The sequence below is a fragment of the Leeuwenhoekiella sp. CH_XMU1409-2 genome (assembly GCF_037029365.1).
In the GTDB taxonomy this organism is placed as follows: domain Bacteria; phylum Bacteroidota; class Bacteroidia; order Flavobacteriales; family Flavobacteriaceae; genus Leeuwenhoekiella; species Leeuwenhoekiella blandensis.
The window spans coordinates 57,672-115,342 of record NZ_JAYMEI010000001.1; the positions used below are offsets into that span (position 1 = coordinate 57,672).

A 57,671-nucleotide genomic window follows, 5' to 3' on the forward strand; every position below is an offset into this window, starting at 1 on the left:
GATTCCCAAGGACCAAAAATGGATGTCGCTTTGAACGATCTCGCAGGATTAGGAGCCCAACCTGTAAGGCCTGAAGTAATCATATAATAGGTTGATCCTTTTTTAAAGATTGCCGGCGCCTCGTTTTGACCTCCCGGTTGAATACGTGCCCATTTCCCGGTAAAACCTAGATAATCATCAGTAAGCTCAGCGATATGCAGCGTTTGATTTTCTTCTGAAGAATGAATATGATATGCACTACCGTCATCATCCACAAAAAGGGTCATGTCTCTAGACATTTGACCTTCTTTAAAATCGCGTCTAACATATAGACCATTTTTAAGCGCAGTTGTCCATTCTGGTGTCCACCACTCCAACTTATTATCTGAGGCGCTGCTTAGCTTTTGATCTTCTGAAAAATTAATGGGCCACTGCCCTGCATTTGGTCTATAGGATTTGAGATAGGTAAAAGGTCCCATAGGAGATTTACTGGTTGCCACACCTGTTCTTGCAGCTGCATAGCCTTGACCTTTGAGTTCAAGGTGAAACCACATAACATAGTTTTGCGTTTTCTCATTATATATAACTTTTGGGCGCTCTATTACAGATCCAATGGTGATTTCAGAATCAGGATCTTCTGACACACTTAGTGCCACTCCTTCATTCGTCCAATTGTAAAGATCAGTAGATGAATAAACTCTGACCCCTACCTGTGCCAGACTGTTTTTATTTTTATGCTCACCATACCAATAGTAAATTCCATCTTCTTCAAATATCCCACCACCATGCGCATTTATGTGCTCGTGGTTGGTATCTAGCCATAGCGATCCTGGTGAAAAGTAGGTATGTTTTTCAGAGAGTTGCGCATTAGAAAAATACCCACATAGCAATCCAAAAAACAACAACATTAAAAATTTCTTTACATATTGTATGTTTGCCATAGTTGTTATAAATAGTTAAAATATTGTTTCGTATATTTTTAACGAAATCGAAATAGTAATCAACTTCGAATACAATTTTCACATATTTTAAGAGTTTTGGCAAGGGTCAAAATGGCAAAATAAGGGGGTGTAAATGCGCATTCATCAATAAAAACATATATTTTCAGTTTTTTCACCAACGTTTACTCTTATTCTTTATATTATCTTTAAAATTCTAGTGTTATGGTCCTTTCAAGACATTCTGTAGGTTTTTTCACTTTAATAGTGTGTTTTATATGCATTACTCCTACCCTAATTTTTGGCCAAAAAAATGAAAATACCAAGACCGGATTTTTAGACAAAGAGCTTACCTTTTATAGTTTGGACACTCAAAATGGACTCTCAAATAATATTGTTAAAACCATTGGAGAGGATGCTCTAGGATTTCTTTGGATAGGTACTTCAGATGGACTCAATCGTTATGATGGGAACGCATTTGAAATATTTAGAAAAGAAAATTCTGGACTTTCAAACAACTACATTCAAGACATTTCTTTTGCACCAGATGAACGTATTATACTTGCTACAGACGGCGGGATCAACTTCTATGATTCAAAAACAGAACGCTTTGATCTCTTAAATAACTATTATCCGGGTCTCAAACTAAGTGTAAACTCATCTGTTGTTCTTGACCATAATCGCTATGCTATAGGTATTTACAATCAAGGTCTGTTTGTATATAATGGCACAGAAGAAGTCGCATATAAAGGAGCTTCTAACAGCCCCGTAAAAGAGTTATCTTCTTTAAAGATCTCCTGTATTGCCAAGCAAAATGATTCTATTATTTGGGTAGGAACCTTTGACAAAGGGCTTAATCGCTACAATATCAAAACAGATATAGTAACTCAAATCCCGTTAACTGTTCAGAACACTACAATTAAAGAAATAAATACAGTATATGTTGATGACAAGGCTAATGCGTGGATAGGTACTGAAAATGGACTTTTTGTTCAAAAAGCAGATGGCAAATTTTTACACCTTGATAAAAGTGCTCATTCATCTGGATTATCAGGTAACCGCATTATGGCTATTACAAAAGATGATTTGGGAAATCTCTGGGTAGGTACGTATAATGACGGCTTAAATGTGTTTAACATAAAAAGTTTTCTTGATCAAAGTCAGGCGTTTTCTGTTGTGAAATTTAGACCCAATGATAATAACAGTAGTATAACAAATGCATCGATAAACACACTTAAAAAAGACCGAAATGGATACATTTGGATAGGCACCAATGCCGGATTGAATTTTGTTGACCCTGCAGGTGAGCCTGTGAGACTTTTAAAAAGTGATCTAACCGGTGGTGAGAAATTGAAACATAACAGGATTAATGACCTCATTCTTTCTAATAAAGGTGTTATTTATCTAGCAACCGATGGCGGCGGAATAGATACCTATAACCCACAATCAGGGGCTTTACACCATGATGTCTACACCACTCAAAATGGACTCAAAACCAATTACCTTAATACCCTTGCTGAAGATGATAATTCAAACTTATGGGTTGGCACCTATCAAAAGGGATTACACAAATTAGATCTAAAAAGCAATCAATGGAGTTATTATTTACAAGGCGCTAAAGAAGATGGTAATGATGTAAGATGCTTATTTGTAGATCACGCACAACAATTGTGGGTGGGAACAAACCGCGGCGGACTTTTTAAATACAATAAACAAAAAGATACATTTGAATATATAGATCAACTCGATGTGATAAGTCCAAAAATGGATATCAGAGCGATAGACGAAGATCAATATGGCACCCTCTGGATGGCCACTTACGGTAACGGAATACTCAAATACAACCCCGACTCGGGTGAGGTTGCTTCCTTTTTTAATGGAAATCTTCCCGGAATTACCAGCAATGTAGGCTTTAGTATAAAAGTTTTGGACGATGGCACTATTTTAACTGGTCTCAAACATGGCGGTCTCATTCGTTTTAAGGAAGGAGATTCTAGTGCTAAAAATTATACCGAATTCGATGGGTTAAGCAATAATACTGTTAATAGCATTATTGATTATGATGGTGCTTACTTAATCTTAGGAACAGATAAAGGAATTAGTAAGTTTGATCTTAAAGACGAAACTGTAAAAAGTTTAAATTTTTTCAATAACATTCAAGTAAGCGAATATAATGAAGGAGCTGCCATAAAAAGTTCTGACGGCACTTTATATTTTGGCGGAAACAAAGGCGTCACAATTTTTAATCCAGAAAAATTAGAACGTAAGAACATAAAAGGCTCCTTGATTATTAAAGATTTTAGAGTTGCAAATGAAGAAGTTTTAGTAGATCCTACTGATTCTAAAGCTATTTTGGACCAATCCATTATTTATAAAGAGGAAATTAAACTCGCACATAACCAAACGAATTTTTCTCTCGCTTTTACAGATTTAAGCTTTCCCTTTGCCACAACTACGAACTACTCATATCTACTTGATGGATACAATGAACATTGGATTGATCTAAAAAATACCAACCGAATTAATTTCAGCAATATTCCACACGGTAACTATGTACTAAAAATCAAAGCTGAAAATCAGGCTGAATCCCCAAAATATACAGAGCTTGCCATCACAATTGCACCTCCATTTTGGGAAACCTGGCCTGCCTATTTATTTTATATTGTTACTCTTTTTATATTAATCTGGGCCGGATTGAAGTACTATGCAGAACGTGTAAAACTGAAGAATTCACTCATTTTTGAACAACGCCAACGTCAACTTGAACAGGAAATTAATGAAGAGCGAATTCGGTTTTATACCGGCTTTTCTCATGAATTGAAAACGCCACTTACTCTTATACTTGCTCCTCTTGAAAGCTTGTTAGAAAATGCGGTTCATAAACAACAACGCAAAAATCTCAAATTGATTAAACGTAATGCGAATAATCTTCTGCAGTTTATTAATAAACTTCTTGAGTTTAGAAAAAGTGAAGAAGGTCTAAGCAATTTAGATTTAAAAGAGTACAACATCACAAAAAATATCTCTAACTGGCTAGATGCCTATCAGCCGCTGCTTAAAACCAAAAACATTGACCTGATCTTATCAAAGCCTCAGTTTCCTATATCTGTATTTTGTGATTTGGAAAAAATTCAAGTGATCATAAATAATTTGGTTTCAAATGCTATCAAATATAGCCCAGAGCACAGTAAAATTTATATAAAGGTTGATACTGTGGATAATTATCTTCAAATACGTGTAAAAGACTCAGGAGCAGGAATCGATCAAAAAGATATCGAGCAAATTTTTGAATGGTACTATCAATCTAATATGTCATTAAAAAAAGATGGTAGCGGTATAGGGCTAGCACTTTCCAAACGCTTTGCAGAATTGCATCAGGGAAGTTTAGAAGTTATTAGCGAAAAAGGTAAAGGTTCATGTTTCACTCTTAAAATACCTTATGACGATCAATTGCTGGATGCGTATTTGGACAACGATCAAAATGCGGTTTCCAATAAAAAAACTATAGAAAATCAATTACTCGAAAACGTTTCAACTTATAAAGAACAAACTCCGGTTAATAATCTTTTAGTCAAACCAGACAACAATCGTAAACTCCTTCTTTTGATTGATGATAATCCAGACATTCTAGAATTTTTAGATGGAGTTTTGAGCCAGGAGTATGATCTAATTCACGCAGAAAATGGAGAGATTGGTATCAATCAAGCTATAAAATATATTCCTGATCTCATCATTAGTGATATTATGATGCCAATTAAAAGCGGAATTGATTTATGCCAATTTTTAAAAGGCAAGAAAGAAACTTCACATATTCCTATCATCTTACTATCGGCAAAAAATAATTGTGAAACTATCGAAACGGGATATACCGAAGGTGCTGATGACTATATGATTAAGCCGTTCAATGTAAATGTGTTAAAAGCACGTATTACCAATTTGATACACGGGAGAAAACTGCTGCTTCAGAATTTTTCAAAAAATAGCGAAGTCTCACAATTAAATACTGAAGAAGAAAACAAGCTTCTTGATATTGAAAAACAATTTCTTTTAGAGTTTAAAGAAATTGTTCTTCAAAATATGCAGGAAGATGGAAAGCTTGTCACCACCGTTGCACAAGAAATAGGAATGAGCAGATCATCGCTTTACAGAAAGATTAAAGCGCTTACAGGTAAAAATATCAATAACTACATAAGAACTATAAAAATAGAGCACGCAGCTTATTTAATTGAGAAACAAAACTTTGGCATTGCTCAAGCGGCTTATGAAGTAGGCTTTAGTGATCCTAAATATTTTAGAAAGATTTTTAAACAGCGGTTTGGTAAAACTCCATCAGATTTCAAACCCAATTAACACAATAATTGAAACTTTCAACAATTAGGCTGATTCTAGCAATAAAACCCAATCATTTCCCTCGTGAATTTCGCCCGGCGGATCAAACACTTGTATTCCTTCGTTTTTGAATGTACCTATAGATAGCTTGCTTCCGTCCTTTGGATTGTACCATAATGCGTCTACTTGATTGCCTTCAATTTTACCCATATGTACTTCAATTGTTCTACCGGTATAGGTATAGATCATAACATAATCTGCTCCGCGGGTCGCCGCGAGATAATTGTACCGCTCACCTTGAGTTACAACTAAATCTTCATCAGGAACTCTGCTCATATACGTGTAAGACAACATCAATTGCTTAAGATATTGCATCTGCCCTGCTCCCGCGGCTTGAAGCGCTACTTGCCAGTCCATTTTATTTCCATAGGCACCTTCGCCGTCTTTTTCAGTGTAAAACTGCATTATGGCACTATGTCCGTAAGTAAAACCCGCAGCACCGGCAAAAACCGACCAATATGCATATCTACGTACATCATTTTCATTCCATAGAGGTTGTAACGTATCGTGTAGACCTTGAGGAATTCCTTCGTAAGAGGGTTCACCATCGAGTGTAGGCTTTGTTGGTTCTAAATGGTAATCTACAGTTACATAACGCCAATTATCTTCGCCAAAACCTTTTTCAGAATCATCCTGATCATAGGTTCTGTGCCCCGACTGAAACATATTAAAATCTAACCAAGATGCTGTATGAAACCAATCTGAAGATTGCTGTCTGCCTCGCGGATGAAAAGTTTGTAAAAGCTGTGGTGTTTCCGCGTGAATACTCGCCCCCAAAGCATTCCATACTTCGATATACTGATTACCAAAAGTATCTCCCCCATTAAGCCAAATTATATTGTTATTTTTAAATCGGTTTCCTAAAAACCGTCCATATTCTTCTGCTTGTGCTACAGACACTTTACCAGAGTTCACATTCCCACCCCAAACCGGAACTAGCGCCACATATAAACCTTTTTGCTCTGCAAGATCAATTGCATAAGCCATATGGTCCCAATAGTCATACGAAGCTGTATTTAGACTATCACCCGCTATCACTTTGGGAGTGTTTATTTGATCCTCAATCAACGCCTTTGAACCATATACATTTTCTACATCTAATGTATGCAGCACCATCACTTGAATGACATTAAAACCTTTTTTCTTACGGTCATCAAAGTATGCAGAAATAGCTTCTCGGTCTAATTTTTTTAATAGTAACCAAGCGGTATCGCCCAGCCAAAAGAAGGGATCACCATTTGCTCTTTTAAAAAAATGCGCATTATCTGCAATCTCGATAGGTTGCAACGTCTCAAGTTGTTCATGACTTCGCGATTCATTTTTGTCTTTACAGCCTAAGAGCACTGAACTAAGCAGTAGCCACCCAATAATTACGATCCTATGTATCATTTAGTTAAACCTTTTGTACAAAGTAACAAAAAGATAACAAACAGAAATTGAGCGATTTAAAATTAGAAACAGACTTAGGTACTAAACCTCAGTATTTAACCTATCAATTATAAAATGTCATTTTAATGATTGTAATGTCAAGATCTTCGGTCACTTTTATGGGATGAGAAAGACACTTTATTAAAAAGCCATCTACAAAAATTAAATATACTCCTCTTTCAAAGCCCGTTACGAGATCATCACGATCAAATTTAGAGTCTATTCCAGTTGTTTTTAAAAATGAAGAAAGCGATACAAGGGAATTATCGATTTTACATTGTTCTTCTTCAGCCCTGTAACGGTCCAGAATCAATTCTTGAACATTTTGTGGAAAACTGGGAGTTAAATAACTAATTCTACTCGTTTTGCTTTCTCCTACATTGCGCAGACTTAGGGTAATTTCGTGCATATGTGAAATTGAATACGTTAAAAATCAAGTTCAATTTTTGAATACCCACAGAAACTTACATTTCTCACGAATTCAAAAACCGATGGTGAAACTAATCACCACGCTATGTACGATTTTAGGACTTACTTGGTTTTCAAAATGGAATGGAAAGAATGAGAGCATCTCAGCTTTTAATCTAACTAGTCGCTTAAAAGCTATACTACAGTTATTTGTGATCGAAGCAAAAGCTCACTTATGCGCTGAAATTTTTCTTCGTAGATTATCGAAAATCGCTCTTCTTCATATAAATATTCTCTTGCGATAGGGACGCTATACGGCAATGCCCAGGCACGCAAAGTGGCGACAATATTTCTTAAACTATCGATCCCGGTTGAAGCATTTGCGCCATAACCCCAGCAAATGACCGCAATAATTTTATGCGTTAAATACGGATTTTCGTCATTTGAACTCAAAATTAGCCAGTCCAGGCAATTTTTCATCGCGCCAACCATTCCGCCGTGGTATAACGGACTAAGCCAAATGTGCCGGTCGTATTCTTTAAAAACTTGCAACATTTTTGTCACCGAATCTGGAACTTCTGAAAAATCTTCCTCAAAAAAGGGAATATCATATTCAGATAAATTAAAAATTACGGGCGTTGCTCCCAACTGCAGCAAGTATTCCTTTAAATAATTCGCAATTTCCTGCGACGTATCGCTTGCTTTATTGAGTGTGCCGTTAAATATTAAAACTTTCATTTTTTAGAATTCGTTTCAACTGATTCATCTTGTGAATCAACTTTTCATTTCTCTTTTTTATACTGAAAATGTTCTCCTATTTTATACAATCTGAAGGCTTCTTTTACACCTTTCATCTTCTCGCTAGAAACTTCAGCTTCTGGAGGAGTATCCAATAGTTCATAAACCGCTTCAGAAATCACAAAACTATTGTCTAGCTTTTTGGTTAATTCCTGAATTCTCGCAGCAACATTCACCGCATAGCCCATCACGATTTGATGCGGTCTATTTTCAAGCAATAAATCACCGGTGGCGACTTTTCCCAGATGAGCGCCAATCCCAACTTCGATCTCTTCATTAAAATAGCGCAGAAAATATTCAGTATTTAGGCGTTTTAATTCCTTCAGGATCGCAAAACCACAGTTTACGGTATCAAGGACACTGGCTTTGGTCGTTTTTTCAAATCCAAAAGCAACATACAGTCCGTCGCCATTAGTTTCTATAATTTTTCCTTCAAATTGCTGAATGATCTTTTCGAAATTAAAGAACAGTTTTCGTATAATATGAATCACATCAAAAGCCAGATGCTGCTCGGCAAAAGGCGTAAAATTCCGAACGTCTAAAAACAGCAAACACAAGCGTAATTCTCTACCTATATTCTCGTTTTTATTCAGCTTATTTCTAAGGTATAACGGGTAATCACTTTCGTCGTTCATAATCCGTTTTATTTTTACTGAACCCGATTTTACATAGGCCTGGCAAGCCAATCGAACATTTTTAGGAAGCTCAAAGTAGGTTCTCAGTTTTGCTTCCGCAGCATTTATTTCTGAAAGATTTTCTTCGCCCTTCACAATTAAGATCCTGCAGGTAGAACATCTGGCTTTGCCCCCGCATTCGCAGCAAAATGGAATGTCTTTTTTTAATGACGCCTCTAAGATTGATTCTTTAGAATTGATCAAAAATGAGGCATCATTAACAAGGTTAATATGGTGATAAGATTTTACCATCCCACATCAAGTTTATATTGGTTAATTTTTAACCTGATTTTTATTTTCTTCGGAAATAATCTCGGCATTCTCGCTATTCCAACCGCCGCCCAGAGCTTTGTAAAGATCGATTAGCGCCAGTTTTTCCGCCAGAACATCATTGATGTTATTGATCTCGGCACGCAGCAAACTTTGCTCAGCCGTTAGCACATCGGTATAATTGGTTTGCGAATTATACTGAAGTAACTTTTTCGTATAATCAACCGACTTATTCAAGGCTTCTAACTGCAAAGCGCGTTTACTAATCTTAGAGTTGGCTGTTTTAAAAGCAAACACTGCATCTGAAACTTCTTTCCCGGCATCCAGCAAAGCTTCCTGAAAATTATTAAAGGCGATTTGTTGCTCGGCTTTGGCCGTTGCTAAATTCGCTTTATTGATCCCCTTGTTGAATATCGGCTGCATTAAACCGGCAGCGATATTCCCAAAAAGCCCTATGTTTTTAGTAAAAAGATCGTCCCACTCAAAACTTGAAAACCCGGCACTTCCTGAAAGTCCAAATGAAGGATAGAACTGTGTTCTTGCAACATTGGTTAATTCGAACGCACGACGATACTCCAGTTCGGCCTGCATCACATCTGGGCGATTTGCCATTAGATCTGCAGGATCTCCTATCGAAAGTTCAGGCATATTCATTTCAGCAAAATCATCAAAACCGCTACGCTGAATTTCACCTGGCTTTCTAGCCAGTAAAATCGACAACGCATTTTCAATTTCTCTAATTTGCTGTTTCACATCTGGAATTAAAAGTTCGGCTTCATATTGGTTGGCTTCGCTTTGCACCACGGCAGCACCGTTAACCATATTTGAGCTTTTAAGCTTCTTCATCGTTGCTACATAAAATTTTCGGTTTTCCGCAGTTTCTTCTAAAGTTTCCAGTTGCTTATCCAGAGCAATTAATTGATAGTAATTTATCGCAATATTGGCTACGAGCTGTGATTCGATTGCTTGTTTAGAAGCCTGAGTTTGCAAAAGCGCAGCTAAACTGGCACGTTTTGCGCTACTCAATTTCCCCCAAACATCAGCTTCCCAGGAAGTCGAAATCCCAAGGTCGTATTGCGTTACATCCTTAATAAATCCAAATCCTTGAGTGTAAGATAATCGAGATTTAGCCACAGATGCACTTCCTTCCAAACTGGGTAAGAATGCTTTTTTACTCTGCTTCAGCAAAGCATTGGCGCTGTTTACACGCTGTATCGCATTCTTTAGACTATAATTTTCAGTTAAACCTTCTTCAATATAATTCAGCAGATAAGGATCTGAAAAGAATTGATCCCAATGCATCAAAGGTGCTTCCGGCACTTCAACTTCAGCTGCCATTTCTTTTCTGAAAAGTGCCTCAGTATCTGCTTCCGGTTTTTCGTAATCTTTGGTTATTCCGCAGGAAACCAAAAGAAAACTAAGACTGAAGGCGTATATATAAATGATATTAGATCTCATAACATTAAATTTATTCTTCATTAGTTGCAGGTTTACCACTTACTTTTTCCTGTAAAGACTGGAAAAGCATAAAGAGCGCCGGGATCACAAAAATTCCGAATAAAGTCCCGGTAAGCATTCCACCAACTGCGGCTGTACCGATAGATCGGTTACTTACTGCTCCTGCTCCAGAAGCCAACATCAACGGCACTAATCCGAAAATAAAAGCAAATGAAGTCATCAAAATAGGTCGTAAACGTGCGCGTGCTCCCTCAACTGCTGAAGTAAATAAGCTTTCCCCATTTTTACGGTGCATAAGGGCAAATTCGACAATTAGGATCGAGTTTTTTGCGAGCAGACCAATAAGCATTATCAAACTGATCTGAAGGAAAATATTGTTATCGATCCCGAATAATTTTGCGAATAAAAAGGCTCCTGAAAGTCCGAAAGGTAAAGGCAACAATACCGAAAATGGTAGAATATAGCTCTCGTATTGAGCAGCCAGTAAAAAGTACACAAATACCAGACAAAGTATAAAAATGTAAACCGTCTGGCTACCACTACTTACCTCTTCCCTACTTAAACCGGCAAACTCATATCCAAATTGTTTTGGTAAATTCTCATCGGCAACTTCCTGAATCGCTTTCACCGCATCACCCGAACTGTAACCCGGCGCCGGAACACCCGTTACATTTGCTGACGTATACAAGTTGAAACGTCTAATAAATTCAGATCCATAAACCTTTTTAAGCGTTACAAACTGCGTAATGGGCACCATTTCTCCCTGAACGGTTTTTACCATCACTGCGTGAAGATCTTCTGGTTTGGCACTAAACACAGGATCAGATTGAACCATAACACGATATTGTTTATTAAACCGGTTAAAATCTGAAGCGTAAATTCCGCCATAATATCCTTGCATTACGGCTAACACCTGATCTGGCGTGATCCCTGCCATTTCGCATTTAGCGATATCAACTTCCAGCTCAAATTGTGGGAAATTGTTATTAAACGAAGTGGTCGCATATAAGATCTCGGGACGTTGGTTTATCGCTCCCAAATAATTTTGCACCACACCGCTAAACTGATCCATATCGTTTGCTGTTCTATCCTGAAGATTGAACTCAAATCCATTTGTGTTTCCAAATCCCTGAAGCGTAGGCGCTGCAAAGAAGATGATATTGGCTCCTTTTATTCCAGAAGTCTTATTGAATAAATTATTCACTACACTTTCGATATCCTGGCCTTCACCAGCACGTTCTTCCCAATCTTTTAAACGAATGAAAAATGCACCGTAAGAACCACCGGCACCACTAATAAGATCCTGCCCCGCCATTCTGGTTGAAGATTCAACTTCAGGAACCGTTCTAATAATACTATCGATTTGATCGGTTAAAGCTTCGGTTCTTTCTAGAGAAGCTGATGGTGGTAAGATCACATTTCCGAAGATGGCTCTACTATCTTCCGCAGGAACAAATCCTGTAGGTGTATTTTTGATCAGGAACCACGATAACACAGAAAATGCTGCAATACTTCCCAAAGCCAGCCATTTTCTTTTCAGTAAAAACTGAACTCCTTTTACATATTTTGCGGTGATCGCATTAAAGGCAATATTAAATCCTGCATAAAAACGTTGAATTCCGGTCTTCCTTTTATGATGATCTTCAGAATGTGGTTTTAAGAAAATCGCACACAAAGCAGGACTCAGCGTTAAGGCATTTACTGCAGAAATTACAATAGCAATTGCCAGTGTAAGACCAAATTGCTTATAAAAAACTCCAGCTGAACCACCAATAAAAGATACCGGCACAAACACGGCGGCCATCACAAGCGTGATCGAAACGATCGCACTGCTAATTTCGCTCATTGCACTCAGCGTTGCTTTTCTAGCAGATTTTGCACCTTCATCTAACTTAGCGTGAACTGCCTCGACGACCACAATTGCATCATCTACAACAATACCAATAGCGAGCACCAGTGCGAAAAGTGTAAGTAGGTTAATTGTAAATCCAAAAACTTTTAGGAAAAAGAAGGTTCCTACAATTGCCACCGGAACCGAGATCGCCGGGATTAACGTAGATCTAAAATCCTGTAAAAAGATAAACACCACGATAAATACCAAAATAAAGGCTTCGATAAGTGTGTGCTCCACTTTTTCTATGGAAGCATTTAAAAATTCGTTGGCATTCAAAAACGGTGAATACTCAATTCCTGAAGGAAAATCTTTAGAACTCTCCTCAATAATGCGCTGGCATTCGTTGATCAATTCATATGCATTAGAACCTGCTGTTTGACTCACCGCAATCGAAGTACTTGGATAACCCTGAGTTGTGGTGCTACTGCCATAACTTAAAGCACCCAATTCTACTTTTGCAATATCGTCTAATCGCAAAATATGCCCATCTTTATCGGCTCGTACAATGATATTTCCAAACTCTGATGCGGTTTGTAATCGTCCTTTATATTTGATAGTGTATTGAAAAGCCTGATCGCCATTCACACCAAACTTACCCGGAGCCGCTTCAATGTTTTGCTGGCGTAATTTTGCGATCACATCATTAGGAACTAAACCATAAGAAGCCATCACATCTGGCTTCAGCCAAATCCGCATCGAGTAATCACGAGCCCCGTAGATAAAGGCATCGCCAATTCCGTTTACACGTTTCAGTTTTGGAAGGATATTCAGGTTTACATAATTCTGCAAAAAGTTTTGATCGTAGGTGTCTTTGGTACTATGCAAACTAAAAATATACACCAGACTGGTTTGCTTTTTACTGGTAGAAACTCCCGCTCTAATCACCTCTTCTGGCAATAAACTATTGGCTTTATTCACCCGGTTTTGAACGTTCATAGCAGCCAGGTCTGGATCTGTACCCAAATCGAAATAGATCGTGATCGTTGCACTACCATCGTTACCCGCGGTAGAGGTCATATACTGCATATTTTCTACCCCATTAATTTGTTCTTCTAAAGGGATCAAAACACTATTTCTAACCACATCTGCATTCGCTCCCTGGTAAGAGGCAGTCACTTCTACCGTAGGCGGTGCGATATCGGGATATTGCGAGATAGGAAGGGTAAACAATCCCAGCAATCCCAGGATCACGATGATGATCGATATCACCGTAGAAAGCACTGGTTTACTTATAAATTTTTGTAACATATTTTTAAATTTAAGACAATAAGCATCCAGGATCGACTATGTAAAAAACATAGCAATCAAACACTTAATCGTATTTCAAATAATTTACTGGGTAATGATATTCGGTTTAATTTGAAGGCTGTCGCGAAGTGTTCCTGCGCCTTCAAAAACGATGATATCTCCTTCTGAAAGTCCTTCGGTTACCACAAATTTGTTGTCTACGGTGGTTGGCATCGTTTTAATTTCTGAAGTAAAAACGCGATCGTCTTTTACTTTATAGACCATTCGTTTATCCTGAAGTTCGAAAGTAGATTTCTGCGGAACCATTATTGCTGAAGAAAATGCCTGCGGAATAAGGATTTTTCCACTACCACCACTACGTATTCTCTGATTGGCATTTGGAAAAACCGCGGTAAGTCGTGCCGATCCTGTTTGCTGATTTAATAATCCGCTAATCGCTGTAATTTCACCTTCGCTTTCTAAGATACTACCGTCTGAAAGCTGAAGCTTCACTTTAGGGAAAGATTTCAGTTTATCATCAACCGAGTTTCCTTCGTGATCAGCGTAAAATTCTAAATATTCTTTTTCGTCCATAGAAAAATAGACTTTCACATTATCGATGTCAGAAACTACGGTTAACGGCGCGACTACTTGCGGACTTACCAAACTTCCTGTACGATACGGAATTGCACCAACAACTCCATCAACCGGACTTTTAATGAACGTATATCCCTGATTGGCCTGCGCCTGAGCTAAAGAAGCTCTTTGTGCTTCCAGATCTAGTTTAGCAGCATCCAGTTCGTATTGATTTATAATGCCTTCTTCTACAAGCGGAGTAGCTTTTTGAACTTTTAATTCGGCATTTTTAACAGCAGATTGTGCGGCTTTTACCACTTCGTTATACTGCGGAGCATCAATCTTAAAGAGAAGATCTCCCTTTTTTACTCGGCTTCCTTCTTCAACATAGATCTTCTGTAAATAGCCATCAATTCTGGGACGAATTTCAATATCTTCTTCCCCTTGAATAACCGCAGGATATTTTCGCTGAAGTGTAGTTGGCGCTTCTGTAATTTTTAAAACCGGATATTGCGGAACAGCCTGCGCCATATTCTGGCTGCTTTCTTCTTTACAGGAAGACCACAAAGCTCCAAAAAGGATGAGCATCAAAAAGCTGATCCTGTTGTTATAGTTTATCATTTTCTTAGGTGTTTAGGTTCGAAAAACACATAGGAGTGGCTGTCAAGAAAACAAACTGTTTTTTGATTACACGGTTTTTCGTGATTTAAAAAGAATTAAATCCGGCTTTTTGAACTCACCGAATTTATAGGATAGTGAACTTATTTTATTGCTTCCTGGTAGCGTTTCTCTACTTCGTCCCAGTTTACAAGTTTCCAGAACGCACCAATATACTCAGGTCGCTTATTTTGATAGTTTAGGTAGTAGGCGTGCTCCCAAACGTCTAATCCCAAAATTGGAGTACCATTATCATCAGCAACATCCATTAATGGATTGTCCTGATTAGGAGTAGAAGTCACTTTTACTTTTTTGTCTTCTCCTACGATGAGCCACGCCCATCCAGAACCAAAACGCGTTGCAGCTGCAGCATCAAAAGCATCTTTAAACGCTTCAAAAGAACCGTAAGCATCGTTAATTGCTTTTGCTACTGCTCCTGTTGGCTCGCCGCCACCCTTAGGACTTAAAATGGTCCAGAATAGCTTGTGGTTATAATATCCTCCTCCATTATTTCTAATTCCTTTAGGAAGTTCTGAGACCTATGTAAAAAGGTCTTCTAAGTCCTCATCTATAAGTTCTGCTTCTTCCAAAGCAGCGTTGAGTTTAGTGGTATAGCCTTGATGATGCTTTGTATGATGAATTTCCATCGTAGCTGCATCTATATAGGGTTCTAATGCAACATAGGCATAAGGTAATGCCGGCAATTGATAACTCATATCTTTGTAGTTTTGAAAATTAAACTTTTAATTACATTACAAAAGTAGTACTTTTGAATAATAAACCAAATAATTACTTTGTTTATTATGGAAAATAACATTTCAGATAACGAAAAGGCGGTTTCGATACTTAAAACTAAGGGCGAACAAACGATAAAAGAAATAGCAAATGAGCTCGGCGTTACCACTGAAGGCGCACGTTTTCAGCTATTAAAATTATCTAATGAAGGACTGATAAAATCTGAAAGCAGATCAAAAGGTCGCGGAAGACCTCAGCAGGTGTGGTCGCTTACGGCAAAAGGTCACGCACGTTTTCCTGATACACATTCTGGGCTTACCGTAAAATTGATAGAAAAAATCAAACAGAATCTTGGTGAGGAAGCTTTAAACGAAATTATCTATGCCGCTGGTCAAGACAATATTTTGAGATATAAAGATCAAATTAATGCCGATGACAGTCTTGAAGATAAGCTTACAAAGCTAGCAGCCATTAGAACTTCTGAAGGCTATATGGCTCGATTTGAAAAGGATGAAGATGGGAGCTTTATGCTTATTGAGAACCATTGCCCTATTTGTGAAGCAGCAAAAACCTGCCAGGGATTCTGTAAATCTGAGCTTAAAACTTTTAAAACTATACTTGGAGAAAACGTTCAGATCAAACGCGTACACCACATTCTAGAAGGTGCACGCCGCTGTGCATATAAGATCGAAGAGTGATGGGTAGGTTTTTGCCTGAGCCTGTTCTACTCACTGGCATTCTATAATTTGATTCTGGAATATCCTCTAGTCAAAATTCAACCGCTTTATATGATTCTCATTTAAAGATTAAAGTTTGTACCCTAATCTTTTTAGAACAGACCTTTTTATAAATAAAAATTAGCTGAGCTATTTTGCTACTGACAAACCCTTGTCACCCTGCCTCAATACTTTTGATTTAAATATAAAAACAACCTAATATTTTAAATTATGAGTATTCAACAATCACACTTGGAGCAAAATCAAGTACTTACATCAGATGAATTATTAGCGCACTGGCAAGGACATCGCAATCTTACACGTAAGCTTATTGAAGTGTTCCCGGAAGATCATTTTTTTAAGTATAGCATTGGTGGTATGCGCACTTTTGCAGAAATGACGACTGAACTTTTGGCTATCGCGGGACCGGGATTAAAAGAAATTGTCACCGGTCAGACCCAAGAATTCCAAGAGCATATTGATCACCAAAATAAAAAAGACCTACTCCTAAAACTATGGGACGAGACTACTGTAGCGATTAATATGTATTTTCCGCAAATAGCTTTAGACAGCTTTTCAAAAACTATTAAAACCTTTGGTCAATACGAGGGTACGGTGATATCTTCTATTTTATATTTTATTGATAACGAAATTCATCATCGTGGACAAGGTTATGTGTATTTGAGGAGTCTTGGTATAGAACCGCCCTTCTTTTGGGAACGCTAATACCTTTGGTTATGAAAAAAGTATTGGTATTTAAGACTTCAGTACATCAAGAAAAAGACATCAAACAGTTACAACCTGTTTTAAATGCATTAACACCTAATGCTGATGTTTGGAACTTTGATCTTGAAGATTGTGATAATATTCTAAGGATAGAGACTAAACATTTAGAAGCAACAAGCGTTTGTGACACCTTGCAAAAGCAAGGCTTCCTCTGTGAGGAACTGCATTAAGAACTTTACTTTAATGATTAAGAATGTAGTTTTGGATCAAAAATTACATTCTTAATCATTAGTTCAAAAATCTATGTACTCTCTAATTATTAGCTAAAATAGCTTTAGATAAAGCATTAATCCTGTCTTTTAACTCCGGTGGTTCTATAATCTTAGCATAATCTCCAAACATCATATACCATCTTGCAAAACCATCTTCTATATTTCGGGGTTTAAAGACCATTTCTACCTGATCACCCAAGTCTTCTTCAGATATAAAGCCGTAAAACTTGCGTCCACTACGAATGTAGTTAACGATGCTTTTATCTACCCGAATTCGTACCTCAACATCAGATTCTTCAACATTATTTTTTAAATAACGCTCTACTGAATTGTGCTTTTTTGTGAAGCTATTTTGGGAACGTAAAATCTTTTGAATTCTATCCATTCTGAATTGTCTGTAGTCCATTCTTAAATGACAATAAGCCAGCATATACCAAAAATTAGCCTCGTGAAACAAACCTACAGGTTCTATTGTACGTTGTGTTGGACTGTCTGCATCTTGTGCGAGATAAGTGAGTTGTACTTGCTTTTTCTCTGCAATGCTCTCAAAAATGATTTCTAAGGCATCCGGAACATGTGAATTAAATAAGGTTTGTTCAGGGTCTATAAGAATCTGTGATTCAATAGATGCGACCCAGTCCTTTTCATCACCTTTCAGGACCGATTTTAACTTGAACATTGCTGATTCAAAATAAGATCCAAGTCCTTTATCAGTGAACTTTTGCATAAGTTTTTCAGCAGCTACAAAACTCCCGGCTTCCTCTTTGGTAAACATAACAGGAGGTAAACGATAGCCTTCCATTATTGAATATCCTATACCCGCTTCACTGGTTATAGGTACACCCGAAGCCTCGATAGTTCGTATATCTCGGTAAATGGTACGTAGACTTACCTCAAAACGATCGGCCAACTCTTGCGCTTTTACGATACGTTTTGATTGAAGCTGTATGAGAATAGCTATGATTCTATCAAATCTTTTTGGAACTTCGGTACTCATTCTAGGATGTGAATTGACCAAAAATACTATTTAAAAACAAAGTATTTTCTTTGCTGAACGATAAAAACTTTACCTCATTTACGGTCGTAGGGGGCTTAGAATCATGTTATTTAGCTCACCCGCTACGAATTCCTAAATACTGAATTTCACTGAAACTTTAGTCTTACCATCTACCACGTTTCTTGAGATCAAAAAACACCTAAACTTTCCTCTTTTTATCTTAACAAGTACTAGAGCTATAGCATAATCGCTTTATTTCAATTTTGGTTCGGCGCTTTATTTTAAATCACCAAGGAATCATTAAGGTTTCAGGATTTGTTTCTTCGCTAAAAAATTTTCCTGTTGGTCCACTTTTATCAAGTGTTGCATATCGAACTACTCTTCTTGCCGCAATTTCTACATCTCCCCCATTTCCAAAGGTAAAATCTGTAGCAGTAAGACCCGGGCATACTGCATTCACCTTAAAATTGGTATGCTGCAACTCATAAGCTAAATGTACCGTGTACATATTTAAAGCGGCTTTAGAAGCTGCATAAACAGCGTATTTAGCGTGGTCATAAGCCGGCCAGTTGGTGTCACTTTGTAAGGTAAGCGAACCTACGCTCGTACTCAAGTTTACTATTCGAGGAGCTTCAGAATTAGTTAGAAAACTCATAAAAGCTTGAGTAACCCTAGATACCCCTATGACATTGACCTCAAATGCAGCTTGAAACTCATCTGGTTTAGCCGTAAGCGCAGTATAAGGTTCATTCCCCCCGTTAATACCTGCATTATTAATTAAAACATCAAGTACATCTGTCTTTTTACTAAGAAGCTCACGAGCTGATTTAACCGAACTATCCTTGGTGACATCAATCTGCACGCATTCTACATTCTTTAAACCATCTGCTTTAAGCTCTTGGATTGCTGAAATTCCGTTGTGAAAATTTCTACTGCCCAAATACACATAATATCCTTTTTGTAATAATAACTTAGCTGTAGCAAAACCAATTCCTTTATTTGCTCCAGTGATAAATACTTTCTTCATTTTACTGCTTTCTTAATTATGAACAAAGCTCTATCGATTTGAGGAGACTGGATTTACCATATGGTAAAAAGCATTTTTAGCTAAGGCTTTTCCTAATACGACTAAGTGATTGTTGGGTTACACCTAAATAGGACGCTACATAAGCTAGTGGAATACGATTGACTAAATAAGGGTGATTATCTAGAAACTCTAAATAGCGAGTAGTGGCGTCTTGAGAAATAACAGGATTTTTTCTAGACTTTTGATGCATACACAATTGTACCATCTTGCTCTTTATAGCATCCCAGGGTTTCATGATTTGTGAAAGCTCTTCCCATGATTGTTTAGAAAAGACTAAGAGCTTGCTATCAGTACAAGCTTGGATATATTCTGATGATGCCGTTTGGGCTTCAAAATTTATATAATCACACATGATACTTTTCTCTTGAATAAAGCAACGTGTAACTTCTTCTCCCTGCTTATCATAATACCAGCCTCTAAAAACTCCATCTACGACAAAAGCAACCTCTCCTGGTGTTTTACCTGCTTTTGAAAAATAAGAACCTTTTTTAAGTTCTACTACTTCAGTTTGTTCTTCAATGAAACTGATCTGTTGGGCAGTAAGGTTTCCAAATTGAAATATGTATTCTATCAGTTGTTCCATTGCTGCAAGTTGAGAAGTTTTAAAGATTACTGAGGCAAAATTAAAATTGCTACCTGCAAAACAATTAGAGTTTTAAAACGATTCGTAGCTATGAGCTTTCAAAATAATTACCGATTTAATTACCTTATAAATTTATTTTGATGAAGACACTTCTTTAGCCAATTTAAGTGCATTGTATGCATTAAGTATACCTCCCGATTGAGAAACTCGTTCAAAATTTTGGTTTTTTTTATTTTGTTTTAGACCTAATGATACCTCTCCCTTAATTTTGGTTACCGAACTAAGTAAAATTTCCTTAACCTCTTTGGCCGTTAAATCGGGGAAATATGATAAAATTAATCCTATAGTCTTACTTACAAGAGCTGTACTCACCGAAGTACCAGATTGGATCTCATAATCTCTATTGGAATTAGTAATAAGTATGCGCTCTCCTGGTGCAAATAAGTCTACATTCATTTTTCCATAATTAGAAAACTTGGAGACCAAATTATTATTGATTTGTACAGCTGTAGATCCAACAACTATAAAATTATTTACGGGGTAACTTTCATCATTTGGGTATATTTTATTTTCCTCTATATCTATATCTACACCGTCATTTCCGGCTGAAGTTACAATCAAAACATTGTGATCATTAGCATATTCAATAATAGTTTTAATTATTTCCGGATTTGTAGAAAAATTTTTACTAAAACTCATATTTATTACTCGAGCCCCATTGTCTACTGCATATTTTATGGCATTATAAATATCCTTATCGTATTCATCTCCTAGAGATGAAACCACCAGTGGCATTATTTTGAGCGTAATATCGTTATTGATTTTTCGATCTGATATAAAATTTGTCATTAAAGCTCCATGGTCTAAATAATGAATAGCATTATTCAGCTTAGCGTTACCCTGGGTGAATGTTGGCTTTGCAGTCGTAGTATTCAATCGGTCGTCCGCCAATAGAATTCTATCCTCATACTGTGGATTTAAGAGAAAATTTAATCTACCCTTTGCTTTAAAATAGTAATCTCTTATGTAGGACTCTGTAAAACCATACTTTTTGAAATTATATAGTCTTAAAATGGAATTGCTCATCAGCGTATCTTCTTTAAATATAGGCTTCAAACTATCCAACTCATTTAAAGAATAATTTTTAGATAAATAGTCTTTCAAGATTATTCTACTATCGTACAATATACGTTCAATCATTTCTGCATAGGCCACTTCTTCATTAGCATAATTTATTTTTTCAATATAGCGTTTTGACGCACGTACGAGGTCTTTGTTATCACTGTAGGAATTTATGCTGTCAAGTGATTGCAATTTATAAATAGGTAAAGGTGACAAGTATTTGTCTAGAATGCGCGTGTAATCATATTTACCAAATATTTGTTGATTTCCACTAACCTCTCCTAAAAAATTCCAACCGTTGACATCATCAATGTACCCGTTGAGATCATCGTCCTTCTGATTATCGGGTATTTCATCAGTATTAATCCATAAACTTAATTCTTGGCTAAGTCGATCACTATCAACAGGCATATCTAGTACTGCTACAGTAATATTTTCCTTGTATTTTAAATTTTGACCAAATCTTATAGCTTTATTATAACTAATTCCCATAACAGCATCATCATAAATGTCCTTGAGATACCATAGGTCTGTCTTATCATTCAATTTAGGTTTGATGCTATTAAATTGAGTAGAATCAGCAATTTCAAGTGTATAATTACGCTGACCAAAAGCATACTGAGATACCACAGTAATAATGAACGACGTCAAAAACCTTTTAAAAATCATATCTATTTTAAATAATTATAAGCTTGAAAATATACTTTAAATTAGTTAGGGAAGTATTAGTTGTGATGGCCTGGAAGTACATTTATAGAATTTATACTAAAAATTTAAATTTAGGTTTATTTTCTCTTTATGAATCTGTTTTTGTAAAACGTTCATTAATCTATCCCTAGATCATTAGTAAAAGAATGATGTACTTCTATTTCGCTTATAGGAACACCTATTTTATCTTCTATCATTCCACAAATAATACGTTCAACTTCATACTTACTAGATATTTTTTCAATATCGATTAAAACATCTCGGTTCAAAGAGATTATCCAATCTACAAGTTGCTTGATCGTGCCTTGAGAAACAGGAGTATCTCGTTTTATGGTTTTAATTCCAAAAACTTTTACGTGCGTGCCTAAATTTGGATTAAAATCAAGTGCCACTAATCGCGGCAATCTAAGAGCTAAAAGCATTTCAAATTGATACCATTTCTCCTTTAGCTCTAATAAATTGAAAAATTCTAAAATCTTCATATTAGGCGTAATTTTCTTTTCATCTGAAATCAAAGTGCTCAAGGCTTTTCTGATTTTAAAAAATACTATTTGGCTCAGACATTTATTTGTGGGATTAAAACTTATTTTACTGAAAACAATATCGGCAAACTCTTGCACCGTATAAATTTTTTCAGCCTCTGAATCTTCAATTCGTATCCCAAATTTATCCTCAACAGACATAATCAATTCAACTGAATCTAAACCCATCCTTTTTAATATTAATATTATTACTTAGGTATAATTGATCACTATAAAAATAGAAGAAATTAGAAACATGTAATCTTGCTTAATCCGTAAGCTATCCTAAAGAGTTTAACAGCAAGCTTCAATAAGCCTGTTATATGCGTAGAGTTGGAATGTCGATAGCTTTTAGATAATCATGTTATTTGTAAAACAAAAAACCCTTAATATCGATGATATTAAGGGTTTAAGCTTAGATTGCTATGTGATCGCGACAGGATTCGAACTAATCTGGCAAGCCGCATTATATCTAGCTTTGTAAAATCAAATCTGAAATTGTTGACCGATTTCTGTACACAATTTAAAATTGTCTAACTTTCGACTGTATAAAAATAATGAAACAACCTTTATTTTGAAGTTAAAATGATAAAATACTATCTCAGGTTATTTATAAATTCTATTTAAACATTTTTTCTAATAAAATCTTTTCAGATAAATTGAACTTTAAAAGTTATTGAACAAAGTTAAATCTAACCATTTAGAACTATTTTTACGGATTTATGGATAAGAGTTCAAAACAAGAATTACTAAACTTAGCAAATGATTATGTAAGCTTCCCTTAAAACCGAACTGTTTAGAAGTGTAATAATTCTTAATTTTAAACAGTATGAGACGAAGCAAATTCACACCTACACAGATTGCAAAAATTTTAAAGGAGTTCGACAACGGTAAGAGTGTTGAGGAAATCAGCCGCGACTACGGTGTTAGCACTTCTACCTTTTACAAATGGCGTACTAAATACGCTGGTATGAGCAGCAAAGAACTCAAACGTATCAAGGAGCTTGAAGCTGAAAATGCCCGTCTGAAGCAGATGTACGCTTCTTTGGCTCTAGATCACCAAATGGCTAAAGAGATTATAGAAAAAAAGCTCTAAAGCCCTGCCGTAAACGTATAATAGCTAAGGAGCTTATCCACTACGGTATTAGTAGGGCGTGCCGTGTGCTTAATATGAGTAAAAGTGTTTATTATTATAAACCTTTACCCAAGAATGATGCTCCTATAGAACAAGCTCTTAGAGAAAAAGCTGAAAAACATTCAGAAGAAGGATTCTGGAAAGCCTATTGGCGTATCCGTAATGAAGGAAAACCTTGGAATCATAAGCGAGTACACCGGGTATATGTGTCCTTAGGGCTTCCTTTAAGAAGAAAAGTAAAGAAGCGCCTGCCCGCGCGTATACAGGAGCCTTTGGAGATTCCTGAAGAATTGAATGATACTTGGAGTATTGATTTCGTAAGCGATGTCCTAGAAAACAAGAGACGTTTTAGGTCTTTTAATGTAATTGATGATTTTAATCGGGAGGCACTACATATTGAAGTAGACTTTTCATTGACTAGTAATCGGGTAGTCTGGGTACTCAATCACCTAATCAACCGACGGGGCAAGCCAAACAGGATCAGGATGGACAATGGCCCTGAATTCATAGCAAACCTTACGGCTGAATGGAGTAAAATGCATGATATTGAATTTAAATACATACAACCGGGAAAACCTACTCAAAATGCTTTTGTAGAACGTTTTAATGGCTCCTATCGCAGAGGTGTCCTAGATAAGTATATCTTTGAAAACATTGATCAGGTAAGGGAGCAAACTCAAATATGGATGGAAGATTACAATAAGTATCGTCCCCATGACTCACTGGGCAAAATAGCACCAGTGCAATACGCAAAACTCCATTCTCTTGGGGCTAGCCCCAAGAGAATGAATAACAATAATTTTAAACCAGTTTTGGAAAATTAAGCAGTTCTAGTCTGGGGAAGCTTACACGATAACTTGAAGATATACGGTGTTTTCCGAACTGAAATCAGAATTCAAGCTCTAGATTTCTTGCTTCGCTATCCAGACTTTCTTTCTGCTGAATTAATGAATCTTTTAGAAGAGAACAGTTCTTTCGATAGAAATGAGGTCAAGATAACTATTGAAAATATATATCAAAATAGAGAACCGGAAATAAGAGTAGAAGAAATGGAAAAATTCTTCCACGGTGCTTATGAGAGTATTGATGAAGTAATAGCCTACCTCGTAAGTGTAGGATTTATTCAACACGATAGTAAGAAACGAACTGATGGGAAAACCTATGATAAAAACTATTTTATCACAAAATCGTGTGCCGATAAAATTGATAGTAATTTGAAAAAAATTCCATCTGTAAAATGGTATTTTGATCGCTGTGAGCTTATTAAGAAATATTTTAATCAGTTTTCAGGGACTGATTTAAAGACAAGGCAGTATAGATATTCAGAATATAGTAATATATCTTATAAAACCCATATTCAGAATGTTAATGACAGAGTAAGACAAAAATTCGCAAAAATTTTTAATGAGCAATTAAAATGAGCAAAACCAATATAAACTATACTGAATTCATCAAATATGTCCACGAACATTTTAAAGAGGATATTGAATTAGATGATATTAAGGAGATTCTTCACCTAGAACAGGGATATAATAGGGATAGCCCAGAATCAATTGGTAAGTATCTGTTGTTGAATAGGTTAATATTTAGTGGGGATAAAAAAAATAATATTTCATTTAAGTTTGACCAAAATCTTTATAGTGGGATCAATTTGTGGATTGCAGACAACTTTAAAGGAAAGTCTTCGGTTTTTAAAATAATTAAATTTGCCCTTACAGGGGCTGAAAGTTATAAGCCCGACATTAAAAATTGGCTAAAAGAAATAATTCTTGAATTTCAAATTGGTGAAGCGGTTTATACGATTTTTATTGATAAAAGAGGAAGAGATAAGGGTGCATTATACACTTTTGGAATAGAGCGATTCCTAGAATTACGGGACACTAATAAACTTAACGGAATAGAGCTGGAAAAAGAATTTGATTTCAAAAGTAAAAAAATGCTCGAAGAGCATTTAGAAGATTTCTTTTTTGATCACTTTTCCTTTTACAGATTAAAATATACGCAAAAGAGTAGCTCAAAGGAAAACTTCGAATTAAGTACGTCAAATTTAAGTTGGGCTACATATTTTAAGTCTATATATCTCGAAGCTAGTAATTACGAATATCTATTTTTTGAAAATGAAAAATTTGGAGCACAAGGGCGAAAAATTTTTGAAATGATTTTGGGGCTTCCACTTACTTACCCAATTAATATGCTCAGTTTACAATCTGATACCATATCTGAAAAAATTGGAAAACTCAGACTTGCGGATAAGTCGATAACAGAGGCAAAAATTAATGCAAGGGAAAGGATCGAAAAAGAATATAGAAAAGTTATTTCAGACCTAGAGCAACTAAGAAAAGATGGGAAAATTACTTTTAACGATGAGCCACTCATAAAAGAATATGCACGAATACAGGAGCGTGTAAGTACTAATTTAAAAAAACGAAGATCAGCCAATGAAAATTATCTTTTGGAACAAAAAAAGGTTCAGCCTATAAAAGATGAAATTGAAAACCTTCAAAATGATAGGAACAGGGTTAACAGCGAGATCAGTAGATTAGAGAAACAAGCTCTAAACTTGAAACTTTACAAAGAGGCAGGCAGTTTTTTTAGTAATCTTGATATTAAGGTTTGTCCACATTGTGAAAATGAAGTAACAGATGAACGAAAAAAGAATGAGCATTTTAATCACGAGTGTAGTTTATGTGGCGAAACTTCTAATCAGCAAAAAGTTGAAGAGGAAGAGCTAACACAAAAATTTACAAGAATTCTAGAAGAACAAGAAAGTCATCGTGACAAATTAAATAAGTTAAAAGATACCATCAGAGAACAAGAGAAAAAATTAAAGGTGCAAATAGAATCAGTTTCTGAAAATTATAGTAAGCTGGTAGCCGTGCCTTCAACGGATTCTGATATTAAGAGACTTAAAGAAATTGAAAAGCAAATTGATGCCATAAATGAAAAACGAAAAAAGCAGCAAACGTTAATAGCGAAGGAACAATCTCTTATAAAAAAAGAAGCCGTATTAAAATTTCAATTGAACGAGATCAACAAGAAAAAAAATTCAGATAGTTCTCAGCAATTGTCTAGGCTATCCCTGCATAAAAAAATCATTGAGTATGCATTACAATCTCTTCATAAGAAAAGAATAAAACTTAATGAAGACATATTAGAAAAATTGGAAAACCTCATATTGAATGAGGTGCAATCATTCGGACTATCGAATATAGAAAAAATCAGGATAAATGATAAGTACGAGATCGTATTTACTCAAAATGATGTTGAGCAAGGTTTCAACGAATTGACTGAAGGTGAAAAGCTTCGTGCAAAACTAGCTTTTTACCTAAGTATTATTCAACTGGACATTGAACACAAATTAGGAAGGCATCCGCGCTTCCTAATTTTTGATTCGCCAGGTGGAGAAGAAATGATAGAAAAACACCTGCACGGATTATCTGAAATTCTTAAAAGTGTAAATGAAAGGTTCAGAGACGAGCTTCAAATTTTCGTTGGTTCGGCTCTTAGGGAATTTTCCGATATTACTGAATCGGAAAAAGCGGTGATAAAAAATGATGATGAGTTCATATTTTAATGAGCACACTAATTGATTTTCATAAGGTATTTCTGACTGGATCTGATTTTGAGCAAATTTATTTCCTAGATAACTTCTATGAGCAAATCGACCTATATCAAGTTGAGGAATTGGAAGTGGTCGGTCTTTTAGAATTAGCATTCAAATCAACAAATAATTATATAAGGCGATCAACCTTTAAGATTCTTTGTGATATTACCCTGACCGGCAAAACAGAAAATCATTTTTTCGCTCTCTCAGAATTACATAAGTTTCTTTCAAGTGACAATTCAGATTTGCAAACTATTGCCCTTAAGTATCTGCCTCATTTTTCGCAATATATAAACAACAAAACAGTCGAACAACTGAAAGGAATGTCTGATGATCCCAATGGCGAAGTATCTAGCCAGGCCTATCTATGTTTAGGATTTTTTGAATTAACTGAAGTAACTTCTGCTTCCAATCTTATTGAAGCTTTAGGCAATTTACAAAATGCAAAGACACACTTTTTAGCTACTACTTATTCAACAGAGAACAGGGTAGATGCTGATTTTTACTTGTTAGTAATTGAATGGCTTGAAGTAGTCTTCACTAACAACTCAAAATCTGTAAAGCAAGTTTTTACTAAACTTCAAGACAACCTTTCTTATCGGAACCTCTATGATTTTAGTGCGCAAGACTTAGAATTAGATTATCTCATTTTTAAATTCATTGAACAATTAAATATTAACTACAATACGGCTAGTGCTGCTCCTAGATGGCTTCAAGTAAAACAGGAAGTTAATGTTTTACTTGAAGCCAATAAGGGGTTACGTCAGGTTCAAAGTAATGCAAATGCCAGTCAATATATTATTAAACGCCTTTTTACTAACCTTTTTGAAATAGTTGAAACAGGTATCTATCAGGCACATCTCAGTAAAAACAAAGAACAGTTTAAAGCCCTGCAAGATCAGGAAACGAATTCTACGTTGACTACATTTCTTAAACATTTAATCACAAAGTTACCAGAAGGAGAAAATCTATTACCGGATAATCCGGAACTATTAGCATTGTTGTCTGAATCAGAAGGGGCTAAGGAAGGTTTGGCAATTTACCAGAAAACAAAAGACAAAAGCATTTCATCTGACTTGATAGAGAGTATGAGTAAACTCATCCAAAAATACAAAGGACAGCAAGGGCCTCATAAAACTGGGACCATTTTAGGACAAGAAGTTTACGAAATACTGTTTAATCAAATTGAACAACTTCTACCTACTTACCCCAAAAATAAATTATTAGCATACTTTAAGGTAATTGAAGAAGTAATCAGATACTCGCGAGCCACATTCGTTAACAATGATAGGCGCCGTCACCCATTTCTATATTCAAAAGACTCTGGTTTCGAGGCCGGCAGAGGGCAGAAGGCAATCGAGCAAGATTTACAGGACAGTATGCTACGCTTTTTCGAACATTCCAAAATTGCAGATGGACTAGAACACGAACAAACAAAATTTGTTGACGGAGGCCGTGTAGATATCGTTTATAAAAAAGACCTTATCACCATTCCTATCGAGTTGAAAAAATCACTCAATCGACCTACTAAAGCTGAACTTGAAAAACTGTACATCGCTCAAGCACAAACTTATGCTGCTGGTTACGATCAGTTGGGGATATTTGTTTTGCTTGAACTTAGCGATAAATCAAAAGAATCACCTCCAAATTTTAAGGATTGGTTCAAAATTCATCATTTAAACCCCTCTACAAATATAGATACTGAATATCCTGATTATATTATATCAGTTGTAATTCCTGGTAACAGAACTTCACCAAGTTTAAAAAGTACCTACAGGTAGCTAATTTTAAGTAATGGCAACGAATTAATCAAAATCATTTTTCCTCTTTGATACTCTATAGGTTGGGCCTTCGTTAGGTGTTTTGAACTACTTTTCTAGAATATCTAACATCGTCTAAAGATCATTTTATATTTCTGATCTATATACTAATAGGTCTTATTATTTAATACTATATCAAGTTTAATCTTTGAACCCCGTCTTCTTATACTCTTCATTTAATATTCTGAGAAACATAAGAGTCATTAGTTTTATAAATAAATGCCTTGTAAAAACAAATCTAAATATTGATATGACAGATTTTTTATAGAAGTTTAATGAAAAAAGAACCGTTTTATTGGGCTAGCTAAAAAAAAATGACAACATTCCAAAACTCTAAAGAGTTTTTTATATATAGTGTGATATGACATCAATAGAAAAGATATTGGATACAAAAGGACCTTTGATGTCAAATGATTTATCTACCCTAATAGAAAAATTAGAAAATATCAATTACAATACAGCTAGTCAAAGGGTTGCTCGAAATAAGAAAATATTTAAGATTAAAGGGTTCTTCGTAAGTAATTTATCCTTGTGCTATTTAGAAAAACATATTGACGACGGACTTTTGTTTGATTCATTAAACAAAGCAATGTTCGAAAACGGCAGAAAATATTGGTACACCTTAAATGCTTTAGAACTACACGGAGGCATTATTAATCAGAAGTTCTTGGAATGCTACACTAATTACCCAGTTGTACCATTAAAAGGACACCTACCCTTTAATAAAATAATTGAAAAATTTATTAAATCTAACATACTTAACTACAACAGCGAATATTATTACATTTCGCCAAAACTAAAAAGAACTAATTATAATTCACTTACCTATAAAACAATAGAGGCAATAAAGGACAATATTTTGACGGACTTTGGTACTCTAAATAGAAATATAGGATTCATCTCATACAACACTGCTGAAAAATATGCCGAATTTGGAAAGTTTAGATGGGCTTTTAAAGGTGTCTCCAATATTACTGGTTTAATGCAAGGAAGTAAGCCTGGATTTATTTTAGCTGATGTTATAGTCGGAACTTCAATAAATGAAAAAGATGTTTCATTCTTTATTGAAAAAATAAAACATATTCAAAGCTTTAATAATGCTTCAAGGATTGTCCCTTATTTAATCGTGGATGACTTAAGCAGGGAGGCATTAATTGCTTTAAAATTTCACGGAATTGCAATTGGCTTTATTAAGGAGTTATTTGGGCAAAAATATGCTGACACGCTCAAGGAACTTATTAGTGTTCTAAATAATGCGGGTGCAAGCTTAAAATCTTCTCCTGAAAAATATTTAGATTTAATTAAAGAACTTAAGAAATACAACGAAGGCTTAGCTAATAATATAAGAGGAGCCCTATTTGAGTTTGTAGTTGGACATATCCATTCTTTAGGTAGTAATAATAGTATTGATTTAGGACGAGAAATTTATGAAAATGATTCTCGTCACGAAATGGACGTTTTAGCTATTTACAGTGATAAGATAGTTATTGCAGAATGTAAAGCAAAGCGTTCTAAAATAGATCTGAAAACTATTGACAAATGGTTAGGTGAAAAAATTCCAGCATTTAGAAAATGGATTGAAAAACAGGAAATTTGGAAGAATAAAAAAATCGAATTTGAATTTTGGTCAACTGGAGGTTTTACAGATGATGCTTTGGAGAAACTAGAGTATATATCTTCATCAGTTTCAAAGTATAAAGTTCTTTATTATGAACCAAACGATATTAGAAAAAGAGCTTTATCAATGAAAAATAAAAAATTAAAGGAAGCATTAAATGATTTCTTTTTAAAAACGAAAGTATAAATAAAATGAGGCTTCCTAAATATAGCGTTACAGAACTAAGTTTCATTAATTAAATCCTTGTAATATTGTTGTATATTGATGTGTTTTTCAGTAGTACTCTTGCTCCGAAAACAGAAATTAAAAGCTTAAATACCATAATATGTTCGCTTGTTACCTCGAAAATGAATTTAAATACATCCACAAAAAATGGGTGAAGTTTGGTTTCACTAGGCCTTAATTAAGAAATCTTGATTTCTAAACAGCCCTCAAATCATCACGATGCGTTCATTGTACCCGTCTAAAACGGTACTGGGCAACGATTTTAGATAGACTTGAGTCGTATTTAAGCTGGTATGCCCTAACATTTCGGAAATGGCCTGTAACGGCACCTCCTGAAGCATTGCCTGGGTGGCAAAGCTGTGTCGGGCTACGTATGCTGTGAGGGTCTGTTGAATCTGGCATTTTTCTCCAATTTTGCGTAGACCTAAATTGTAGAGGCGGCGAGCACGGTGCAGGTCTTTGTATTGATGATCCAGAGTTTCGCGGTGAATGAACGGGAAGATAAAATCATCGGGTTCCTTATCTTTGGTGTAATGGGAGAGAAGTTGACTAACTTGATCCGTAAGCTTGATGTTATATTGTTTGGCAGTTTTCTTGCGCTTGTATTTTACTCTGCCATCCTGAATATCTTTCAGTTTTAAGAATGCCAAATCAATAAAGGGCATCCCATACAGCATATAGGATATGAGAAAATAATTTCGATGATGAAATAGTGGGTCGCTTTCTTCTAGTTTGAGATTAACAATTTTCCGAATGGATGGCAGGTCTAAAGCACGTTTGGCAGTAGGTTCAGTCCTTATCTGATAATGAATAAAGGGATAGGCTTCCTGCTCGATAATCCCAGCCTTAATTCCTCTATTGAACAGAGCGCGAATGTTTCGCATATAATTAGAAAGTCCGTTGAGACTATTGCCCTTTGCCATATGGTATTTATGGAAACGTTCTAACAAATCCAAATTCACCTCATTAAACTTAAGATCTGCACCTTTATTAAAAGTTCTTAGAACCCCTAGAGTAACTGTATAAGACTTGGCACTACCTATTCGATCTGCAGCTTTCAACTCAGCTACGACCTGATCTCCAAAATCAAAAAAGGAATCGTAGACAGCCTTGGTGGTGATTTTATCCCTTAATTCTCTAAGAGAAAGAAACCGCAGTTTTCGCTGATCGTTAAGCTTATTAATGATATCATTTCCTCTGGCTTTTTCTTTTAGGAGTACTGTGTTTAAACGAGAAACAGAAAAGGTGTCACGATAGGAATTTTTTACTTCTTGTTTTAGAGGGTCCCAATACCGTTTTTCGACAGCATATCCTGTAGCTATAGAAGTTGATTTTCCGAGATGAATCAATCGGAAAATTATGGGAAAAGTATTATCTTTTCGCTTACGTCTGGTGTCTAAAATAAGGTTAAATCGCGTGTTCATAGCTTTAAATTACATAAAAAAATTCGCAAGCTATTTGCAACTATATTCTGTAATCATCTGATATCAAATGAAATCAAAAATTATTAATTTTCTAAAAATCAGTAAATTAAGGTTTGTTTAAAGTAATTTTTAGGCACTCCTTAAAGTCTCATAATCAGGTGGTCCCTGGTTCGAGCCCAGGTGGGACCACTACTAAAGACAAGCCTTACAGAGACGTAAGGCTTTTTTTATTTTCAAAAATTTTGAAGCGTAAATAAAACCAAATAGCCAGAATTAACGTAAATAAGGTAATTAGGAATATAACAGAAGTTAATTAAGAACATAGTAGCAATATTCCTTGTAAAAAATCGATAAACAGCAACGTTAAACAGCTGAAGTTGTGTAATTTTTCTTAATATTGCCGTGTTTATAAATTGAAGCCCCCACCTTCTATGCGTTCAAAACTATATACATATGTAGTTACGTTAATCCTCTTTGTAGGTACTGCGCATATTGGGTATGCGCAAGGAGGGAAAGAACCTCCTCAACCTGAAGTTAAATCAACTCCTCCTCTTCCTCCTCCTGTTGGACTTCCGACACCAATAGACGACTATATTCCGTACCTTTTGATTTTAGGTGCCTTAGCTGGAGCTTCTTATTTTTATAAGATAGAACGTCAGAAGCCTACAGATTCATAAGACGTTTCACATACTTACCGATCACGTCAAATTCGAGATTAACAATAGAATCCTTTTCGATAGATTTAAATGTGGTGTGTTCGTAGGTATATGGGATAATGGCAACACTAAATTCATTGACTTTTGAATTGACTACCGTAAGACTCACACCATTAATGGTTATTGAACCTTTTTCTATAGTCACATTATTATGAGACGCATCATAACTAAATGTAAAAATCCAGCTTCCATCTTGCGTTTCTTTATTTACACAGGTTGCTGTCTGATCTACGTGTCCTTGAACAATATGACCGTCCAGACGGGTGCCTAAAATCATAGCACGCTCCAGGTTCACGAGATCTCCTTTTTTGAGTTGGTCTAAATTGGTCTTCTTAAGCGTTTCATCGATTGCTGTAACTTTGTAAGAATTATCCTCCAATTCTACAACAGTCAAACAAACACCATTATGCGCAACACTTTGATCAATTTTCAGTTCACTTGAAAGTTTGCTTTTTACGGTAATATGTAAATTTTGACCCTCGCGCTCTAATTTTTCAATACTTCCTAAATCTTCAATAATACCTGTAAACATGTTTGCGTTTTAATTAAGTACTTTTACATTATAATTTACAAAAGAAAGCCAAAGCGGTTTCACATGAAAGGACAAAGTATAAAATTAGGAATAAGCATAGGAGATTTAAACGGAATTGGCGGAGAGGTGGTTTTACGAACCTTTGAGGATGCACGTATGCTTGACTTTTGCACACCGGTTATTTTTGCTTCAGCAAAAACAATAAGCTTTCTTCTCAAGCATTTTAACCTTGATATTAATTTTCAAGGAGTAAAGTCGGCAGATAAAGTGATCGATGGTAAAATAAACGTAGTTAATGTTTGGAAGGATAATCCCAGAATTCATTTTGGTTCTGAGACGCCAGAGGCGGGCAGTTATGCTATAAAATCTTTAAAGGCTGCAGTAAGTGCTTTAAAAGCTGATGAAATTGATGCTTTGGTCACTGCGCCAATCAATAAAGCAAATATTCAAGGAGATGAATTTAATTTCCCAGGCCATACCGATTATTTAAATCAGGAACTTGAAGGCAACAGTCTTATGTTTATGGTTTCAGATAAGCTTAAAGTAGGATTATTAACCGATCACGTTCCGGTGAATGAGGTTACTACAAAAATCACTTCAGATTTAATTAAGCAGAAATTTAAAACGATTCATCATTCATTAGTTCAGGATTTTGGAGTGAGTAAGCCAAAAATCGCATTCTTAGGAATCAACCCGCATGTTGGAGATAATGGCGTCATCGGGAAGGAAGACGATGAAATTCTAATCCCTACCTTAGAAGAACTTCGTGATCAAGGACATTTAACATATGGGCCATATGCTGCTGATAGTTTCTTCGGAAGCGGAAACTATAAGAATTTTGATGCCATCATCGCGGCTTATCACGATCAAGGTTTAATTCCTTTTAAAACTTTGGCTTTTGGAAAAGGAGTAAACTACACTGCCGGACTTAATAAAGTACGCACTTCTCCAGACCATGGAACTGCCTTTGAAATTGCCGGGAAAGGCACTGCAGATATTAATTCTTTTAAAGAAGCTGTGTATAAGGCTTTAGATATTTATAAGAAAAGAGAAGAATATGCTGTCTTGACTGAAAATATTTTGCAAAAACAACCGCGAAAAAAACAATATTCCGGTCGCTCTCGTGGAAAATAAAGATATTTAAAAAATTTATCCACACTTAATTAACAGCTAAATAAAAATTTATATCTTTGCACCCGCCTTTTGCGGAAGTGGAGATTTTAGGAAAGAGAAAGGTAATGAAGCATTTGAAAACGTATACCATACAATTTGTTGGTTTAAAACAAGGGGAACACGATTTTCAATATGAAATTGACAATACGTTCTTTGAGCATTTTGATTATGATGACTTTAATAGCATCGCAGTAGATCTAAAGGTAACTTTGATTAAAAAGTCTACCTTGATGGAGTTCTATTTTGATGCTGAAGGTACTGTAAATGTAAATTGTGATCTAACTAATGAACCTTACGATAATCCATTAGAAACTTCATATAAGTTGGTGGTTAAGTTTGGTCAGGAGTACAATGATGAGATTGATGATATTTTAATTTTGCCACACGGTGAATATGAAGTAAATATCGCGCAGTACATTTATGAAACTTTAGTTCTGGCGATGCCTGCAAAAAGAGTGCATCCGGGAGTTGAAGACGGAACCTTAAAGTCAGACATATTAGACAAACTTGAAGAATTAAGTATAAAAGATAATCAAGAGGAAGAGGAGCAAGAGCCTCAACCAAAGGAAATAGATCCCCGTTGGGACAAACTAAAAGATTTTTTAACAGATAATTAATTTAAACGGTAATGGCACATCCTAAGAGAAAAATCTCGAAAACAAGAAGAGATAAGAGAAGAACACATTACAAAGCTGCAATGCCTAAAATTGGTGTAGACGCCACTACTGGTGAAGCTCACCTTTATCACCGTGCGCACTGGCACGAAGGCAAACTTTATTACAGAGGGCAGGTTGTAATTGATGCAACAGCTGGCGAAGAAGTTGCTTAACAAAGACTTATAAAAAGATTAAACTCCCATCAAAGTGGGAGTTTTTTTTATTTTTTAGAAGGAGCAAAAAACGTTAATTGTAGGCTTTAATTGTTCTATTTTTAGTACTTTTCCTCCCATTTTTTAAGCGAAAAACCTTGTTTTTTCGTAGAAACCAGATTTATATGAGTAAAATCACTGCAGCCATAACTGCTGTTGGCGCTTATGTGCCAGAATATGTGCTTACCAATGAAATTTTGGAAACCATGGTTGAGACCAATGATGAATGGATCACAACCAGAACAGGAATTAAAGAGCGCAGAATCCTAAAAGATCCCGATAAAGGAACTTCTTTTTTAGGTATTAAAGCTGCCGAAGACCTGATCAATAAAAGCGGTGTCGACCCATCAGAAATTGATATGGTCATTATGGCTACCGCAACTCCCGACTTACCCGTGGCATCTACCGCTGCTTATGTAGCAACGCAAATAGGTGCAACAAATGCATTTTCTTACGATTTACAAGCTGCGTGTTCCAGCTTTTTATATGGAATGTCTACAGCTTCGGCATATGTAGCTTCAGGAAAATATAAAAAAGTACTTTTAATAGGAGCAGATAAAATGTCTTCTATTATAGATTATACAGATCGTACTACCTGCATCATCTTTGGTGATGGTGGTGGCGCTGTACTTTTTGAACCTAATGAAGAAGGTCTTGGACTTCAAGACGAATTCTTACGCTCTGATGGTATAGGAAGAGATTTCTTGCGTATTGAAGCGGGAGGTTCTTTAATGCCGGCATCAGAGGAAACCGTAGCAAATAAAAAACACTATGTTTATCAGGACGGCAAAACAGTTTTTAAATTTGCAGTCTCAAATATGGCAGATGTAAGCGAGCGTATTATGCAGCGCAATAACCTAAGTCATGATGACGTTAGTTGGCTTGTAGCACACCAAGCAAATAAACGCATCATTGATGCAACTGCGCGACGCATGGGGCTTGATGATAGCAAAGTGCTTATGAATATAGCACGCTACGGAAACACAACATCTGCGACACTTCCCTTGCTTTTAAATGATTTTGAAAAGCAGTTTAAAAAAGGGGATAATTTAATATTTGCCGCTTTTGGAGGCGGTTTTACTTGGGGTTCCATTTATTTGAAGTGGGCCTACAATGCTTAATTTTTAATCTAACTAACGTTATTAATTATGGATTTAAAAGAAATTCAGAATCTTATCAAGTTTGTTGCTAAATCTGGCGCAAGCGAGGTTAAACTTGAGATGGACGATGTGAAAATCACCATTAGAACTGGTGAAGACAGTAAAGGTGAGACCACAATCCTTCAGCAAGTACCTATGATGGGTTCTGCAATGCCACAGCAAGCAGCTCCTGCAGCACAACCTGCAGCTCCGGCACCAGCCCCTGCAGCTCCAGAAGCTGAAAGGCCAAAGGCAGATGATAGTGACAAATACATTACAGTAAAGTCACCAATCATTGGTACATTCTACCGCAAACCGGCACCAGATAAACCAACTTTTGTTGAAGTTGGAGCAAGTATCAAAGAAGGTGACGTACTTTGCGTTATTGAAGCCATGAAATTATTCAACGAGATCGAAAGTGAAGTTAGCGGTAAGATCGTTAAAGTTCTTGTTGATGATTCTTCTCCGGTTGAATTTGACCAACCATTATTCTTGGTAGACCCTGCATAATTATTTATTTGATCTAAAGTTTCCACTTTTGGTAAGCATACGCTGAAACTCGGCGTTTAAAAGATCAGATACTATAGATTAAAGCCTTATGGCTTAAACTATAAAGACAACAGATATGTTTAAAAAGATACTTATAGCAAACAGAGGGGAGATTGCACTACGTGTAATACGAACCTGTAAAGAAATGGGCATCAAAACTGTAGCGGTTTATTCTACTGCAGATGCCGAAAGTTTGCACGTACGTTTTGCAGATGAAGCGGTTTGTATTGGGCCGGCTCCAAGTAGTGAATCGTATTTGAAAATAGCAAATATTATGGCTGCTGCCGAAATTACTAACGCAGACGCTATTCACCCGGGTTACGGATTTCTTTCTGAAAATGCTCGTTTTTCAAAAATTTGTCAAGAGCACGATGTAAAATTCATCGGGGCATCTCCTGATATGATTTCAAAGATGGGAGACAAGGCAACCGCAAAAGCTACAATGAAAGCAGCCGGAGTTCCTTGTGTTCCCGGAAGTGACGGGATTATTGAAGATTTTGAATCTTGTGAGCGCATCGCAGAAGAGACAGGATATCCTGTAATGCTTAAAGCTACTGCCGGTGGTGGTGGTAAAGGTATGCGTGCGGTTTGGAAAAAAGAAGACTTGCGTAAAGCTTGGGATTCTGCGCGTCAAGAAGCTGCTGCATCTTTCGGAAATGACGGAATGTATATGGAAAAGCTTATTGAAGAGCCACGCCATATCGAGATTCAGGTTGTTGGAGACAGCAACGGTAAAGCCTGTCACCTTTCTGAGCGTGATTGTTCCGTTCAGCGTCGTCACCAAAAACTTACCGAAGAAACACCTTCACCATTTATGACCGATGAACTTCGTGAGAAAATGGGAGCTGCAGCCGTTCGTGCCGCAGAATTTATTAAATATGAAGGAGCCGGTACTGTAGAATTTTTGGTAGATAAGCATCGCAATTTCTACTTTATGGAAATGAATACGCGTATTCAGGTGGAGCACCCTATTACCGAGCAAGTAGTAGATTATGACTTGATTCGCGAGCAAATTCTGGTTGCTGCTGGAGTTGCAATTTCTGGTAAAAACTACTATCCACAATTGCATTCTATCGAGTGCCGTATCAACGCGGAAGATCCTTATAACAATTTTAGACCTTCACCGGGTAAGATCACCAACTTACACGCGCCGGGCGGTCACGGGGTTCGTATCGATACGCACGTTTACAGTGGGTATTCCATCGTTCCTAACTACGATTCTATGATCGCTAAATTGATCACTACGGCTCAAACCCGTGAAGAGGCGATCAATAAAATGAAGCGTGCTTTAGATGAGTTTGTTATTGAAGGAATCAAAACAACGATCCCATTCCACAGACAGTTGATGGACGATCCTGCATACATTTCAGGAAACTACACCACTGCTTTTATGGATGATTTTAAAATGAATCCACCAGTCGAAGAATAAAGTCTATCTTTCAATAGATATCAACCCTGAACGTTTGTTCGGGGTTTTTTTATGGCTAGCGACAAAGGGTTTTATACCTTAAAGAAGTTTCTTTTGGGCATTACCTGCGCTAACGCTTAGGTCAGGCTTTAATAAGGAATCGCTTTTTGCCAAAAAGGGCAGAAGAGCTCAAACAAATCCTTCAATCCCTAATGCAAAATTCTGCTATCTTTAAGCTGTTATGCAAGAACCCTATTCTAATCTCTCGTATTGGGAATACAAATCCTGGCTAGCAGACGTCGACTTTACCATTGTGGGAAGTGGCATTACCGGACTCAATTGTGCATTGCAGCTGCGTAAACGCTTTCCCGAGGCAAAAATTCTAATTCTTGAACGCGGAAGTCTTCCGCAGGGAGCGAGTACAAAGAATGCTGGTTTCGCTTGTTTCGGGAGCGTTTCTGAGCTTTTGTCAGATTTAGAACGTCATAGCGAAGACGAAGTTCTAAAACTGGTTAAAATGCGCGTAGAGGGGCTGAAGCTTTTGAGAGAAACCCTTGGCGATCGCGCTATCGATTTTCAGAAGTGTGGCGGCTACGAACTATTCCTAAATACAAACCTTGGGCTTTATGAAAACTGTTTTAATCAGATCGAATATCTAAATGAATTGCTTGCACCGGTTTTTAAAAAGCCTATTTTCAGTAGTGTTGCGAACAGATTTCAGTTTAAGAATGTTCAAGAAAGATTGCTATTTAATGCTGAAGAAGGTGCGATAGACACAGGGAAAATGATGCAAGGTCTGCTTCAAAAAGCACTTCGGCAAAATATTCTGATCTTAAATAATTGGACGGTTACCGGTTTTGAAACGCTATCGAACAGCGTAGAAGTCCGAGCAAATTCCATCTCATTCAAAACAAAAAAGCTGTTTATAGCAACCAATGGTTTTGCAGCACATTTGGGAATTACTCAAGTACAGCCTGCGCGCAATCAAGTATTGGTGACCAAACCTATCCCCGATTTAAAAATCAAAGGTACATTTCACTTGGATAAGGGCTATACCTATTTCAGAAATATCGATAACCGAATCCTTTTAGGAGGCGGCCGCAATCTGGATTTAACCGGTGAACAAACCGATGCGCTCGGCACGTCAGCAATTATTCAAGCGCATTTAGAACAAACACTCAGTCAAATAATTCTACCGCAAACTAGAGTTGAAATCGATTATCGCTGTAGTGGAATTCTGGGTGTAGGAGCTCAAAAGAAACCAATCCTAAAACCGCTTTCTGAACATGTTTTTTGCGGTGTTCGACTTGGAGGAATGGGCGTAGCTATTGGCAGCCAGATAGGGAAGGAGTTGGCTAATTTATTGGCATCGCCGTGAAGTAGAGCACTAGATTAGAGCTTCAGTTTTAAATAAACAGCAGTATCTTTTTCTAAAGCCTCAGCAGTATTAAAGTAGATCTTTTGCCCTTGAGTTTCAGCTTCCACGAGGTAATGACTTCCTTTAAAATAGCTTTTTAAAACACTGGCTTTTTTATGGGTTTCTTCCTGAGACACCTGCAACTGATGCGGCATAATCAAGCGTTTTTCACCATCAAGTTCCAGCGTATTTACATCACCAAAAAACGAAGCGACATAAGCATTCTTTGGGTTTTCAAACAAAGCTTCCGGAGTTGCGGTTTGTATAAATTGGCCTTCACGCATCATCTTAATTTCGTCTGAAAATGAAAGTGCTTCTTCGCTGTCGTGCGTAGCAGTAATGCAGGTAATGTTTTCTTTTTTTAGATACGCGTAGAGATTTCGGCGTAAGGCATTCCGTCTAAAGTTGTCAATATGGCTAAAGGGTTCGTCCAGTAAAAGCAGTTCTGGTTCTTTGGCAATAGCACGCGCGAGTGCAACGCGCTGTTTTTGTCCGCCACTCAAAAGTTTTACGTGTACATCGGCAAAAGCGGTCATATCAACCACTTCAAGAAGTTCGTTGATGCGTTCTTCTCGCTGCTGCATAAAACGACGCGACAGGTGTTTCCCAATATTATCTGCCACTGAGATATACGGCATCAAGTCAAAATCCTGAGCGAGATATTTGATAAAAGGCTCTCCCGGAACCAAGTTAAAATTAGGGCCTAAAAGTTCGTTGTCGTTCCAAGAAATAGTTCCGTTTTCAACGTGAAGCAAGCCATAGATGATTTTGAGTAAAGTGCTTTTTCCGCAGCCGCTTTCCCCTAAAATAGAAATGTGCTTTCCTTTTTCTACCGTGAAGTCAAGGTTTTTTAAAACGGTTTCTTCGGTATAGCCGAAGTCAGTTATGTCTACTTTTAGCATAATAGAATATAAAAAGACCTCAAAAGTTATCAAAGCCTTTGAGGTCTTAATTTAAGTGGTTACAAAAGGCTCCGCAGTTAGCCTTTGATTTCTGATTTAGTTTTTTCAGGAAGCACGTCAAAGCCCATATTGTAAAGCGTAAAGGCAAAAATATCTGCTGTTTGCTCAATTTGCTTACTTACCGGAGTTCCGGCACCGTGGCCGGCATCGGTCTCAATACGTATCAAAACAGGTGCGTCACCGGCTTGTTTCTCTTGCAATTCTGCTGCAAATTTAAAACTGTGCGCAGGAACCACGCGATCATCGTGATCTCCTGTCGTTACTAAAGTCGCAGGATATTTTGTTCCGGCTTTTACATTATGAACAGGAGAATAACCTTTAATGTACTCAAACATTTCTTTGCTGTCTTCTGAAGTTCCATAGTCGTATGCCCAGCCAGCTCCGGCGGTGAATGTATGATAACGCAGCATATCCATCACGCCCACTGCAGGAAGCGCTACCTTCATCAAATCGGGTCTTTGCGTCATCGTTGCACCCACGAGCAAACCACCGTTAGAACCCCCGCGAACTGCCAAATAATCGCTTGAGGTATAGTTTTCTGAAATGAGGTATTCTGCGGCAGCGATAAAGTCATCAAAGACATTTTGCTTTTGCATTTTGGTACCGGCGTCGTGCCATTCTTTACCATATTCTCCACCACCACGCAGGTTAGGCACGGCATACACACCGCCCATTTCCATCCATATCGCATTTGTGATGCTGAACGAAGGCGTAAGCGAAATATTAAAACCACCATAACCATAAAGAATGGTTGGGTTCTTACCGTTAAGTTCTAAACCTTTTTTAAAGGTGATGATCATAGGAACTTTTGTACCGTCTTTTGAGGTATAAATTACTTGCTTGCTCTCGTAATTTTCAGGATCAAAATTGATCGCCGGTTTACGGAACAATTCAGAAGTTCCAGACTCGATGTCGTATTTGTAAATACTTCCTGGAGAGGTATAGTTGGTAAAACTGTAATAAAGTTCTTTATCTTCTTTTTTAGCACCAAAACCGCCGGCGCTTCCGATACCGGGAAGTTCAACTTCACGTACGAGCTTACCCTCGTAATCGTATTGTTTTACTTGCGAAACCGCATCAACCATATACTCTGCAAAAAAGTAACCACCACCGGTAGAGGGCGAAAGCACATTTTCGGTCTCCGGGATAAAATCTTCCCAGTTTTCTGGAGTTGGATTAGCAGCATCCACGGTAACAATCTTACGGTTGGGCGCATCTTTGTCGGTCACAATGTAAAGTTTAGAACCTACATTTTCGATCACAGAAGTATTGGTTTCTTCCGTATCAACAATCGCAACAAAATCGGCATTTGGCTTGCTCAGATCTTTGATATAAAGCTTGTTTCCCGACGTTGCATTACTAGCGCTCAAGATCAAGTATTTATTGTCTTCTGTAGTCCCGGCACCAATGTAGCGATGCTTTTGCTCAGGCGTACCGCCAAAGATCAGTTCGTCTTCTTTTTGAGCCGTATTCAGCTTGTGGTAATACACTTTATGCTGATCTGTTTTTGCTGAAAGTTCGCTGCCGTCTGGCTTGTCATAACTCGAGTAGTAAAACCCGTCGTTCTCGCGCCAAGAGATTCCGCTAAATTTGATATCGACCAAAGTATCTTCGGTGATCTCTTTGGTTTCAGCATCCATAACCAAAACCTTCCTCCAGTCGCTTCCACCTTCAGAAATACTATACGCAGCAAGTTTTCCATTATCTGAAAAACTAAGTCCGCCTAGTGAAACCGTACCGTCTTCGGCAAAGGTGTTAGGGTCTAAAAATACTTCTGCAGTAGAAGGATCTTCACCGGTTTTATAACGGTAGATCACATATTGATTTTGCAGTCCGTCATTTTTGTAAAAATAGGTGTAATCACCTTCTTTAAAAGGAGCGCCAATTTTCTCGTAGTTCCAGATTTTCTCAAGCTTTTGCTTGATTTCATCTTTAAACGGAATCTTATCTAAATAGCCAAAAGTGGCTTTATTTTCTGCTTTTACCCAAGCCTCAGTCTCGGCACTGCGATCGTCTTCAAGCCAGCGATACGGGTCGGGAACTTCGGTGCCAAAATAGGTGTCAACGGTATCTACCTTTTTCGTTTCAGGATAAGTCACTGCCATTTCAGGGGATTTTTTTTCATTGGTTTCACAGGCGCTGAAGAGAATCGTAAGTGCGCCCACATACGCTAATTTTTTCATTTGAAGCAAAATTGAATTCTTTCAAATATAGTCAGTAAACTTCCTCAGGGCAAGCCTAAGAGGCATTGCTTGGGAACGAATTTTCAATTTCGAGGCAAGCATCGGAGTATTAAACCCTTTGGCGGTGCCAATAAAAAAAACCTCCGAAACGGCAGGTCTCAGAGGTTTGTGAAATTATTAGGTTCTTTTAAACTAAACCAATTCTTTAGCTGCTAGATATTCAGCGATTTGAACCGCGTTGGTTGCTGCACCTTTTCTCAGGTTATCTGCAACGACCCACATATTTAGCGTGTTTTCTTGAGAATAATCACGACGAATACGACCTACAAACACATCGTTTTTACCTTCAGCGTAAATAGGCATTGGGTAAGTATTGGTATCCGGATTATCTTGAACGGTAACGCCATCTTGCGCTTGAAGCAGTTGGCGAACTTCCGCCAGGTCAAAATCATTTTCAAACTGTACGTTGATCGCTTCAGAATGGCCACCCACAACCGGGATGCGTACCGCTGTAGCGGTAACTGCAATCGTGTTATCACCTAAGATTTTCTGAGTCTCGTTAACGAGTTTCATTTCTTCTTTGGTATACCCATTTTCGGTAAATACATCACAAGCAGGGATTGCATTGCGGTGAATAGGATATGCGTAAGCCATATCACCTTGCTCTCCTTTGTATTCATTTTCTAACTGTTGAACCGCTTTAACTCCGGTTCCTGTAATCGACTGATAGGTAGAGATCACAAGACGCTTGATCTTGTATTTCTTATGTAAAGGTGCCAAAGCCAAAACCATCTGAATGGTAGAACAGTTAGGGTTAGCGATAATTTTATCTGAATCTTCTAGTTCTGAAGCATTGATCTCAGGAACAATAAGTTTTTTTTCAGGATCCATTCTCCACGCAGAAGAGTTGTCTACCACGGTAGTACCAACTTCGGCAAACTTAGGAGCAAACTCTAACGAAGTGCCACCACCTGCAGAAAAAATCGCGATATCAGGACGTGCTGCGATCGCATCTTCCATAGAACTAATGGTGTATTCTTTGTCTTTATAGGTAACCGTTTTACCTACCGAGCGTGCGCTTGCAACAGGTATTAATTCGGTTATGGGGAAGTTGCGTTCTGCCAATACTTGCAACATTACGTGGCCTACCATCCCGGTAGCACCTACAACAGCTACTTTCATAATTTTAATCTTTAGCGTATGTCAATCTCTATATGAGAGATAATTTAAATGGTTTATTAGTGCTGAAAAACAGCCAGTCCCGCAGCTTATCTCTTTGCGGACGCCAAAAGTAGCAACACTTTGTAAAAAAGCAGACTATCTTATTAAAAATATACACATTTGTTTAAAAAGTGACATTTTGTATGTTTTAAAAACATTATGTTATTTATATAACAAAAAAGAACCCCCGAATTTCTTCGAGGGTTTAATTAAAATTAATCTGCAGTGCAGCGGTTTGTGCCGTGAGGCACACAAGCTTTTATTTCTTTCTCAATTCGTCGCGAATTTCGATAAGTAATTCTTCTTGAGTAGGTCCTTTAGGAGCAGCTGGTTTAGGCTCTTCTTTTTTCTTGGTTTTCTCATAACCTTTCAACAACCAGTAAATCACAAAGCCAATGATGATAAAATCAATAACCGCTTGTAGAAAGTTACCGTAGGTCATAATTGCTCCACCGGCTTCTACAGCAGCTTCAACTGTATCATACTCGCCGCCATCCAGAGAAAAGAACAAATTATTGACATTCTTGCCTCCCATTAAAACGCCAATAACCGGCATAATCACGTCTTTTACAAGAGAGCCAACGATCTTGTTAAACGCTCCACCAATGATTACAGCTGTTGCCAGAGCAACAATGTCTCCCTTCATTAAGAAGGCTTTAAAATCTTTAAAAAATGCCATTTTTGAGTCGGTTTTTAGTTAATTAAGGTTCTAAGATAGATAAATATTAAAAAGTCGAAAAGTAGAAAACGTTAGTTATTCTATAATTTTTCGTTCTATACGTTGAGAAACTGCTGTAATTAACTCATACGGAATACTTTTAATGCGGGCAGAGAGCGCCACTGCTGATGCCCCTTTTCCAAAAATGACCACCTCGTCTCCTTCTTCACAATCAATTTTGGTCACATCAACCATAATCATATCCATACACACATTACCTATGATCGGGGCCTTTTTACCATTGATCATCACATAGCCGCGCCCTTTACCGTAAGCACGTGAAATTCCATCGGCGTGGCCAATGGGCAACGTGGCGCTTCGGCCTAATTTTGCAGCTGTATGTGCACGATTGTATCCTACGGTTTCACCAATTGCGATATCGTGAATTTGAGAGATCACGGTTTTTAGGGTTGCAACCGGTTTTAATTTTAGATCTTCCTCCTGTGTATTACCATAGCCGTAAAGTCCGATTCCGGAGCGCACCATATCAAACTGCGCCTGTGGGTAATTAATTATTGCCGAAGTATTGCTTTGATGTAGCATGGGAGTATATCCTAAACCTGCGATCATATGCTTGGCATTGTTTTCAAAAGTTTCAATCTGCTGCAAAGTAAAAGTACGTTCGTTTGGATCTTCACTGGCTGCGAGATGAGAGAAAAGCGACTTTACCTTCAACGCTTCGGTGGCGTGAAGTTGTTCAAGAATATCTTTTTCATTCACGTCTTTAAACCCTAGACGGTTTAGGCCGGTGTTGAATTTTATATGAATAGGATAAGCCTTTAATCCTTGTGCTTCAGCAATTTCGGTAAAAGCTTTCAGTACTCTAAAACTATAAATACTCGGCTCAAGCTGATGTTTTATAATTTGGTCAAAGTTTTCGATTTGCGGGTGCAGCACCAAAATAGGTGTTTTTATTCCTGCTTCGCGTAGTGCAACGCCTTCTGCGGTATAAGCAACCGCTAAGTAATCGATACCTTTTTCTTCTAGTTTTTTTGCCACAGCAACAGACGCGCTTCCGTAGGCGTATGCTTTTACAACGCCCAGCATTTTTACGTCTGGTTCTAATTTAGACCGAAGATAGTCATAGTTATGGCTTAAGGCATTTAGGTCTAGTTCTAGAACAGTGTGCGACATTTATTCTTTTGTTTTAGGGTTTTTAAGTTCTTCGGGGTCTTTAACCTCAATGGTTTTAAGACGTTCCCGTAACATTGCTTTATAATAAGCACTACGGCTTAAGGGTTCATATTCTTCAGTTTCTCCCAGCAATACAAGATCATCGCTGGTTGCTTTTCTATAGCTGAATTGCGCCAGATTTCCCGTACGGGTACACACGGCGTGTACTTTGGTAACATACTCTGCGGTAGCCATAAGCGCAGGCATAGGGCCAAAAGGGTTTCCTTTAAAGTCCATATCCAGACCGGCAACAATGACTCTGATTCCGCGGTTGGCAAGATCATTACACACCTTCACGATTTCTTCATCAAAAAACTGGGCTTCGTCAATACCTATCACATCACAACCGTCTGCAAGAATAGGAATATTAGCCGCAGCAGGTACCGGAGTAGATCTTATTTCGTTAGCATCATGAGAGATGACCAGCTCATCATCATAGCGGGTATCTATAGCAGGTTTAAAGATTTCAACCTTTTGTTTGGCAAACTTGGCACGCTTTAATCGGCGAATTAATTCTTCGGTTTTACCCGAGAACATAGAGCCACATATGACTTCTATCCATCCAAATTGCTCTTTATGATTAACGGTATTTTCGAGAAACATTTCGTACTTTTCAACCTCTTAAAGGGCAAAGGTGCTATTCTTTGAGGGCTTAGCAAATTTATTAAAAACCCCAGCAAATAAACAGAGCAAACAAAAAACTTATGAAGAAGAAATTAAAATCTGACTTGGTGAGCCTGGCGCACAAGATTTTAAAACTTGACTCAGAGAGTGACTACGAGACCCTAAAAAATGAAGCTCAGAAGATTTATGAAGCACTATCTGTTCTTGCTTATATAGAGGCTAGTTTTGACGCGGGGCAACCTGCAACAGATAAAGCCGAAATTATAAAAGCTTTAGAAGATGAAAATACTGAAGTGATTGCAGAAAGTATTCAAGAAATTCAACAAGAACAGGTTGAAGAAACTCCCACTGAAGCACCCCAAAAAGAGGAAACCGAATTGGAACGCATCGCTCGTATAGCGGCGGCCAACGAAGAACTTTTTGAGCGTTTAAGAACTCCCGAAGAACCAAAGCCTAAAGCAGAAAATCCCAAACCGAAAGAGCAAAAAGAACCCAAGATCAATCAGGCTTCTTTGCATGAACCGGTGATGGAAAAGATCAAGGATATCGTTGCACAAATGCCGCCGGAAGCTGACGCTATTGAAGCGATGTTTCAGCAAATCACACAGCAACCTGATGCGGTGAAAAATGATAAAGACGAGATAGGCGAATATGGTCGTATAGCCGAGTTTGAAGAGGATGAAAAACCACAGGAGAGCAAGCCAAAACGCTTGAATGACCGTATCTCTCGCGGACTTTCCTTTGGACTTAATGATCGTATTGCGTTTATAAAGCATCTTTTTAACGGCAGCGATACCGATTATAACCGGGTGCTTTCTCAACTCAACACCGCAAATTCTGAAGAAGAAGCATTTAACCTTATCGACCAAATGGTAAAACCAGACTATAACAATTGGGAAGGTAAAGAGATGTATGAGACGCGCTTCAAAGAGCTTATCGCTCGTAAATTTGATTAAAAATGGGTAAACTTTACCTTGTTCCCACGCCTATTGGCAATCTGGAGGATATGACCTTTAGAGCGGTAAAAGTACTGCAAGAAGCAGATCTTATTCTTGCCGAAGATACCCGCACCAGTGGGAAGCTTCTCAAACATTTTGAGATCACAACACAGATGCATTCGCATCATATGCACAACGAGCATAAAACGGTTGAAGGTCTTGTAGACCGCATTAAAAACGGTCAAACGCTTGCATTGATAAGTGACGCAGGAACTCCGGCTATTTCAGATCCCGGATTTTTATTAACGCGTGCTTGTGTAGAAGCAGGCTTGGAGGTTGACTGTCTGCCGGGCGCCACAGCTTTTGTCCCGGCTTTGGTTAACAGCGGGCTACCTAATGATAAATTTGTTTTTGAAGGATTTCTTCCGGTGAAAAAAGGAAGACAAACCCGCTTTTTACTTCTGGCGGAAGAAGAGCGCACGATGATCTTTTATGAAAGTCCGCATAAGCTGGTGAAGACCTTAAAAAACATGGTAGAATTCTTTGGTGAAGACCGAAGCATTTCGGTTTCCAGAGAGATCTCAAAACTACATGAAGAGACGGTACGTGGTACCGCAGCCGAGGTTTTAAAACATTTTGAGGCCAAAGCGCCTAAGGGAGAAATTGTGATTATCGTAGGAGGAAAGCCTAAAAGCTAGGCAGTTTCTGCGACTTGTTTAGTTTCAGGCTGCAACAAGTCTAGAAGTCGGTTGATGTCGGCTTTAGCATAGCCTTCAATGATCACTTGTTCAGACTTCTTTTTTTGATTTGAAAATGATGAGGCGATCCTCATAAGCTTCCACATATTTTATTTGAGAAAACCTATAAGTATAACTTCCACCTTTTTCTAGTTTAAAAGAAATCATATGCTTGGTATATCGCACATAGTTCTTCAGCTTAAAAGGAATAAAATGCGGGACAAACAAAAGCAGCATACCCAGAGGTTGAATCAAGGTCCCAAATACAGTTTCTTTTAAAGAAAGCATTCCTACTAAAAACAGAACAAAGCCTACAGCAGCAACGGCTAGTCGCCAAGGTTCATTTTGATTGATAAAAGTGATGTTTTTAGCGCTCATTAATTGTTGTTTTTTAAAATATTCTCAAAAAGAAGCACATCTTCAGTGGCGTAAGACTCGAGGTCCAGCACTAATCCAGGACTTGCTTTGAATAGAATTTCAATGGACTTTCCGTTTACTTTAATTTTTGAGATCGCTTTTCTTTTAATGATTTGTTGAACCCCGGCGAGTTTTAGATTAATGCGTTTTTGGTCATATTGAACCCAATGTGCTTTTTGTTTGCGGTAACTATAGATAATAAGCAGTACACTAAATAGACTATTAATAATGACGTAGGTGCTTACATTTTCAGTTTCTGAAAAAAGAATTTTATAACTAGAAAAGCCCATCGTCAGAAGAATTACTCCTAAAATAAGCAGATTGCTTGTAGAAAAGGTTTTATAAAATTTAATGCGCTTCATGATTGTGAATAAGGAATGTAAATTACACAAAATCAATTAGAAATAAAATGAGGCTAATTTGTAACTTGTACGCTCCCAAATCTAACAATACTGCTATGTACTATAAATTACTTATTGTTTTTCTGGTTTTTTCAAGTTCTTGTCTGGGACAAGGTTTGCCCTTTAAAAAGGTAAATGAGTTTTATCTTAATGGTGACACGCGTGTCATAGGCAACACCATTTTAAGCGATCATCCCACGCGCGTTTATAGACGTTCTAAAGGTCTTAATGATCGTACAGAGATGGTTTATATAGATGTAGATAACAACAAGGAAACATATAGTTCGAGCAGTGCTACATTAGAATTACCGGAACACGCACGTATTAAATATGCGGGTTTATATTGGGCAGCTACCTATCCCGGGGAGCGCGGTAAACAGAAAACACGCAAAAACAGAATTGACTATGTGATCAAGAAAAAGCGGAGTATTCCTTTTGATCAGGTACAGCTACAGCTGCCGGGAAGTGACGCGTATCATTCGGTTATGGGCGAAGTGCTCTATGACGGTATGCAGGATCAAATCACCGAGCTAAAAAATGCTGCTCCCTACGTTTGCTATAGTGATATCACCACCTTGTTACAAACAGAAAACGCAAGATCGGGTACCTATACGCTGGCGAATGTTACGGCACTAGAAGGTTATATGTACGGTGGGAGTTCTGCCGGGTGGATGCTTTATCTGGTTTTTGAAGATCCTGAAGCACCTTTACAATATTTTGCCGGCTATCACGGCTTCAGTTTTATAAATCCTAACAACTCACAAGAGTTAGATTTCAATAATTTTAGAGTGGTAGAAAATGGTTCGGTAAATACCTCGATTACCTTGGCAGCGCTAGAAGGCGATTTGATTTTGGTTGGTGACCAAGTTGGGGTGTACAGCGAGAAAGAAGATGAGTTTGTTCCGCTTAAGAGTCGCGTACGTTATGCCAATAATTTTTTCAACAGCAGTATAACCATAGGTGATAAAAAGTATATTGATCGCATTCCGGAAAACTCAAACACGCTAGGATTTGACTTGGCTAAAGTTGATATTCCTAACGAAAACAATGCATTGATCGCTAACGATGCGACGCGTATGAAGCTTCAGTTTAAAACAGAATCAGACCGATTGTTTGTATTCTTTAATGCTTTTCAAACTGAAATAAGCACGGATTTCTATCAGCGTGTGATCGTTGAAGGTAAGCCAGACCGTATTCCGAATAAAGCAACACTTACAACTCAAGAAGGGGTGAAAAATCGCGCTACTACTGAAGCAGAAAAAGAAGATGTGGCAGTATTAGGAAAGGATGGAGAGACCCTAAAGACTGTTGAAGGTTCTCAAGAAATTCCGGTAGATCGGCCTCAGGCTTTACAAGATATGCTGGCAACAAAGCCCATGGCGGTACCGGGAATGGAGCGCGGTTATTACATCGTAAATCATGTTTTTGCGCAGCGTAAAAATGCACTACGCTGGCAAGAGAAAATGAAATTAAGAGGTCTTTCACCGGTTCGGTTTGTTAATCCAGAAAACAACTATCATTACATTTATATTGATTACAGCACCAACCCTGATGCGCTGTACGAGCGATTGGTTGAGTTTAGAAAATTGAATGATTTTGAAGATGCTTGGATTATAAAAGTAAATTTGTAATCAAATAGCTGTTGGTTGAGACCAACGTCAATACGAATCCCACTTAAAATTTATTGCAGCAATGCGATGGACACTCAAACCTATTCCTGAAACTGAGAAAATCAACGCTTTTGCTAAGCAGCTGGCCATACCTGAGAAAATCGCGCAGCTTCTAATACAGCGCGGAGTAGATACTTATGATAAAGCCAAAGCTTTTTTTAGACCCTCGTTAGAAGACTTGCACGATCCGTTCTTGATGAAAGATATGGATAAGGCGGTTGCCCGTATAAATTCGGCAATAGCTCAAAACGAAAATATTTTGGTTTACGGAGATTATGACGTTGACGGGACAACTAGTGTTGCGTTGATGAGCAGTTATCTCAAGAGTTTACATCCGCAAGTGGCGACCTATATTCCCGATCGTTATGCCGAAGGTTATGGTGTTTCTTATACAGGTATAGATTATGCGCACGACAATGACATCACGCTCATCGTTGCGCTGGATTGCGGGGTAAAAGCAATTGAAAAAGTTGCCTATGCTAAGAAGCTCGGGATCGATTTTATAATTTGTGATCACCACCGTCCCGGTGCAGAAATTCCGGAGGCAGTTGCGGTTTTAGACCCAAAACGGGAGGATTGCGATTATCCGTATAAAGAGCTATGCGGTTGTGGCGTTGGTTTTAAATTGATTCAAGCAATGGAGCAGGAGAAGGGCTTACCGGTAAAAACCCTGGTGCCCTATCTGGATCTTGTGGCAACTGCGATTGGTGCTGATATTGTGCCCATTACCGGTGAAAACCGAGTGCTGGCATTTTACGGTCTTGATGTGATCAATACCCTGCCTCGAACCGGAATTCAAGCTTTGATCGAAAATGTGAACAAAGACGAACTCACGATCACCGATGTGGTCTTTATCATCGCACCACGCATTAACGCGGCGGGAAGAATCAAACACGGTCTACACGCCGTAGAATTACTTACCGAACAAGATTATGAGCGTGCGCAGGAAATGGCTTCAGGGATCGAAGGTTTTAACGCAGAGCGGAAAGATCTTGATAAGGTAATCACGCAGGAAGCCTTATTGCAAATAGAAACGAATAAAGAAGAAAACCGAAAAACCACCGTGGTTTTTCAGGAAAATTGGCACAAAGGTGTGATTGGTATTGTGGCTTCAAGATTAACCGAAACCTATTATCGACCAACTTTAGTATTTACTAAAAGTGGCGAAAAGTTAGCCGCGAGCGCACGTTCTGTAAAAGGTTTTGATGTGTATGATGCTTTAGAGCAGTGTAGCGAACATATAGAACAGTTTGGTGGGCACAAATATGCTGCGGGTCTCACCCTTGGAGAACATCAATATGAAGGTTTTAAACAAAAATTTGAAGAAGTGGTAAGCAGTTCTATTGACGAGCGCTTGCTTATTCCTGAGATCACCATAGATGCCGAACTTGAACTTGATGATATCACTCCAAAATTTTACCGTATTCTTCGGCAATTTGCGCCGTATGGCCCTGGAAATATGACTCCCGTGTTTATGAGTAAAAATCTCACTGATACCGGTTACGGTAAATGTGTAGGTGCAGATGAAACCCATTTAAAATGCAGCGTCACCCAAAATGGAAGTCAGACTATTGGAGCCATTGGTTTTGGGCTGGGTTCCAAATGTGATTTAATTCAGCATAAAAAACCTTTTAAAGCCGCATATTCCTTAGATATTAATGAATGGAATGGTACTAAAAGCATTCAGTTGAAACTGCGGGACATTCAGGAATAATTAATATTCTATTTAGATTTGTTCTAAATAACTTCTGTATATTTGTTTCAAACCTTAGGTTATGAAGCATATTGATATTATTTACCGCAACGATAGTGGCATTTCGTTTTACTGGAAAACTTCAAAACACAGCAGTATTAAAGCGCAGGTTGTTTTTAGGGATATGGGATTTTATTTTACGCTCGATCAACTCAAAGCGTTTGCGCATTTAACTCAGGATACGCTAGCACAAAGCACTTGCAAAGATTGCCCTGCACCACGGGAATGCCGGTCGTTATTGCTTAAAACGCCTTCTCCAGATGTTGATCTGGCGGTAAGTCGGGATGAGGTTTATGCTATTCAGGATCTTTTAGATCAGACGATTTTAAGAATGGAAACGCAACAGTTTATGCAAACCGCATTAAACTAAAAGCTGTATTCTTTCAATTCAAAAGATGTTCCGTCAAAAACACCATAAGTGTAATGTGTGATCCAATCGCCTAGATTGTAATACGTGGAAGATTTGCCAACTTCGATCGTCATCGGTAAATGCCGGTGACCAAAAATGAAGTAATCGTAGTGTGCGGTTTCTAATTTCCGCTTGGCGTATGTAGCCAACCATTCATTTTCTTCTCCAAGGAAATTTTGATCGTCTTCACCACTTATCAACTTATTTTTTACGGAAAGATGCTGTGCTACTCGCACTCCAATATCAGGATGCACCCAACGGAACAACCACTGAAAAAACGGCGAAGTAAACACTTTTTTCATGCGTTTGTAGCCTTTGTCTCCAGGGCCCAGACCGTCGCCGTGGCCTATAAAAAAGCGTTTGTTGTTCAAGTCAAAAATGCGCGGCTCGTGATAAACAGGAATGTCGAGTTCGGTTTTAAAGTAATCCTTCATCCACAAATCGTGATTTCCTACAAAAAAGTAGATCGGGATGCCCTTATCGCGCAGTTGCGCCAGTTTACCTAAAACGCGTACAAAGCCTTTAGGAACAACGGTTTTATATTCAAACCAAAAGTCAAACAGATCACCCAATAAAAAAATCGCTGCAGCATCTGCTTCGATCGCGCTCAACCAAGCGATAAACTTTTTCTCGCGGGGTTTGCTCGCTTCAGCAGTAGGTGCGCCCAAGTGATTATCACTAGAGAAATACACCTTTTTTCCTTCAGGGATATGTATTGCTGTTATGGCTTGATTCATACTTGAAGATTACGCATTATCAGCGGCATACCATTCAGCAAAACTGGTATCGGTTTCCTGCAATTTCAGCGAAAAAAGATTGATATTTTCCGGAAGGTGTTTCTTTATTTTTTCAGCAAAATCAATCACCATCATCTCGCTGGTAGGTTGATAATCTACCAACAACACATTATGCCCACGGTCTGAAAGTTCTTTGGCCAGCTCAACGTGCGGCGTATTTTTATTAAAAACTGTCGCGTGGTCAAATACATCTACGATCTCGCTTTTCACTATTCTTTTAAGATCACCAAAATCGATAACCATCCCAAACTTCACATTGTTGCTATCTGAAATAGGCGTCCCGATCACCGTTACCGAAAGTTTATAACTGTGGCCGTGCACATTGCGACACTTGCCATCGTAGCCATAAAGTGCGTGACCGGTTTCAAAAGAGAACTGTTTGGTGATGCGAATGTTGCTCATAACTATTTTTTAAATTTTCTAACCAAAACCACCACGATAAGTGCAATCGCAAAAATGAGGTAAATACCGGTCCCGCTTAAAAACTGTAAAATATCCATAAATGATATGATTAATTAGGCAAAAGTAACAAAGTCTAAGCGGCGCACCTAGAAAATAATCAAGGGCTTAAAAATTGCGAATTTCGCAATGTTTTTTGTGCGTTATTTGTGCGCAATTTTTGATCCTATTTTTGAGGATTTTATCGCCTATGAATACACAGCTTTTTGAGCAGGTAGATTTTGTTGAAAACCCTACCTATGAGCAGGTTATTACAGATTTACTTGCTTGCAATTATGCCATTGTAGATGACTTTTTTTCTTCGGAAGAAATTGAAGAATTAAGACAATCGCTGAAGGAAGTTTACGAGGCAGATCGTTTTAAAAAGGCAGCTATTGGCAACAAGTTTAATGAAGAGATCGATAAGACCATTCGAGGAGACTTTATTAAATGGATCAATGAAGCTGAAGGAAGACCGCAAGAGCACTTATTTTTTGCTAAAATAAATGACCTTGTTGCCTATCTAAACCGTACATGTTTTCTGGGAATTCTTCAGAAGGAATTTCACTATGCGATTTACCCAAAAGGCACGTTTTATAAAAGGCATCTGGATACCTTTCAAAATGACGATCGCCGTAAACTCTCGATGGTTTGCTATTTAAACGACGACAGTTGGGTGGCAAGCAATGGTGGCGAACTCACGATTTATCTGCCCGAAGGAGAAGGAGAGCGTGCGCTTGATATCATTCCTAAACCCGGTCGCGTGGTGATTTTTGAAAGTCAAATTCTGGAGCACGAGGTAAAACCGGTATTGGCTTCAGAGCGTTTGAGCATTACGGGCTGGTTAAAGACGAGGTAGCTTTTTTAGTCTACTTTTGGTTTAAAGCGTTTTCTGAACTTGAGAATAAGTGCGCCACTTCGTACCATCATCCAAACGGAAAAAGCGATCCAGACCGCGTAGAGTTTCAGTCCAAAATAATCCCCAATAAAAATCGCGGGAACAAAACCTAGAAATGTGGCGGCCATCAGTACGTTGCGCAGGTATTTCATTTCGCCCATTCCTTTAAAAATTCCGTCAAAAATAAAGGCGAGGGCGTTTAACGGTTGCATGAGAATTACCACGAAAAACAGCGCTGTAAATCGTGCGATCACTTCGGGTTCTTTACTGAAAATTAATCCGATAGGTTCATATAAAATGGCAGAGATAAGCATCAATCCGCCGGCAATGATCAGGCTGTACTTGCTCAGCTTTTTACTCAACTCCCAAAGACTTGTGTAATCTTTAGCACCGAGAAAACGGCCTGCGAGAATGTTTCCGGCAGCGGCATATCCATCAATGAAAAATGCCGAAAATAACCAGATGTTGATCAAAATAGTTTGTGCCGCAATGTAGGAAGCGCCATAATCTGTAGCAAACGAATTGGCAAGATATAAGGCGAGATTTAAAGCGATGGTACGTACAAAAAGGTTGAGCGCCATACCCACGAGCCTCCATAGTTCGGGATGAATTGGGAAGAGGAGTTTTAGGCTTACATCGGTTTTGATAAGCACAAGAATCAGTGATAAAACTGCCATTAACGCTTGCGCACCTAGACTGGCATACGCAGCACCTTCAATCTGCATTGCGGGAATGTAGCCCTCGATTCCATAGACTAAAATAAAATCGAGCAGAATATTCACACCGGCACCAATTATTGCAACAACCATTGGCCAAAAGGTATTTTGTAATCCTCTGAAGATGCCAAAAACAGCAAAGGTGAATAAGGTGAGAGGGAAACCCCAAACCCGAATGGAATAATACTGCACGCAGTAGTCGAGGATGAGCCCCGAGGCATTATAGAGCGAAAAAATAGCTTCAATAAAGGGAAGCGTGGTGACCAAGATCACAATACTCAACAGGATATTGAAATAGATCGCCTGCGCCGGAAGCGTGCTGATCTCGTCAATTTTATCAGCACCATAATACTGCGCGATGATGGCTTGCAATGCGCTACGCGTTTGGCCCAAAATCCAAATAAGCGCAGACAAAAACGAACCCACAATACCCACAGCGGCAAGAACTTCTGTAGCATTATCAGGCACATTGCCCACCACAGCCGCATCTGTTGCAGAAAGTATAGGTTCTGCAATACCCGCCAATAATGCCGGAACAGCAAGACGGTTTATATTTTTAAAAGAAAGCGGGTTGGTTGTGGTCATGAGTTTTAGTGTATGGCGAAAATAAGATTTCTAAAGCCGGTATTTACAACACGAGTTCGTAGCAGTAAAACGGAAATTCACTTTGCTTGGGAAAATAGACCGGTTCAAGCTTTTGATAACCCCGTTTAGTATAAAAAATATTATTCCTCTCATTTTTACTGAAGGTGTCCAGCCTAACGGAAGCAAAACCTTTTTCCCGGGCATAATCTTCTGCAAATTGCATCATTTGCTGTGCGATTCCCTGACCTTGCGCTTCAGGATGAACCGCTAGCCGATGAATGTAAATACAGCGGGCATCAGAAGGCGTCAGCCAGGTGATTTCTTCATAAATCTCATCTTTCAACGTGGAAACCACAATAGTACCCAGAATACGCTCTTGGTGCCTGTAGATGTAAAGTTCGTTTCGTTTAATATCCTCTTCAAAAGCTGCGCGCGATGGGTAGTGTTCATTCCATTGATAAATACCTTTTGCGATCATTGCTTTTGCGCAAGCGACGGTCACTTGCAAGATTTCATCAATATCTGCAGAAGTAGCGGGTCGTATCATTTAGGGAGGTTTTTTGCAAAAATGAGGCATTTACGCTGAATGTAAAAAGCATCAGCAGCAAAAATGATAATTGGGATGTTTATTAAGGAATTTGGTTATATTTACGCCCTCCAAATGGGGATGTAGCTCAGTTGTTTATTCTACGATATACGCTGGCGCAAAAAATGGGGATGTAGCTCAGTTGGCTAGAGTGCTTGACTGGCAGTCAAGAGGTCGTGGGTTCGAATCCCATCTTCTCCACAAAAGAAAACCTGAAGCAGAACTGCTTCGGGTTTTTTGATTTTATACGATGTTGATTCACTTTGCGTTATATATTTTGAGCTGGTATTAGCAGCTCGTAAACTAACCAAAGCGCAAGATGAAAGCCAAACCCATATTAATTTCCATTTTAATCTATTTACCCTCAGTGTTGCTCGCTGTTTTTTATGTTCCAACGGCGCTTGACAAATTGCTCGATCCTAATCAAACAGGGAAAATTGTACAAAGCAGTGCGGTGATGCTTACCGCAGGAATTTTTATTCTTACGGGACTTGCCTTATTCTATTATCATAAAACAATGCTGTGGGGCGTAACGATGCTTTCGCTTTATATGCTTCCGGTTATTGGCATTCACCTGTATAAAGGCAAACCAGCCGAAGTATTAATGCTTATTTTGATGAGTACGCTTTTTGCAGCATACATAAGAAAACCTGA

General features: G+C 37.8%; 51 protein-coding genes, 1 tRNA gene and 1 pseudogene (2 of these 53 cut by a window edge). 25 read left to right on the forward strand and 28 right to left on the reverse strand.

Translation table 11 applies throughout. The annotated features are described in order from the left end of the window. A protein-coding gene (locus WA338_RS00180) for a glycoside hydrolase family 43 protein (RefSeq protein WP_272987337.1) crosses the window boundary here: on the reverse strand, positions 1–920 show its 5' portion. Its footprint begins 238 nt before the window's first position; 920 of the gene's 1,158 nt are visible here — the first part of the coding sequence; the start codon lies at positions 918–920; its stop codon lies beyond the left edge, outside the window. 222 nt (positions 921–1,142) lie between these two features. On the opposite strand from WA338_RS00180, the gene WA338_RS00185 reads away from it, so the two are divergent. Then, complete coding sequence (locus WA338_RS00185) at positions 1,143–5,267, forward strand: two-component regulator propeller domain-containing protein (protein WP_272987335.1); 4,125 nt, start codon at positions 1,143–1,145, stop codon at positions 5,265–5,267. 24 nt (positions 5,268–5,291) lie between these two features. On the opposite strand, the gene WA338_RS00190 is transcribed toward WA338_RS00185, so the two are convergent. The 8 genes and pseudogenes from WA338_RS00190 to WA338_RS00225 form a co-directional block, all read right to left on the reverse strand. Further along, complete coding sequence (locus WA338_RS00190) at positions 5,292–6,695, reverse strand: glycoside hydrolase family 140 protein (RefSeq protein ID WP_272987334.1); 1,404 nt, start codon at positions 6,693–6,695, stop codon at positions 5,292–5,294. 103 nt (positions 6,696–6,798) lie between these two features. After that, complete coding sequence (locus tag WA338_RS00195; RefSeq protein ID WP_272987333.1) at positions 6,799–7,143, reverse strand: hypothetical protein; 345 nt, start codon at positions 7,141–7,143, stop codon at positions 6,799–6,801. A 194-nt stretch (positions 7,144–7,337) separates the two neighbouring features. Further along, on the reverse strand, positions 7,338–7,880 hold the full coding sequence (locus tag WA338_RS00200; RefSeq protein ID WP_272987331.1) for an NADPH-dependent FMN reductase: 543 nt from the start codon (positions 7,878–7,880) through the stop codon (positions 7,338–7,340). 44 nt (positions 7,881–7,924) lie between these two features. Further along, positions 7,925–8,866 (reverse strand): adenylate/guanylate cyclase domain-containing protein, encoded by a 942-nt coding sequence (locus WA338_RS00205; protein WP_273006854.1) that lies wholly within the window; start codon positions 8,864–8,866, stop codon positions 7,925–7,927. A 21-nt stretch (positions 8,867–8,887) separates the two neighbouring features. Beyond that, positions 8,888–10,342, reverse strand: a complete 1,455-nt coding sequence (locus WA338_RS00210) for an efflux transporter outer membrane subunit (protein ID WP_272987328.1) — start codon at positions 10,340–10,342, stop codon at positions 8,888–8,890. Between the two features lie 10 nt (positions 10,343–10,352). Further along, positions 10,353–13,484, reverse strand: coding sequence for an efflux RND transporter permease subunit (locus WA338_RS00215; protein WP_272987326.1), 3,132 nt, complete (start codon positions 13,482–13,484; stop codon positions 10,353–10,355). Positions 13,485–13,568: 84 nt separating this feature from the next. After that, positions 13,569–14,660, reverse strand: a complete 1,092-nt coding sequence (locus WA338_RS00220; protein WP_272987324.1) for an efflux RND transporter periplasmic adaptor subunit — start codon at positions 14,658–14,660, stop codon at positions 13,569–13,571. A gap of 140 nt (positions 14,661–14,800) precedes the next feature. Next, positions 14,801–15,412, reverse strand: a pseudogene (locus WA338_RS00225) (superoxide dismutase). Positions 15,413–15,499: 87 nt separating this feature from the next. Between WA338_RS00225 and WA338_RS00230 the strand changes: the two are divergent. The 3 genes from WA338_RS00230 to WA338_RS00240 all read left to right on the forward strand — a co-directional run bounded on the left by WA338_RS00230 (position 15,500) and on the right by WA338_RS00240 (position 17,103). After that, complete coding sequence (locus tag WA338_RS00230) at positions 15,500–16,129, forward strand: helix-turn-helix transcriptional regulator (RefSeq protein WP_009780377.1); 630 nt, start codon at positions 15,500–15,502, stop codon at positions 16,127–16,129. 249 nt (positions 16,130–16,378) lie between these two features. Then, positions 16,379–16,873, forward strand: coding sequence for a DinB family protein (locus tag WA338_RS00235; RefSeq protein ID WP_009780378.1), 495 nt, complete (start codon positions 16,379–16,381; stop codon positions 16,871–16,873). 11 nt (positions 16,874–16,884) lie between these two features. Beyond that, positions 16,885–17,103 carry a hypothetical protein gene (locus WA338_RS00240; RefSeq protein ID WP_009780379.1) on the forward strand — a complete coding sequence of 73 codons (219 nt, stop codon included), beginning with the start codon at positions 16,885–16,887 and terminating at the stop codon, positions 17,101–17,103. An 82-nt stretch (positions 17,104–17,185) separates the two neighbouring features. On the opposite strand, the gene WA338_RS00245 is transcribed toward WA338_RS00240, so the two are convergent. From WA338_RS00245 to WA338_RS00265, 5 genes are all read right to left on the reverse strand, one after another. Continuing rightward, positions 17,186–18,142 (reverse strand): helix-turn-helix transcriptional regulator, encoded by a 957-nt coding sequence (locus WA338_RS00245; protein WP_009780380.1) that lies wholly within the window; start codon positions 18,140–18,142, stop codon positions 17,186–17,188. A 286-nt stretch (positions 18,143–18,428) separates the two neighbouring features. Beyond that, entirely contained in the window at positions 18,429–19,169 is a 741-nt protein-coding gene (locus WA338_RS00250; protein ID WP_009780381.1) for an SDR family NAD(P)-dependent oxidoreductase, read from the reverse strand. A gap of 76 nt (positions 19,170–19,245) precedes the next feature. Then, a complete protein-coding gene (locus WA338_RS00255; RefSeq protein ID WP_009780382.1) occupies positions 19,246–19,812 on the reverse strand; it encodes a Crp/Fnr family transcriptional regulator in 567 nt (188 codons plus the stop codon). A gap of 132 nt (positions 19,813–19,944) precedes the next feature. Beyond that, positions 19,945–21,603, reverse strand: coding sequence for a S8 family serine peptidase (locus WA338_RS00260; protein WP_009780383.1), 1,659 nt, complete (start codon positions 21,601–21,603; stop codon positions 19,945–19,947). Between the two features lie 155 nt (positions 21,604–21,758). After that, the gene (locus WA338_RS00265; protein WP_009780384.1) at positions 21,759–22,352 is read right to left on the reverse strand and encodes a hypothetical protein; all 594 of its coding nucleotides are present in this window, start codon (positions 22,350–22,352) and stop codon (positions 21,759–21,761) included. 640 nt (positions 22,353–22,992) lie between these two features. Here WA338_RS00265 and WA338_RS00270 point away from each other — a divergent pair. The 5 genes from WA338_RS00270 to WA338_RS00290 all read left to right on the forward strand — a co-directional run bounded on the left by WA338_RS00270 (position 22,993) and on the right by WA338_RS00290 (position 30,526). Continuing rightward, positions 22,993–24,122 (forward strand): IS3 family transposase gene (locus WA338_RS00270; protein WP_336091647.1). Its coding sequence is split into 2 segments (ribosomal slippage): positions 22,993–23,254 and positions 23,254–24,122, totalling 1,131 coding nucleotides; the frame shifts between segments, so codons are not numbered across the junction. Between the two features lie 33 nt (positions 24,123–24,155). After that, the gene (locus tag WA338_RS00275) at positions 24,156–24,719 is read left to right on the forward strand and encodes a hypothetical protein (protein ID WP_273006166.1); all 564 of its coding nucleotides are present in this window, start codon (positions 24,156–24,158) and stop codon (positions 24,717–24,719) included. Further along, positions 24,716–26,872: a hypothetical protein gene (locus WA338_RS00280; protein ID WP_272987251.1), complete on the forward strand. Its 2,157-nt coding sequence runs from the start codon at positions 24,716–24,718 to the stop codon at positions 26,870–26,872. Before WA338_RS00275 ends, WA338_RS00280 begins: the two co-directional genes overlap by 4 nt. After that, a complete protein-coding gene (locus WA338_RS00285; protein WP_272987249.1) occupies positions 26,872–28,683 on the forward strand; it encodes a hypothetical protein in 1,812 nt (603 codons plus the stop codon). The genes WA338_RS00280 and WA338_RS00285 overlap by 1 nt, the downstream gene beginning before the upstream one ends. A 400-nt stretch (positions 28,684–29,083) precedes the next feature. Continuing rightward, entirely contained in the window at positions 29,084–30,526 is a 1,443-nt protein-coding gene (locus WA338_RS00290) for a hypothetical protein (protein ID WP_272987247.1), read from the forward strand. Between the two features lie 245 nt (positions 30,527–30,771). Here WA338_RS00290 and WA338_RS00295 read toward each other — a convergent pair whose 3' ends face one another. Further along, the gene (locus WA338_RS00295) at positions 30,772–31,989 is read right to left on the reverse strand and encodes a site-specific integrase (protein WP_272987245.1); all 1,218 of its coding nucleotides are present in this window, start codon (positions 31,987–31,989) and stop codon (positions 30,772–30,774) included. A gap of 413 nt (positions 31,990–32,402) precedes the next feature. Between WA338_RS00295 and WA338_RS00300 the strand changes: the two genes are divergently transcribed. After that, on the forward strand, positions 32,403–32,666 hold the full coding sequence (locus WA338_RS00300; protein ID WP_154648979.1) for a hypothetical protein: 264 nt from the start codon (positions 32,403–32,405) through the stop codon (positions 32,664–32,666). On the opposite strand, the gene WA338_RS00305 is transcribed toward WA338_RS00300, so the two are convergent. Next, on the reverse strand, positions 32,653–33,237 hold the full coding sequence (locus tag WA338_RS00305; RefSeq protein WP_009782049.1) for a riboflavin synthase: 585 nt from the start codon (positions 33,235–33,237) through the stop codon (positions 32,653–32,655). The two genes, WA338_RS00300 and WA338_RS00305, sit on opposite strands and share 14 nt — an antisense overlap. Before the next feature lie 63 nt (positions 33,238–33,300). Between WA338_RS00305 and pdxA the strand changes: the two genes are divergently transcribed. The 7 genes from pdxA (at position 33,301) to WA338_RS00340 (ending at position 39,752) form a co-directional block, all read left to right on the forward strand. After that, entirely contained in the window at positions 33,301–34,371 is a 1,071-nt protein-coding gene (gene pdxA / locus WA338_RS00310) for a 4-hydroxythreonine-4-phosphate dehydrogenase PdxA (RefSeq protein WP_009782050.1), read from the forward strand. Positions 34,372–34,475: 104 nt separating this feature from the next. Next, a complete protein-coding gene (locus tag WA338_RS00315) occupies positions 34,476–35,027 on the forward strand; it encodes a YceD family protein (protein ID WP_040533845.1) in 552 nt (183 codons plus the stop codon). Positions 35,028–35,038: 11 nt separating this feature from the next. Then, entirely contained in the window at positions 35,039–35,239 is a 201-nt protein-coding gene (gene rpmF, locus WA338_RS00320; protein ID WP_040533061.1) for a 50S ribosomal protein L32, read from the forward strand. 164 nt (positions 35,240–35,403) lie between these two features. Continuing rightward, a complete protein-coding gene (locus WA338_RS00325) occupies positions 35,404–36,399 on the forward strand; it encodes a beta-ketoacyl-ACP synthase III (RefSeq protein WP_009782053.1) in 996 nt (331 codons plus the stop codon). A gap of 27 nt (positions 36,400–36,426) precedes the next feature. Continuing rightward, positions 36,427–36,927 carry an acetyl-CoA carboxylase biotin carboxyl carrier protein gene (accB, locus tag WA338_RS00330; RefSeq protein ID WP_009782054.1) on the forward strand — a complete coding sequence of 167 codons (501 nt, stop codon included), beginning with the start codon at positions 36,427–36,429 and terminating at the stop codon, positions 36,925–36,927. Between the two features lie 115 nt (positions 36,928–37,042). Next, entirely contained in the window at positions 37,043–38,395 is a 1,353-nt protein-coding gene (gene accC, locus WA338_RS00335) for an acetyl-CoA carboxylase biotin carboxylase subunit (protein WP_167598439.1), read from the forward strand. Between the two features lie 220 nt (positions 38,396–38,615). Beyond that, the gene (locus WA338_RS00340; RefSeq protein ID WP_272987240.1) at positions 38,616–39,752 is read left to right on the forward strand and encodes an NAD(P)/FAD-dependent oxidoreductase; all 1,137 of its coding nucleotides are present in this window, start codon (positions 38,616–38,618) and stop codon (positions 39,750–39,752) included. Positions 39,753–39,766: 14 nt separating this feature from the next. On the opposite strand, the gene WA338_RS00345 is transcribed toward WA338_RS00340, so the two are convergent. The 6 genes from WA338_RS00345 to WA338_RS00370 form a co-directional block, all read right to left on the reverse strand. After that, positions 39,767–40,693 (reverse strand): ABC transporter ATP-binding protein, encoded by a 927-nt coding sequence (locus tag WA338_RS00345; protein ID WP_272987238.1) that lies wholly within the window; start codon positions 40,691–40,693, stop codon positions 39,767–39,769. 77 nt (positions 40,694–40,770) lie between these two features. Continuing rightward, positions 40,771–42,936 (reverse strand): prolyl oligopeptidase family serine peptidase, encoded by a 2,166-nt coding sequence (locus tag WA338_RS00350; RefSeq protein ID WP_272987236.1) that lies wholly within the window; start codon positions 42,934–42,936, stop codon positions 40,771–40,773. A gap of 192 nt (positions 42,937–43,128) precedes the next feature. Continuing rightward, the gene (locus tag WA338_RS00355) at positions 43,129–44,118 is read right to left on the reverse strand and encodes an aspartate-semialdehyde dehydrogenase (RefSeq protein ID WP_272987235.1); all 990 of its coding nucleotides are present in this window, start codon (positions 44,116–44,118) and stop codon (positions 43,129–43,131) included. A 298-nt stretch (positions 44,119–44,416) separates the two neighbouring features. Next, positions 44,417–44,836, reverse strand: a complete 420-nt coding sequence (gene mscL, locus WA338_RS00360; RefSeq protein WP_272987233.1) for a large conductance mechanosensitive channel protein MscL — start codon at positions 44,834–44,836, stop codon at positions 44,417–44,419. Positions 44,837–44,911: 75 nt separating this feature from the next. Beyond that, the gene (gene alr / locus WA338_RS00365) at positions 44,912–46,009 is read right to left on the reverse strand and encodes an alanine racemase (protein ID WP_272987232.1); all 1,098 of its coding nucleotides are present in this window, start codon (positions 46,007–46,009) and stop codon (positions 44,912–44,914) included. Continuing rightward, the gene (locus tag WA338_RS00370) at positions 46,010–46,651 is read right to left on the reverse strand and encodes a thymidine kinase (RefSeq protein WP_009782062.1); all 642 of its coding nucleotides are present in this window, start codon (positions 46,649–46,651) and stop codon (positions 46,010–46,012) included. It abuts the gene before it with no gap. A gap of 101 nt (positions 46,652–46,752) precedes the next feature. On the opposite strand from WA338_RS00370, the gene WA338_RS00375 reads away from it, so the two are divergent. Next, a complete protein-coding gene (locus WA338_RS00375) occupies positions 46,753–47,628 on the forward strand; it encodes a hypothetical protein (protein ID WP_009782063.1) in 876 nt (291 codons plus the stop codon). A gap of 2 nt (positions 47,629–47,630) precedes the next feature. Further along, on the forward strand, positions 47,631–48,308 hold the full coding sequence (gene rsmI / locus WA338_RS00380; protein WP_009782064.1) for a 16S rRNA (cytidine(1402)-2'-O)-methyltransferase: 678 nt from the start codon (positions 47,631–47,633) through the stop codon (positions 48,306–48,308). 90 nt (positions 48,309–48,398) lie between these two features. Here rsmI and WA338_RS00385 read toward each other — a convergent pair whose 3' ends face one another. Together WA338_RS00385 and WA338_RS00390 are read right to left on the reverse strand one after the other, a co-directional pair. Then, positions 48,399–48,725, reverse strand: a complete 327-nt coding sequence (locus tag WA338_RS00385) for a hypothetical protein (protein WP_009782066.1) — start codon at positions 48,723–48,725, stop codon at positions 48,399–48,401. Then, positions 48,725–49,126: a hypothetical protein gene (locus WA338_RS00390; RefSeq protein WP_009782067.1), complete on the reverse strand. Its 402-nt coding sequence runs from the start codon at positions 49,124–49,126 to the stop codon at positions 48,725–48,727. The genes WA338_RS00385 and WA338_RS00390 overlap by 1 nt, the downstream gene beginning before the upstream one ends. A 95-nt stretch (positions 49,127–49,221) precedes the next feature. On the opposite strand from WA338_RS00390, the gene WA338_RS00395 reads away from it, so the two are divergent. From WA338_RS00395 to WA338_RS00405, 3 genes are all read left to right on the forward strand, one after another. Next, a complete protein-coding gene (locus WA338_RS00395; protein ID WP_272987231.1) occupies positions 49,222–50,796 on the forward strand; it encodes a hypothetical protein in 1,575 nt (524 codons plus the stop codon). Between the two features lie 61 nt (positions 50,797–50,857). Then, entirely contained in the window at positions 50,858–52,549 is a 1,692-nt protein-coding gene (gene recJ, locus WA338_RS00400; RefSeq protein WP_272987230.1) for a single-stranded-DNA-specific exonuclease RecJ, read from the forward strand. Between the two features lie 61 nt (positions 52,550–52,610). Beyond that, positions 52,611–52,958 (forward strand): hypothetical protein, encoded by a 348-nt coding sequence (locus WA338_RS00405; RefSeq protein WP_009782070.1) that lies wholly within the window; start codon positions 52,611–52,613, stop codon positions 52,956–52,958. Here WA338_RS00405 and WA338_RS00410 read toward each other — a convergent pair. Both WA338_RS00410 and WA338_RS00415 read right to left on the reverse strand, forming a co-directional pair. After that, the gene (locus WA338_RS00410; protein WP_009782071.1) at positions 52,955–53,734 is read right to left on the reverse strand and encodes a UDP-2,3-diacylglucosamine diphosphatase; all 780 of its coding nucleotides are present in this window, start codon (positions 53,732–53,734) and stop codon (positions 52,955–52,957) included. The two genes, WA338_RS00405 and WA338_RS00410, sit on opposite strands and share 4 nt — an antisense overlap. A 9-nt stretch (positions 53,735–53,743) precedes the next feature. Then, positions 53,744–54,196, reverse strand: a complete 453-nt coding sequence (locus tag WA338_RS00415; RefSeq protein ID WP_009782072.1) for a 6-pyruvoyl trahydropterin synthase family protein — start codon at positions 54,194–54,196, stop codon at positions 53,744–53,746. Positions 54,197–54,443: 247 nt separating this feature from the next. Here WA338_RS00415 and WA338_RS00420 point away from each other — a divergent pair, with 247 nt between their 5' ends. After that, positions 54,444–55,091, forward strand: a complete 648-nt coding sequence (locus WA338_RS00420) for a 2OG-Fe(II) oxygenase (RefSeq protein WP_040533064.1) — start codon at positions 54,444–54,446, stop codon at positions 55,089–55,091. A 5-nt stretch (positions 55,092–55,096) separates the two neighbouring features. Here WA338_RS00420 and WA338_RS00425 read toward each other — a convergent pair whose 3' ends face one another. Both WA338_RS00425 and WA338_RS00430 read right to left on the reverse strand, forming a co-directional pair. Then, positions 55,097–56,431: an MATE family efflux transporter gene (locus WA338_RS00425; protein WP_009782075.1), complete on the reverse strand. Its 1,335-nt coding sequence runs from the start codon at positions 56,429–56,431 to the stop codon at positions 55,097–55,099. 43 nt (positions 56,432–56,474) lie between these two features. Beyond that, positions 56,475–56,978, reverse strand: a complete 504-nt coding sequence (locus WA338_RS00430; RefSeq protein ID WP_272987229.1) for a GNAT family N-acetyltransferase — start codon at positions 56,976–56,978, stop codon at positions 56,475–56,477. Positions 56,979–57,144: 166 nt separating this feature from the next. Here WA338_RS00430 and WA338_RS00435 point away from each other — a divergent pair. Further along, positions 57,145–57,218: transfer RNA gene (locus WA338_RS00435), tRNA-Ala, on the forward strand. A gap of 118 nt (positions 57,219–57,336) precedes the next feature. Beyond that, a protein-coding gene (locus tag WA338_RS00440) for a hypothetical protein (protein WP_272987228.1) crosses the window boundary here: on the forward strand, positions 57,337–57,671 show its 5' portion. 19 nt of this gene lie beyond the right edge of the window; 335 of the gene's 354 nt are visible here — the first part of the coding sequence; it begins with the start codon at positions 57,337–57,339; its stop codon lies beyond the right edge, outside the window.

Coding starts and splice junctions, on each gene's coding strand:
- WA338_RS00185 (WP_272987335.1), top strand. CDS start 1,143: ATGGTCCTTTCAAGACATTCTGTAGGTTTTTTCACTTTAATAGTGTGT.
- WA338_RS00190 (WP_272987334.1), bottom strand. CDS start 6,695: ATGATACATAGGATCGTAATTATTGGGTGGCTACTGCTTAGTTCAGTG.
- WA338_RS00195 (WP_272987333.1), bottom strand. CDS start 7,143: ATGCACGAAATTACCCTAAGTCTGCGCAATGTAGGAGAAAGCAAAACG.
- WA338_RS00200 (WP_272987331.1), bottom strand. CDS start 7,880: ATGAAAGTTTTAATATTTAACGGCACACTCAATAAAGCAAGCGATACG.
- WA338_RS00205 (WP_273006854.1), bottom strand. CDS start 8,866: ATGGTAAAATCTTATCACCATATTAACCTTGTTAATGATGCCTCATTT.
- WA338_RS00210 (WP_272987328.1), bottom strand. CDS start 10,342: ATGAGATCTAATATCATTTATATATACGCCTTCAGTCTTAGTTTTCTT.
- WA338_RS00215 (WP_272987326.1), bottom strand. CDS start 13,484: ATGTTACAAAAATTTATAAGTAAACCAGTGCTTTCTACGGTGATATCG.
- WA338_RS00220 (WP_272987324.1), bottom strand. CDS start 14,660: ATGATAAACTATAACAACAGGATCAGCTTTTTGATGCTCATCCTTTTT.
- WA338_RS00230 (WP_009780377.1), top strand. CDS start 15,500: ATGGAAAATAACATTTCAGATAACGAAAAGGCGGTTTCGATACTTAAA.
- WA338_RS00235 (WP_009780378.1), top strand. CDS start 16,379: ATGAGTATTCAACAATCACACTTGGAGCAAAATCAAGTACTTACATCA.
- WA338_RS00240 (WP_009780379.1), top strand. CDS start 16,885: ATGAAAAAAGTATTGGTATTTAAGACTTCAGTACATCAAGAAAAAGAC.
- WA338_RS00245 (WP_009780380.1), bottom strand. CDS start 18,142: ATGAGTACCGAAGTTCCAAAAAGATTTGATAGAATCATAGCTATTCTC.
- WA338_RS00250 (WP_009780381.1), bottom strand. CDS start 19,169: ATGAAGAAAGTATTTATCACTGGAGCAAATAAAGGAATTGGTTTTGCT.
- WA338_RS00255 (WP_009780382.1), bottom strand. CDS start 19,812: ATGGAACAACTGATAGAATACATATTTCAATTTGGAAACCTTACTGCC.
- WA338_RS00260 (WP_009780383.1), bottom strand. CDS start 21,603: ATGATTTTTAAAAGGTTTTTGACGTCGTTCATTATTACTGTGGTATCT.
- WA338_RS00265 (WP_009780384.1), bottom strand. CDS start 22,352: ATGGGTTTAGATTCAGTTGAATTGATTATGTCTGTTGAGGATAAATTT.
- WA338_RS00280 (WP_272987251.1), top strand. CDS start 24,716: ATGAGCAAAACCAATATAAACTATACTGAATTCATCAAATATGTCCAC.
- WA338_RS00285 (WP_272987249.1), top strand. CDS start 26,872: ATGAGCACACTAATTGATTTTCATAAGGTATTTCTGACTGGATCTGAT.
- WA338_RS00290 (WP_272987247.1), top strand. CDS start 29,084: ATGACATCAATAGAAAAGATATTGGATACAAAAGGACCTTTGATGTCA.
- WA338_RS00295 (WP_272987245.1), bottom strand. CDS start 31,989: ATGAACACGCGATTTAACCTTATTTTAGACACCAGACGTAAGCGAAAA.
- WA338_RS00305 (WP_009782049.1), bottom strand. CDS start 33,237: ATGTTTACAGGTATTATTGAAGATTTAGGAAGTATTGAAAAATTAGAG.
- pdxA (WP_009782050.1), top strand. CDS start 33,301: ATGAAAGGACAAAGTATAAAATTAGGAATAAGCATAGGAGATTTAAAC.
- WA338_RS00315 (WP_040533845.1), top strand. CDS start 34,476: ATGAAGCATTTGAAAACGTATACCATACAATTTGTTGGTTTAAAACAA.
- rpmF (WP_040533061.1), top strand. CDS start 35,039: ATGGCACATCCTAAGAGAAAAATCTCGAAAACAAGAAGAGATAAGAGA.
- WA338_RS00325 (WP_009782053.1), top strand. CDS start 35,404: ATGAGTAAAATCACTGCAGCCATAACTGCTGTTGGCGCTTATGTGCCA.
- accB (WP_009782054.1), top strand. CDS start 36,427: ATGGATTTAAAAGAAATTCAGAATCTTATCAAGTTTGTTGCTAAATCT.
- accC (WP_167598439.1), top strand. CDS start 37,043: ATGTTTAAAAAGATACTTATAGCAAACAGAGGGGAGATTGCACTACGT.
- WA338_RS00340 (WP_272987240.1), top strand. CDS start 38,616: ATGCAAGAACCCTATTCTAATCTCTCGTATTGGGAATACAAATCCTGG.
- WA338_RS00345 (WP_272987238.1), bottom strand. CDS start 40,693: ATGCTAAAAGTAGACATAACTGACTTCGGCTATACCGAAGAAACCGTT.
- WA338_RS00350 (WP_272987236.1), bottom strand. CDS start 42,936: ATGAAAAAATTAGCGTATGTGGGCGCACTTACGATTCTCTTCAGCGCC.
- WA338_RS00355 (WP_272987235.1), bottom strand. CDS start 44,118: ATGAAAGTAGCTGTTGTAGGTGCTACCGGGATGGTAGGCCACGTAATG.
- mscL (WP_272987233.1), bottom strand. CDS start 44,836: ATGGCATTTTTTAAAGATTTTAAAGCCTTCTTAATGAAGGGAGACATT.
- alr (WP_272987232.1), bottom strand. CDS start 46,009: ATGTCGCACACTGTTCTAGAACTAGACCTAAATGCCTTAAGCCATAAC.
- WA338_RS00370 (WP_009782062.1), bottom strand. CDS start 46,651: ATGTTTCTCGAAAATACCGTTAATCATAAAGAGCAATTTGGATGGATA.
- WA338_RS00375 (WP_009782063.1), top strand. CDS start 46,753: ATGAAGAAGAAATTAAAATCTGACTTGGTGAGCCTGGCGCACAAGATT.
- rsmI (WP_009782064.1), top strand. CDS start 47,631: ATGGGTAAACTTTACCTTGTTCCCACGCCTATTGGCAATCTGGAGGAT.
- WA338_RS00385 (WP_009782066.1), bottom strand. CDS start 48,725: ATGAGCGCTAAAAACATCACTTTTATCAATCAAAATGAACCTTGGCGA.
- WA338_RS00390 (WP_009782067.1), bottom strand. CDS start 49,126: ATGAAGCGCATTAAATTTTATAAAACCTTTTCTACAAGCAATCTGCTT.
- WA338_RS00395 (WP_272987231.1), top strand. CDS start 49,222: ATGTACTATAAATTACTTATTGTTTTTCTGGTTTTTTCAAGTTCTTGT.
- recJ (WP_272987230.1), top strand. CDS start 50,858: ATGCGATGGACACTCAAACCTATTCCTGAAACTGAGAAAATCAACGCT.
- WA338_RS00405 (WP_009782070.1), top strand. CDS start 52,611: ATGAAGCATATTGATATTATTTACCGCAACGATAGTGGCATTTCGTTT.
- WA338_RS00410 (WP_009782071.1), bottom strand. CDS start 53,734: ATGAATCAAGCCATAACAGCAATACATATCCCTGAAGGAAAAAAGGTG.
- WA338_RS00415 (WP_009782072.1), bottom strand. CDS start 54,196: ATGAGCAACATTCGCATCACCAAACAGTTCTCTTTTGAAACCGGTCAC.
- WA338_RS00420 (WP_040533064.1), top strand. CDS start 54,444: ATGAATACACAGCTTTTTGAGCAGGTAGATTTTGTTGAAAACCCTACC.
- WA338_RS00425 (WP_009782075.1), bottom strand. CDS start 56,431: ATGACCACAACCAACCCGCTTTCTTTTAAAAATATAAACCGTCTTGCT.
- WA338_RS00430 (WP_272987229.1), bottom strand. CDS start 56,978: ATGATACGACCCGCTACTTCTGCAGATATTGATGAAATCTTGCAAGTG.